General features: G+C 62.7%; 37 protein-coding genes and 1 pseudogene (2 of these 38 running past the window's edge). 17 read left to right on the top strand and 21 right to left on the bottom strand.

Translation table 11 applies throughout. The features are described 5' to 3' along the window. Together AC1D13_RS15150 and AC1D13_RS15145 are read right to left on the bottom strand one after the other, a co-directional pair. Positions 1–2,151, bottom strand: partial view of a xanthine dehydrogenase family protein molybdopterin-binding subunit gene (locus AC1D13_RS15150; RefSeq protein WP_457282700.1) — the 5' portion only. It extends 159 nt beyond the left edge of the window; only the first 2,151 of its 2,310 coding nucleotides appear in the window; the start codon lies at positions 2,149–2,151; its stop codon lies beyond the left edge, outside the window. 137 nt (positions 2,152–2,288) lie between these two features. Beyond that, positions 2,289–2,726 (bottom strand): annotated as a pseudogene (locus tag AC1D13_RS15145) ((2Fe-2S)-binding protein); the annotation flags it as partial. A 208-nt stretch (positions 2,727–2,934) separates the two neighbouring features. Here AC1D13_RS15145 and AC1D13_RS15140 point away from each other — a divergent pair. After that, positions 2,935–4,863, top strand: a complete 1,929-nt coding sequence (locus AC1D13_RS15140) for an ATP-binding cassette domain-containing protein (RefSeq protein ID WP_477666851.1) — start codon at positions 2,935–2,937, stop codon at positions 4,861–4,863. A 126-nt stretch (positions 4,864–4,989) separates the two neighbouring features. Continuing rightward, positions 4,990–6,687, top strand: coding sequence for a phospholipase D-like domain-containing protein (locus AC1D13_RS15135; RefSeq protein WP_477689815.1), 1,698 nt, complete (start codon positions 4,990–4,992; stop codon positions 6,685–6,687). A gap of 19 nt (positions 6,688–6,706) precedes the next feature. Here AC1D13_RS15135 and AC1D13_RS15130 read toward each other — a convergent pair whose 3' ends face one another. Further along, positions 6,707–8,314: a B12-binding domain-containing radical SAM protein gene (locus AC1D13_RS15130; RefSeq protein ID WP_457282697.1), complete on the bottom strand. Its 1,608-nt coding sequence runs from the start codon at positions 8,312–8,314 to the stop codon at positions 6,707–6,709. Positions 8,315–8,460: 146 nt separating this feature from the next. Between AC1D13_RS15130 and AC1D13_RS15125 the strand changes: the two genes are divergently transcribed. From AC1D13_RS15125 to AC1D13_RS15105, 5 genes are all read left to right on the top strand, one after another. Continuing rightward, positions 8,461–10,641 carry a protein-disulfide reductase DsbD family protein gene (locus AC1D13_RS15125; RefSeq protein WP_457282696.1) on the top strand — a complete coding sequence of 727 codons (2,181 nt, stop codon included), beginning with the start codon at positions 8,461–8,463 and terminating at the stop codon, positions 10,639–10,641. Positions 10,642–10,691: 50 nt separating this feature from the next. Next, entirely contained in the window at positions 10,692–11,345 is a 654-nt protein-coding gene (locus AC1D13_RS15120) for a thioredoxin family protein (RefSeq protein ID WP_457282695.1), read from the top strand. Between the two features lie 7 nt (positions 11,346–11,352). Then, positions 11,353–11,817 (top strand): CoA-binding protein, encoded by a 465-nt coding sequence (locus tag AC1D13_RS15115; protein WP_477666855.1) that lies wholly within the window; start codon positions 11,353–11,355, stop codon positions 11,815–11,817. Between the two features lie 74 nt (positions 11,818–11,891). Beyond that, positions 11,892–12,674: a hypothetical protein gene (locus AC1D13_RS15110; protein ID WP_477666856.1), complete on the top strand. Its 783-nt coding sequence runs from the start codon at positions 11,892–11,894 to the stop codon at positions 12,672–12,674. 175 nt (positions 12,675–12,849) lie between these two features. Then, entirely contained in the window at positions 12,850–14,184 is a 1,335-nt protein-coding gene (locus tag AC1D13_RS15105; RefSeq protein ID WP_457282692.1) for a class I SAM-dependent methyltransferase, read from the top strand. 29 nt (positions 14,185–14,213) lie between these two features. Here AC1D13_RS15105 and AC1D13_RS15100 read toward each other — a convergent pair whose 3' ends face one another. Continuing rightward, positions 14,214–14,510 carry a hypothetical protein gene (locus AC1D13_RS15100; protein WP_457306745.1) on the bottom strand — a complete coding sequence of 99 codons (297 nt, stop codon included), beginning with the start codon at positions 14,508–14,510 and terminating at the stop codon, positions 14,214–14,216. A 279-nt stretch (positions 14,511–14,789) separates the two neighbouring features. On the opposite strand from AC1D13_RS15100, the gene AC1D13_RS15095 reads away from it, so the two are divergent. After that, entirely contained in the window at positions 14,790–17,375 is a 2,586-nt protein-coding gene (locus AC1D13_RS15095) for a putative bifunctional diguanylate cyclase/phosphodiesterase (RefSeq protein WP_477689814.1), read from the top strand. On the opposite strand, the gene AC1D13_RS15090 is transcribed toward AC1D13_RS15095, so the two are convergent. Next, positions 17,356–17,724 carry an aminoacyl-tRNA synthetase gene (locus AC1D13_RS15090; RefSeq protein ID WP_457282689.1) on the bottom strand — a complete coding sequence of 123 codons (369 nt, stop codon included), beginning with the start codon at positions 17,722–17,724 and terminating at the stop codon, positions 17,356–17,358. The two genes, AC1D13_RS15095 and AC1D13_RS15090, sit on opposite strands and share 20 nt — an antisense overlap. Positions 17,725–17,847: 123 nt before the next feature. Between AC1D13_RS15090 and hemE the strand changes: the two genes are divergently transcribed. Genes hemE through priA form a run of 3 tightly spaced genes read left to right on the top strand, consistent with a single transcriptional unit; the run spans position 17,848 to position 21,533 of the window. Further along, entirely contained in the window at positions 17,848–18,957 is a 1,110-nt protein-coding gene (gene hemE / locus AC1D13_RS15085; protein ID WP_457282688.1) for a uroporphyrinogen decarboxylase, read from the top strand. Between the two features lie 36 nt (positions 18,958–18,993). Beyond that, the gene (locus AC1D13_RS15080) at positions 18,994–19,335 is read left to right on the top strand and encodes a hypothetical protein (RefSeq protein ID WP_457282687.1); all 342 of its coding nucleotides are present in this window, start codon (positions 18,994–18,996) and stop codon (positions 19,333–19,335) included. Beyond that, positions 19,332–21,533 carry a replication restart helicase PriA gene (gene priA / locus AC1D13_RS15075; RefSeq protein ID WP_477689813.1) on the top strand — a complete coding sequence of 734 codons (2,202 nt, stop codon included), beginning with the start codon at positions 19,332–19,334 and terminating at the stop codon, positions 21,531–21,533. The genes AC1D13_RS15080 and priA overlap by 4 nt, the downstream gene beginning before the upstream one ends. A gap of 30 nt (positions 21,534–21,563) precedes the next feature. On the opposite strand, the gene AC1D13_RS15070 is transcribed toward priA, so the two are convergent. The 4 genes from AC1D13_RS15070 to AC1D13_RS15055 all read right to left on the bottom strand — a co-directional run bounded on the left by AC1D13_RS15070 (position 21,564) and on the right by AC1D13_RS15055 (position 24,226). Continuing rightward, positions 21,564–22,109, bottom strand: coding sequence for a hypothetical protein (locus AC1D13_RS15070; RefSeq protein WP_457282685.1), 546 nt, complete (start codon positions 22,107–22,109; stop codon positions 21,564–21,566). A 135-nt stretch (positions 22,110–22,244) separates the two neighbouring features. Further along, a complete protein-coding gene (locus tag AC1D13_RS15065; protein WP_477689812.1) occupies positions 22,245–22,787 on the bottom strand; it encodes a hypothetical protein in 543 nt (180 codons plus the stop codon). 191 nt (positions 22,788–22,978) lie between these two features. Then, positions 22,979–23,377, bottom strand: coding sequence for a pentapeptide repeat-containing protein (locus tag AC1D13_RS15060; protein WP_457282683.1), 399 nt, complete (start codon positions 23,375–23,377; stop codon positions 22,979–22,981). A gap of 84 nt (positions 23,378–23,461) precedes the next feature. After that, on the bottom strand, positions 23,462–24,226 hold the full coding sequence (locus AC1D13_RS15055) for an ArsR/SmtB family transcription factor (RefSeq protein WP_477666970.1): 765 nt from the start codon (positions 24,224–24,226) through the stop codon (positions 23,462–23,464). Positions 24,227–24,367: 141 nt separating this feature from the next. Here AC1D13_RS15055 and AC1D13_RS15050 point away from each other — a divergent pair, with 141 nt between their 5' ends. Next, positions 24,368–25,654 (top strand): MFS transporter, encoded by a 1,287-nt coding sequence (locus AC1D13_RS15050; RefSeq protein ID WP_477689811.1) that lies wholly within the window; start codon positions 24,368–24,370, stop codon positions 25,652–25,654. Positions 25,655–25,659: 5 nt separating this feature from the next. Here AC1D13_RS15050 and AC1D13_RS15045 read toward each other — a convergent pair whose 3' ends face one another. The 12 genes from AC1D13_RS15045 to AC1D13_RS14990 form a co-directional block, all read right to left on the bottom strand. Further along, positions 25,660–26,958, bottom strand: a complete 1,299-nt coding sequence (locus AC1D13_RS15045) for an RNA polymerase sigma factor (protein ID WP_477689810.1) — start codon at positions 26,956–26,958, stop codon at positions 25,660–25,662. A 6-nt stretch (positions 26,959–26,964) separates the two neighbouring features. Further along, positions 26,965–27,414 carry a YciI family protein gene (locus AC1D13_RS15040; RefSeq protein WP_457282680.1) on the bottom strand — a complete coding sequence of 150 codons (450 nt, stop codon included), beginning with the start codon at positions 27,412–27,414 and terminating at the stop codon, positions 26,965–26,967. Between the two features lie 37 nt (positions 27,415–27,451). Beyond that, positions 27,452–27,988 (bottom strand): SRPBCC family protein, encoded by a 537-nt coding sequence (locus AC1D13_RS15035; protein ID WP_457282679.1) that lies wholly within the window; start codon positions 27,986–27,988, stop codon positions 27,452–27,454. A 174-nt stretch (positions 27,989–28,162) separates the two neighbouring features. Continuing rightward, positions 28,163–28,936 (bottom strand): YciI family protein, encoded by a 774-nt coding sequence (locus AC1D13_RS15030; protein ID WP_457282678.1) that lies wholly within the window; start codon positions 28,934–28,936, stop codon positions 28,163–28,165. 65 nt (positions 28,937–29,001) lie between these two features. Beyond that, positions 29,002–29,439, bottom strand: coding sequence for a YciI family protein (locus tag AC1D13_RS15025; protein ID WP_457282677.1), 438 nt, complete (start codon positions 29,437–29,439; stop codon positions 29,002–29,004). A gap of 173 nt (positions 29,440–29,612) precedes the next feature. Then, positions 29,613–30,566, bottom strand: a complete 954-nt coding sequence (locus AC1D13_RS15020; RefSeq protein WP_457282676.1) for an AEC family transporter — start codon at positions 30,564–30,566, stop codon at positions 29,613–29,615. A 223-nt stretch (positions 30,567–30,789) separates the two neighbouring features. Next, a complete protein-coding gene (locus AC1D13_RS15015) occupies positions 30,790–31,851 on the bottom strand; it encodes a porin (RefSeq protein WP_457282675.1) in 1,062 nt (353 codons plus the stop codon). Positions 31,852–32,045: 194 nt separating this feature from the next. Further along, positions 32,046–32,828, bottom strand: coding sequence for an L-fucose dehydrogenase (locus AC1D13_RS15010; RefSeq protein ID WP_457282674.1), 783 nt, complete (start codon positions 32,826–32,828; stop codon positions 32,046–32,048). A gap of 61 nt (positions 32,829–32,889) precedes the next feature. Then, positions 32,890–34,170 carry an L-fuconate dehydratase gene (locus AC1D13_RS15005; RefSeq protein ID WP_457282673.1) on the bottom strand — a complete coding sequence of 427 codons (1,281 nt, stop codon included), beginning with the start codon at positions 34,168–34,170 and terminating at the stop codon, positions 32,890–32,892. 75 nt (positions 34,171–34,245) lie between these two features. Then, complete coding sequence (locus AC1D13_RS15000) at positions 34,246–35,190, bottom strand: ABC transporter substrate-binding protein (RefSeq protein WP_457282704.1); 945 nt, start codon at positions 35,188–35,190, stop codon at positions 34,246–34,248. Between the two features lie 137 nt (positions 35,191–35,327). Then, on the bottom strand, positions 35,328–36,323 hold the full coding sequence (locus tag AC1D13_RS14995; protein ID WP_457282672.1) for an ABC transporter permease: 996 nt from the start codon (positions 36,321–36,323) through the stop codon (positions 35,328–35,330). A 20-nt stretch (positions 36,324–36,343) separates the two neighbouring features. After that, positions 36,344–37,882: a sugar ABC transporter ATP-binding protein gene (locus AC1D13_RS14990; protein ID WP_477689809.1), complete on the bottom strand. Its 1,539-nt coding sequence runs from the start codon at positions 37,880–37,882 to the stop codon at positions 36,344–36,346. Positions 37,883–38,423: 541 nt separating this feature from the next. On the opposite strand from AC1D13_RS14990, the gene AC1D13_RS14985 reads away from it, so the two are divergent. From AC1D13_RS14985 to AC1D13_RS14965, 5 genes are all read left to right on the top strand, one after another. Continuing rightward, positions 38,424–39,287 carry an IclR family transcriptional regulator gene (locus AC1D13_RS14985; protein ID WP_477689808.1) on the top strand — a complete coding sequence of 288 codons (864 nt, stop codon included), beginning with the start codon at positions 38,424–38,426 and terminating at the stop codon, positions 39,285–39,287. A 271-nt stretch (positions 39,288–39,558) separates the two neighbouring features. Continuing rightward, positions 39,559–41,649, top strand: coding sequence for an ATP-dependent helicase (locus tag AC1D13_RS14980; RefSeq protein ID WP_477689941.1), 2,091 nt, complete (start codon positions 39,559–39,561; stop codon positions 41,647–41,649). Between the two features lie 408 nt (positions 41,650–42,057). Beyond that, positions 42,058–42,444, top strand: a complete 387-nt coding sequence (locus AC1D13_RS14975) for a hypothetical protein (protein ID WP_457282668.1) — start codon at positions 42,058–42,060, stop codon at positions 42,442–42,444. A 25-nt stretch (positions 42,445–42,469) separates the two neighbouring features. After that, positions 42,470–43,675: a phospholipase A gene (locus tag AC1D13_RS14970; protein WP_477689807.1), complete on the top strand. Its 1,206-nt coding sequence runs from the start codon at positions 42,470–42,472 to the stop codon at positions 43,673–43,675. A gap of 186 nt (positions 43,676–43,861) precedes the next feature. Next, positions 43,862–44,829 carry the 5' portion of a cation:proton antiporter gene (locus tag AC1D13_RS14965; RefSeq protein ID WP_477666864.1) on the top strand. 364 nt of this gene lie beyond the right edge of the window, so the window shows 968 of its 1,332 coding nt (coding positions 1–968); it begins with the start codon at positions 43,862–43,864; the stop codon falls past the right edge of the window.

Genomic DNA, 44,829 nt, shown 5'->3' with positions numbered 1-44,829 from the left:
CTGCGCCAGCCCCACCATGGCGTACTGGGGGAAATTCTTCTGGCGCACGACACCTTCTTCTATATCTATGCGGCCATGCAGCGCTGCGGTCAGCGCAAAGATAACGCTTCCCTCCATTTGCTGTGCCACGATGCCCGGGTTCACAACCGTACCGCAATCCACAGCACACACCACGCGGTGAACGCGCGGCATGCCATTGAGCAATGACACCTCCACGACCTGCGCCACGATGGATCCAAATGATTCATGCAGGGCGATGCCGCGGGCCCGTCCCTCGGGCAAAGCGCCGCCCCAGCCAGCCTTGAGTGCAGCCAGTTCCAGCACGGCCAGATGCCGGGGTGCTTCGTCCAGCAGGGAACGCCGGAAAGCGAGAGGGTCCTGTCCAGCCGCCCAGGCCAGCTCATCGAGGAAGCTTTCTGAAAAGAACGCGTTATGCGAATGCCCCACCGAACGCCAGTAGCCGACAGGTACGCCCGAGCGCGTGGCCACATGTGACATGGACTGGCTGGCAAAGCCGTAAGGCAGGTCGAACAAACCTTCCGCAGCACTCTTGTCGGGGGTATCAAAGGGTCCGGAAAGGGCCGGCAGGTTGCGTTCGAGCCATCTAGGCGTAATGGCGTCGCCGGCAGACTTGATGGACAGGCAGGTGACGTCGCCCTTTTCGTCCAGGGAGGCCCTCAGCCTGGCGACCTGCATGGGCCGGTAAAAATCGTGCGTAGTGTCTTCTTCGCGCGACCAGATCAGTTGTACGGGCCGGCCACCACATTCCACGGCAATGCGCACCGCCTGTGCCACACAGTCGACCTCCAGCCGGCGGCCAAAGCCGCCGCCCAGCAAGGTGACGGTGACATGAACATCTTCCTGAGCCACCCCGGCCACCCGTGCGGCAACGGCCACAGCCATCTGCGGCACCTGGGTCGGCGCCCAGAGCCATACCTTGCCGTCCATGACTTGCGCGGTGCAGTTCATGGGTTCAAGCGTGGCGTGGGCCAGGTAGGGCGCGCGATAAAGTGCCTCGATTTTTCGCACAGCGGATGCCTCGGCCTTGCCGGCATCGCCTTTTTCATAAAAGACATGGCCTTCTTCGCGTGCCAGAGCGGCTTCCAGCGATTGTTCAATCGCGCGGGTGTCCAGCGCGCCAGCGGGTCGCTGCTGCCACTCGACCGGCACCATCAAGGCCGCCTGCTGGGCCTGCCACCAGGTTTTACCCACCACGGCAAAGCCGGCAGTAGAGCCCGCATAGGCCGGCAGCCGCACCAGGCGCTCCACACCCGGCAAGGCCAGCGCCGTATTGACCTGGATCGCACCCGCTGAACCGCCCAGCATGGGACAAAGCCGGATCGCCGCATACACCATGCCCGGCAACCGGACATCGAGGCCAAAAACAGCCGTGCCATTGACCTTGGCAGGTAAATCCAGCCGCGGGGCGCTGCGCCCTATCAGCTTCCAGTCCCCGCGGCTTTTGAGTGTCACGTCGCCCGGCGGAGTCGCTGCGGCAAATTTCGCCAGTTCACCGTAGTGGGATGAGGGACCTGAAGGGTGCGAAATCACGCCGTTTTTGACTGTGAGCTCATCCACCGGCAATTTCCAGTCCAGCGAGGCGGCCCCCAGCAGGGATGCCCTGGCCGTGGCAGCGGCCAGCCGCACCACGTCCCAGGCATCCGCCAGGCTTGAGGAACCCCCTGTCGCGTTGATGCCGAGCTCACGGGCGACCTTGCCCATCATCCACTCGCCGATCCTGACCGGAGTAGGGCGAACCCTGGGGGCGCCTTCTTTGGCAAAGTCATCGACGTCCAGTGGGTGAAAAGGCAGGCTGCCCACCAGCATCGCGACATTACCGTAAATGGCATCAGAACCCGCCTGCGCCACGGTCACCCGCTGCAGCGGCACGTCAAGCTCTTCGGCCACCAGCATGGCCAGCGCCGTGTGCACGCCCTGGCCCATCTCGCTGCGCGGCATGGCCAGCACCACACCGCCGTCCGCCCGTATCTTGACCCAGCCATTGAACACCGCGCCATCAAGCTCGGGAATGCTCGCAGGCCAGGGCTTGGCCGGGCTGCCCAGCCGGGAGCGCGCCGGCAACAGGCTCCAGCCCACCAGCAATGCGCCTGCCGCACCGGTTGCACTGAGCAGCCAGGCTCTTCTCTTCATGAGGACGTGGCCCCCACGCTTTTCGCTTCGCGTAAGGCGCTGCCCCTTTTTTGCATATTCCGGGGCTCGTTTCCTTGGGGCGGCCCGGCGGAAAATTGAGCCCTAGGTGTTGGGCCCTTGCCGCCGGGCGCCATGCCGGCCGCGCGCTTGATGGCCACCCGGATCCGCTGGTAAGTGCCGCAGCGGCAGATATTGGTCATGGTGGCATCGATGTCCGCATCTGTCGGCTTGGGGATTTTGTCGAGCAGGGCGGCGGCCGCCATCAGCATGCCCGACTGACAATAGCCGCATTGGGGCACCTGTTCGGCAATCCAGGCGACCTGCAGGGCGTGGGGCTTGTCCGGCGCACCCAGCGCTTCAATGGTCTGAATGCGCTTGCCCACCACGGCGGACACCGGGACGACGCAGGACCGCACCGCTTCGCCGTCCACCCGCACCGTGCAGGCGCCGCACGCGGCCACGCCGCATCCGAACTTGGTGCCCGTCATGTTCAGCACGTCGCGCAGCAGCCAGAGCAAGGGCATGCCGGGGTCGGCGTCGGCCTGAACGGCCCGGCCATTGATTTGCAGTTCCAAGGTCCCTCCTTCAGCGATCGAATCGCCGGAACGGACGACTATATCGGCGAGGCGTGGCAAGCGATAGGGCGCAGATGCGACACCGGCCACCCACGTAATAACTTGTATTTAACGGATGGCACGTATGTGGCCAAGGGTGGGCTTGCGGGGCCGATGAAGAGCCTATAAAGAAACCGCGTCACGGCAGGGGCGGATAATCTGCCCCCTTATGGCACTTATTACCTTACTGGACGCCCAACTCGCTTTTGGGCACGTCGCACTGCTGGATCACGCAGATTTTTCCCTTGAAACCAACCAGCGCATCGGCCTGATCGGACGCAACGGCACGGGCAAGTCGTCCCTGCTGAAAATTCTCGCCGGCCTCGAAAAACCCGATGACGGCACGCTGCAACTGCAACAGAACCTGCGTATTGCCTACGTGCCGCAGGAACCCAGCCTGGACCCGCATGCTACGGTTTTTATAGCTGCCAGCGCAGGACTGGCGCGCACAAGGCATGTAGTTGAGCAATATCTCGCAGCCGACGAAAACACCGACCTGGACGCCCTGCAGTCGGAAATCGAGGCGCTGGACGGCTGGACCTGGGAGCAGCGGGTCGAGGAAACCCTGCACCGCCTGCACCTGGACAAGGACGCCATCGTCGGCTCGCTCTCGGGCGGTACCAAAAAACGCGTGGCGCTGGCCCAGGCGCTGGTCGCCAAACCCGACGTGCTGCTGCTCGACGAGCCGACCAACCACCTGGACCTCGATTCCATCGCCTGGCTGGAGGACCTGCTTGTCAATTTCAACGGCAGCATCATCACCATCACGCATGACCGGGCCTTCCTGGACCAGGTCGCCACCGTCATCGTCGAGCTCGACCGCGGCAAACTGAACAGCTACCCCGGCAATTTTGCCCAGTACCTGGTGCAAAAAGAAGAGCAGATGGCCCAGGAAGCCGTCATCAATGCCAAGGCCGACAAGCTGCTGGCGCAGGAAGAGGTGTGGATCCGCAAAGGTGTCGAAGCGCGCCGCACCCGCAGCGTGGCCCGCATTGGGCGCCTCGAAGCCCTGCGCGACAACCGTGCCGCACGGCGTGATGCGGTGGGCCGCGTCAACCTGGATGTCTCCAGCGGCGAGAAGAGCGGCAAGATCGTCGCCGAGCTCACCGACGTGAGCAAGAGCTTCGGCCATCCCGGTTCGGAAAAGCTCATCGTTAACAAGTTCACCGGCACGCTGCTGCGCGGCGACAAGGTCGGCCTGCTCGGCCCCAACGGCGCAGGCAAAACCACGCTGCTCAAGCTCATCCTGGGCGAGCTGCAGCCCGACGTGACGAATCCGCCCGGCAAGATTCGCCAGGGTGCCAACCTGCAGGTCGCGTACTTTGACCAGATGCGCGACAGCCTGGACCTGGACGCCACCCTGGAAGACTTCATCAGCCCCGGCAGCGAGTGGGTCGAAATCAACGGCCAGAAAAAACACGTCAAGAGCTATTTGACCGACTTCCTGTTCTCGCCCCAGCGCGCAAATTCACCGGTGCGCACCCTGTCAGGCGGCGAGCGCAACCGGCTGCTGCTGGCGCGCCTGTTCGCGCGGCCGGCCAACGTGCTCGTGCTCGATGAGCCCACCAACGACCTGGACATCGACACCCTCGAATTGCTGGAAGACCTGTTGCAAAACTACGAAGGCACGGTGTTCCTGGTCAGTCACGACAGGCGCTTCCTGGACAACGTGGTCACCAGCACCATTGCCTATGAAGGTACGCCCGAGAACCCGGGCTTCTGGCGTGAGTACGAAGGCGGCGTGACGGACTGGATCACGCAATCCAAACGCGCAGCGCAGATCACCGGTGCCAACAAGCCCGCCAGCAGCCCCGCCGGCAGCAAAACTTCAAGCAAAACAAGCCCGCAGCCCAATAAGGACGAGCGCGAACCGCTATCAAAAAAGAAGCTGAGCTACAAGGAGCAGCGCGAGCTCGACGGCCTGCCGGCGCTGATCCAGCAATTGGAGTCGCAGCAAAAAGCCATCGAGCAGGAGCTCTATGACGGAACGCTCTACACCACGAATGCCAAACGGGCGGCGGAACTCAACGCGCGCAACAGCAAGATCGAGGAAGAGCTGATGGCCGCACTGCAGCGTTGGGAAACGCTGTCGTCTTAACGCGCCGGCTTCGCGTGTTTCCGGCGCGGTCAGTGTAGTCAAGCCTCGCGCCTACAAGAAAAATAGGCGCGAACGCAGGGACCGGCGGCACCAAATACATCTCCTTACGCTAAAGTGGCCTGCACCATGCAGACCACTTCCCGCGCCCTTCCCGGCATCCGCTTGATCCCGCACACAGGCTGGCGCGCGTTGCAGGGGCTGGCCATGGCCTTCGCCGCTCTTTGGATAGCGGGTTGCGCCTCGCTACCCAGCGAGGTCGACCGCCCGGTTTCCACCGCGCTGGCCAACCCGGCCGAAACGCGCCTGGGCAGCCTGGTGGCAGCCCGTGCGGCCAAGGCCGGCACGCGAAACGATTCGGGGTTTGCGCTGGTCGGCGACGCAGAACTGGCTTTCACCAGCCGCATGACGCTGATCAAGGCGGCGCAAAAGACACTGGATATCCAGTACTACGCCATCTTTGCCGACGAAACCACCGAACGCATGTTTGAGGCGCTGCGCGAAGCAGCGGGCCGTGGCGTGCGGATTCGCATCCTGCTGGACGACTTCAACACCTCGGGTAAAAACGCGCAGGTACTGAAACTGGCTTTTGAGAAAAACATCGAGCTGCGCCTCTTCAACCCCCTGCCGGGCGGCCGCGGCTCCCTGATGTTCCGCATCCTGGGCAACCTCAAAGACACGGCGCGCATGCAGCGGCGCATGCACAACAAGATCTTTGTGGCGGACAACGCCGTGGCGATCACCGGCGGGCGCAACCTGGGCGAAACCTACTTCGGCCAAAGCACCGGTACCAATTTTGTGGACATCGACGTGTTGGCGGCCGGCCGCATCGCGCAAGATCTGTCGCGCAGCTTTGACCAGTACTGGAACAACCCGCTGGCATACCCGGTGCAGTCGCTGATGACCGAAAAGGAAATCGACGCACTCAAGCGCAAGCCGCCGGCCCCTGAAAACCGTTCTTCTCCCGCAGGCACGGCGCAGGCCGCTACCCTCCAGGCGGGTGACGGCGCGGTACCCCCCTCAACCCGGCCGGAACGGGCGACCTCTGCATTGCCGACGCTGCCGGATTCGACCGACCTGCGGCTCTTAACCTGGACCTGGGCGCCCTCGGTGCTGCTGGTGGACAAGGCGTCCAAGATCGCCGCCGACGCCGACACCACTGAAGAATCGCAGGACACCACGGTCGACGGGCTGCTGCAACTGATGTCGCAGGCCAAAAACAACCTGCTGATCGTTTCGCCGTACTTCGTGCCCGGCGAACGCATGATGAAGCAGTTTGCCGACCTCCGGCAACGCGGTATTCGTGTGCGGGTGCTCACCAACTCACTGGCATCCAACGACGCGCCGGCTGCCCACGTCGGTTACGCGCGCTACCGCAAGGCCTTGCTGGAGATGGGCATCGAGATTTACGAAATGCGCGCCGAGCAGGAAGGCTCTTTCAGCAGCTTCGGCTCGGCAGCGATCGCGGGGGGATCCACGGGCGGTTCCACCGGCGGCTCACGTGCCAGCCTGCATTCCAAGGTCGTCGTCATGGACGACCGGATGCTGGTCGTGGGCTCCATGAACCTGGACCTGCGCTCGCAGCTGCAAAACAGCGAAGTGGCCATCGTCATCCGCAACCGCGCAATCTCGGCCGAAGCCACGCGGCTGATCGAACCTACGCTGGCGTCGGGCGCCTACCGGGTCGAGCTGGAGAACAGCCGGCTGGTCTGGCGCGCGCCGCAGGGCTCGCCCCTCAAGGACTCCATGATCGAGCCGGATGCCAGTTGGGGACTGCAACTGATGCTCAAGCTGATCGGGCCCTTTGCGCCGGAAGAGATGCTTTAAAGATCGGGGCTTTGGCTCATCAAGCGGCCGCTGCAGCCTTTTGAATGGCTTCCCGGTGGGCGCCCGACTCGTCCTGAAACCCTGATTTCTGGTTTACATGACGCCCCTGCCGCGCTGCGCCCTGTCTTCCGGCGTGCAGCGGCGCAGCCGGCCGGGCGGCACCCAGCAGATCGGCCAGGCAATTGGGGCGGCCGCGTGCGCCGCTGGCCAGGTAGTCGGCCAACAGTGCGCTGAGCACCTCTGCGCTGACCAGGCCCCGCACTGCGGTGAGATGCTCAAACAGCAAATCCACCAGTTTCTCAGGTGCGAACTCATGGGTTTTACCGGTGCTGGCCCAGAGCCAGTCGCTGAAATGCAGAAAATGGCCGAATGCCGAGCCCGGTGCCAGGAGCAGCTGGAGCCCCCGTGCAAAACGCCCTGAGTTGGCCAGCATTTCCCAATACCGTGCGAAGCGGTTGATGCGCTGCATGGTGACAAAGTCAATCGTGGAGCTCTGCAAAATCGTGTACGGCGTCTGCGGGTCATACGCCATGGCGAACTCCGCCGTGTGCCGGGTAATCGGAGTGCCGCGCAAGCGCTTCAGGATGCCGAACTGGATTTCATGCGGCGCCAGTTCATGCAGGCGATCAAAACCCTCGGCGAAGCTCTCCAGCGTCTCGCCGGGCAAACCGAAGATCAGGTCTGCGTGCACATGGGCCTGGCTTTCGTTCACCAGCCAGCGCAGGTTGTCCGCGGTCCTGGCGTTGTCCTGCTTGCGCGAAATGCGCTGCTGCACCTCGGGGTTGAAGCTCTGGATACCGACTTCAAACTGCAGCGAACCTGCCGGGAACTGTGCAATCAGCACTTTGAGCCGGTCGGGCAGGCTGTCGGGCACCACTTCAAAATGCACGAACAGGTCAGGCGCCATCCGGTCCAGGAAAAACTGCAGGATGCGCACCGAGTTCTCGACCTTCAGGTTGAACGTGCGGTCCACAAACTTGAAGTTGCGTGCGCCGCGCCGGTAGAGCGCGTCCATCCCGGCCATAAACGCGTCCAGATCGAAAGCCCAGGCGGTCTTGTCGAGCGAGCTCAGGCAGAACTCGCACTTGAAGGGGCAGCCGCGCGAGGCTTCGACATACAGCAACCGTTTGGCCAGGTCTTCGTCGGTGTATTCGCCATAAGGCAGGGCCAGCGCCTCCAGTGCCGGCTGCTCCCCCGCAACGACCTTCATCAGCGGTTGCGGGCCCTCGAGCAAGGCACGGCAGAGCTTGGGAAAACTCACATCGCCCCAGCCGGTCACCACATGGTCGGCCAGGCGGCAGATTTCCTGTTCGCCCGTCTCGTAACTGACCTCGGGTCCGCCCAGCACCACCTTGATGCCGGGCCTCAGGGTTTTGAGCAGGCGCACGACCTGGGTGGTTTCCACCACGTTCCATATATAAATGCCGAGGCCGATGACTTCAGGATCGAGCGCCAGCAACTCCTCGACGATCTGCATGGGCCGTTGCTGGATCACAAATTCGCGCAGCAACGTTTGTGCGCGAAGGCCGGGGCCGCCATGCAGGTCCATATTGGCCAGCAGGTACCGCAGGCCCAGCGAAGCGTGGATGTACTTCGCGTTGAGGGTGGCGAGGACAATGCGCGGCATGCCCCTATTATCTGGGTTGACTCTGAAAACGGCTGTAATAAGGCAGCGTGAAAACGGACTAACCGTCATCGAGCGATGCCCGCACGCTGTCTTGCCTCCTAGCCTTCCAGGAACTAATCTCTGCGCCACCCGCTCACACTTGCACAATGAATGCCCTGCGTTTTCCGTTTGCCAAGCTAGCCGCTACATTTTTGATAGCTGCTTGCGCAATCCCCGTGCCCGCCAGCGCCCAAAAGGCCTTTAGCGACATTCTGGGCAAAGGCACCCCGGGCACAACCGGTGCGGTGGTCACAACGGAGCAGGTCAGTGCCGAACTGCTGGCCTGGGCGCCGCAAGGCGTGGAGCCCGGCAAGCCGGTCTGGGTGGGGCTGCGGCTCACGCACCAGCCCGAATGGCATACCTACTGGAAAAACTCCGGTGATTCCGGGCTGCCGACGCAGCTCGACTGGCAATTGCCCGCCGGCATCACTGCAGGCGATATCGCCTGGCCGACGCCCAAAAAAATCCCGATTGGCACGCTGGCCAACTACGGCTATGAAAAGGCGGTGCTGCTGCCCGTGCCTTTGACCGTGGCGCCCGGTTTCGCCGCCAGGCAGCTGGACGTCAAACTCAAGGCGTCCTGGCTGGTGTGCCGCAAGGAATGCATTCCGCAAGAGGGTGACTTTTCACTGAGCATCCCGGTGCGAAGCTCGACCGCGGCCAGCGGCCAGTTGTTTCAGGACACGTTCGCCGCCACGCCCAAAACTCTGGCCGCCGGCGCCAGCCAGGTGGCAGTCGAAGGCAAGGCGATCAGCATTTCCCTGGCCGGCTTGCCCGCTGCCCTGCAGGGCAAAACACTGGCGCTGTACCCCGAAACCGGTAGCGTGATCGAGCCCGCCGCCCCCTGGCAACAGGCTTGGCAAGGCGCGGTGTGGACGGCCCAGGTGCCCCTGTCGGGCCAGCGCACCGAAAGCCCGGCCAGCATGCCGCTGGTGGTGGCCCTGGAGAACGCCGCCTATCGCATTGACGCGCCGGTCAAAGGCCCTTGGCCTGCGCCAGCGGCTGCCACCGTCGTGCCGCCGGCACTTGAAGCGGCCTTGCGCGCCAACGCGTCGGCCGGTGCGGCACCCGTGCAAACCAGCGCACCACCGGTTGGCCTCATCGCCGCCATGCTGGGTGCATTGCTCGGCGGCCTGATCCTCAACCTCATGCCCTGCGTGTTTCCGGTGCTGGCCATCAAGGTGGTGGGTTTTGTGCAGGTGAAGGACCAGGCCACGCGCCTGACCACCGGCCTGGCTTACACCGTGGGCGTTGTGGTGTCTTTCCTGGCGCTGGGTGCGCTGCTGCTGGGTTTGCGCGCAGCGGGCGAGCAACTCGGCTGGGGCTTTCAGCTGCAGAACCCGGCGGTAGTGGCATTGCTGGCGGCACTGTTCACCTTGCTGGGGTTGAACCTGGCGGGCCTGTTTGAATTCGGCAATGTCCTGCCGGGCCGGCTCGCCGGCTGGCAGGCGAAAAATCCCACCGTCAACGCATTTTTGTCGGGTGTCCTGGCCACCGCCATTGCATCGCCCTGCACCGCTCCTTTCATGGGCGCCTCGCTGGGCTATGCGGTGGGGCTTCCGGCGCTTGAAGCGCTCGCGATTTTCGCGGCCATCGGTATAGGTATGGCATCGCCTTATCTGGCGGCGAGCGCCATACCGGCCGTGGCAAGAATGCTGCCGCGTCCCGGCCCCTGGATGGTGACCTTCAAGCAGCTGATGGCTTTCCCGATGTTTGCCACAGTCGCCTGGCTGGTCTGGGTGCTGGGCCAGCAAAGCGGCATCGACGGCGCGGGTGCACTGCTGGCCTTGCTGGTGTTGATGGCACTGGCGATCTGGGCCTTTACCCTGCGCGGCACGGCACGCACGCTGCTGGCAACCTTTTCCGTGGCGCTGGGTGCGCTGGGGCTGTGGGCCATTGGCCCGAACATCACCAAGCCTGCGGCCCTGGTGTCGGCAACACCGGCAGTGGGCGGTTGGCAAGCCTGGGAGCCGGGCCGGGTTGACCAGCTCACCGCGCAAGGGCAAAGTGTGTTCGTAGATTTCACCGCCGCCTGGTGCGTGACCTGCCAGTACAACAAAAAGACCACCCTCTCGAATGCCTCGGTTCTGGCCGACATCGAAACGAAGAACGTGGCGCTGTTGCGTGCCGACTGGACGCGGCGCGACCCGGCAGTGACAGCGGCACTGAAGCAACTGGGCCGCAACGGTGTACCGGTATATGTGATTTACAAGCCCGGCCGCGCGCCGCTCGTGCTGTCGGAGATTTTGTCGGTGGACGACATGAGGGCCGAACTGGCCAAGCTGTAAAGAACCTGTTGTCGTGTTGTTGATTATTTCTTCCTGAAGGAGTTCAAGCCATGTTGAATACCCCTCTGCAGCCCGTCCGGGCACTTACCCGCCGCAACTTTTCCGGCGCTCTCGTTGCCGCCCCCTGGCTGGCGTCGGCCGCCTTTTCCGTGCAGGCGGCCACAGCAAGTGTCGGCCAGGCAGCCCCCGACTTTTCAGCCCCCGACACGGCTGGCAAGACTCGCAACCTGGGCGATTACAGAGGCAAGCTGGTGGTGCTGGAATGGACCAATCCGGGCTGCCCTTTTGTGCGCAAGCACTACAGCGGCAACATGCAAGGCCTGCAAAAGGAATTCACCGCCAAAGGCGTGGTGTGGCTGTCCATCAACTCCACGGAGGCCGAAAGCAGCGACTACCTGGCGCCGGCCAAACTGGCCGGCTGGATGGCCGAGAAACAGGGCCAGCCGACTGCGACACTGATGGACGAGTCAGGCAGGATCGGCCAGCTTTACGGCGCCAAGACGACACCGCACATGTACATCATCAGTCCGCAGGGCCAGCTGATTTACGCAGGCGGTATTGACAGCATCCCTTCTGCCCGCGTTGACGATATCAAGACCGCCACCAATTACGTGCGCCAGGGCCTGACCGAAGCGCTGGGCGGCAAGCCCTTGAGCGTAGCAACCAGCCGGGCTTATGGCTGCTCCGTCAAATACAAGGCATGAACCAGCCATGAACCCCTTGCCACCTGCGGAGCGCATGCCGCACATCCTCAACCACTGCCGCACCATCGCGGTAGTGGGCTTGTCGCCCAAGCCTCACCGCGCCAGCTTTGATGTGGCGCGCTACATGCAGGCCAATGGCTACCGCATCATCCCGGTCAACCCGAACGCCGCCGAGGTGCTTGGCGAAAAGGCCTATTCGACGCTGACCGAAGCCGCGCAGCACGAAAAGATCGACCTGGTGAACTGCTTTCGCAACAGCGAAGATATTCCGCCAGTGGTCGACGAAGCCATTGCGATAGGCGCCAGGGCCGTGTGGATGCAGCTCGGAATTTCCAACGCCACGGCAGCTGCGAAGGCGGAAGCGGCGGGCTTGCTGGTGGTACAGGACCACTGCCTCAAGATTGACCACCGGGTGCTGCTATCCCGCGGACTGTTGCACCCGATTGCCCAAGTGGGCGCGGCTTCCGCCTGAGCTTGCCCCTGCAGCCGGCGGCAGCCCGGGAAAGCCATGCTTGCGCGGCGCGGCGCAGCCGCTGAAAATGCCCCATGTCCTTGCGCACGGCACCCATCTCCCTTCCCGCACCAGCCATTTCTCCTTCCATTTTTTCATTCTTCCGCCCTCCCTTGCTGCTGGCCCTGGCTGCATTGGCCGGGTGCGCCAGCCAGGCGCCCACGCACAAGGGCGAAGCACAGGCCGCCCCGATGGCCGCCAGCGAGATCGGCCAGTCGGACGTGAACCGCATGGCCACCCTGGGCATGCGCGATAACCTGGAGGGTTTGCTGCGCCTGGCCGACAAGCTGTACCGGCGCAACCCGGCGGAATGGCGGAAAACCAGTACGCTCGGGCGCGACGCGGCCCTTGCCCAGCTGCGCGTGGCGGTCGATACCCGTACGCCCTGGCCCGAACTGCAGGGCAAGCGCGACATCGCCGCGCTGTCGCTGGCGCTGGGGCCCGACTTCAAGGGCGACCGCGTGGCGGCGTTCATTTATGCCAGCGCCGACATGGTGGTCACGGCCCACGGCGGGAAAACAGCGTATTACCTGACCGACAGCCTGGATGCGCAATACATCTACAACGCCGCCCGCAACATTGAAATCGCCGTATGGATGCTGTCCAACCGGCGCAATGCCGCAGGCCAGCCCTTGCTGCTGGCCGATGAAATCACCGAGCGCGAGCGCAACCTGAGCTTTGAGCGCGAGTTCGGCAAAATCATTGGCCGGCTGGATCTGCTGGCCTCAGTGCTGACGGAGAAGTACCGGCGCGCGGTGATCACCTATGTTCAGAACTTGCTGGGCGGCACGTTCCTCCAGTTCTTGCCCGTCAGGTAGGTTCACCCCCTTCTCGGCTCACTGCGTGTAGCCGGATCCCCCCTTGCAGGGGGCGGCCGCTGCGGCCCGGCAAAGCCGGTTCCGCGCGGCCACTGGATGGGAGAGAGGTTTCCGGCGCGGGGCGATCCTGGGCGGAGACAATAGGCTTTTGCCAATCGTTTTTCCGGAAGCCTCCATGCCCGACAACTATTTGCCCGAAGTCAGAAACCAGTATGAGGCGCTGCCTTATCCGCCCTGCAATCCGCAGGACGACCACAAGCGCCTGGTGCGGACCTGGCTGGAAGATTTGCCCATGATCAATCACTATTGCTTTGCGGGGAAGCAGTCGTTCCAGAATGGCTTTCGTGCGCTGGTGGCAGGCGGCGGCACCGGCGACGCCACCATTTTCCTGGCCGAGCAGTTGCGCGACACCGACGCACAAATCGTGCATCTCGACATGAGTGGAGCCAGCATCGCACTGGCGAAGGAGCGCGCGCAGATTCGCGGGCTGGCAAACATCACCTGGGTTCACGATTCATTGCTGAACCTGCCGGCCCTGGCGGCAGAGCTCGGCACCTTCGACTACATCAATTGCAGCGGCGTGCTGCACCATCTGGCCGATCCCGATCTGGGATTCAAGGCGCTGCGCAGCGTGCTCAAGGACGATGGCGCCATCGGACTCATGGTGTATGCCACCACGGGCCGCACCGGCGTGTACCAGATGCAGGAACTCATGCGCCTGGTCAACGGCGACGAGGCGGATGCGCAGCGGAAAATCGCCAACACGCGCGACTTGCTGGCTAGCCTGCCCGCCACCAACTGGTTCAAGCGCAGCGAAGACCTGCACCACGACCACAAGATGGGCGACGCAGGCATCTACGACCTGCTGCTGCATTCGCAGGACCGCTCATACAGCGTGGGCGAGCTGTTTGACTGGCTGGGCGGCGAAGCGCATGGCGCAAAGAGCGGACACGGCATGCACCTGGAGTTCACCGATGTACAGCGCGGCCTTTCGCCTTATTTGCCGCACATGGTGCTGGGAAGCAAGCCGCCGGCCATGGCCGCGGCATTGCGCAAACTGCCGCGGCGCAAGCAGTACGAAATGGCCGAACTGATGGCCGGTACCCTCATCACCCATTCGCTATACGTCACGCACGGTGACACTTGCAAGGCGCCCTATGGCGATGCGGAATACGTGCCGTTTTTCTACCACGAGCCCCTGACCGGCGAACTTGCCGCGCAGGTGTTCGGCAGCAACCGGGGCCAGCCCTTCATGCTCAGGCACCAGCATTCAGGCATCGCGGTCATGGTCAATCCCGGAAAATACGGCGCGAAGATCCTTTCGCTGGTGGATGGCCAGAGGAGTTTTGGCGAAATCTTCGACCAGTTCCGCGCTGCATGGCAAGGCAAGGCCGCGGCACCCGACAATGCCACGCTGTTTGCCGACTTCGCCGAATCCTTTGGCACACTGGCTGCTCTCGACAGGCTGCTGCTCAGGCATCCCTCGGCCGGCCCGTTAGCGGCCGGATAAGCATCCCGTCAGGGGTCCGGCCGGGCGGCTCATGCGGCCGAGCCGGACAATTTGGGTGCCGCCAGGGGCTCTGTGGTCTGCAGATCCACCACCAGCACAAGCTCTCCGCCAAACCTGCCGATGCCCAGGCCACTCATCAGGCGTTGTTCTTCCTCGGCTGTGGCCATGCGCAGGAAGCACAGGGCCTGTTGCTTGCCGGCGTGGGAGGCCGGCAGGATATTGAGCTGGGTGACGGAGCCAAAACGGGAACACATGTTTCTCAGGACCGTTTGCAAAGTGTCGATATCGGGGCATTGCTGCAATTGATCGAGTTCAAGAGGGGGCATTTGTGCTTCGCTGAAGAGGAAAGATCACGAAAATCGGGAAACCTGAGGAGGCAGGAGCGATGGGCGATGAGAGGTGTTGCAGCATGCAACGCGCTACCGCCAGGTACGGTGAGGCAGCGACAGAGAGCAGCGTAGGACAAATTCGCTTCCGGGTACGCAACAGAACGTTTTGCAACGCTTTATGGTCAACACTTGCAAATCTCACACGCCGCTGACGCTAATTCACGGCGCTATGCATCAGCATCAAAGGCTGTAGTTTGAAAAGCAGGTGTTGCTCCCGTGTCCGTTTCCACTGTCGATCCAGCGTTTGCGCTGCACGTCCTGCCGCAGGGTGGCGAAGAGCACGATGCCACGCGTCCAACCAACGCCGAGCGGCTTACCCGGCTGGCGGCCCGCTCCTGCGCCACGCCGATTGCCATCATGGTGGCGATGGAAAACGGGCAGCCGGCTTTCAGGTCGGGCACCGGCTTCGCTCCGCATGAGCGTGAAGGCCTGGTGACGCTCTGCGTCGCCACGCTGGAAAACCCGCCGCGCCAGCCGCTGATACCTGCCCGTTGTGCTCCCGGCATCAACTTTTACCGCGGTGTGCCGCTGGCCGGCGGCGACGGCGTTTTGCTGGGCGTACTGGCCGTCATGGACAGGGTTCCGCGGAACCTGGACGCAGCGCAAGAGGAAGACCAGGACACGCTTGCCGGATTGATCGCTGCGCAACTGAACCTGCAGCAGCATGCGCTGCGAACCGCAGGGGCAGAAGTACATGAGGAACCTGGGGACAGCGCAGCCGGTACGGCCGGCCAGCAGACCGAAGAAGACGCCCAGCGGCTGGCCACCCGCCTGGGCATCACGCTGGAAAGCATCACCGAGGGGTTTTACACGCTGGATCCGCAATGGCGCTTTACCTACCTCAACCGGGAAGGCGCGCGGCTGCTCCGCCGACCCAGCAAGGACCTGCTGGGCAAAAGCATCTGGAAGGAATTTCCGGGCGCCATCAACACCTCGTTTTCCGAGCAGGTCCGGGCCGCGGTTGCGGGCAACTACCAGGTGGAATTTGAAGCGCTCTATGCACCGCTGGACAAATGGTTCGAGATCCGCGCGTACCCGTTTCCGGACGGAGTCGCCATCTACTTTCGCGATATCAGCGAACGACGCAAGGCCAGGGAACAGCTCATGCTGCTGGAGACAAGCATCTCCCGCCTCAACGATATCGTGCTCATCACGGAAGCGGTACCTTCCGGAAAACCGGGCTTGCGCATCATCTTTGTCAACAACGCCTTCGAGCAACATACCGGTTATAGCCCGGAAGAGGCCCTCGGCCATTCGCCGCGCCTGCTGTGCGGGCCGTTAACCCAACGCAGCGAACTGGAGCGCATCAGCGCCGCCTTTCAGAAAGGCGAACCCGTCCAGGCCGAACTCATCACCTACAAGAAAAACGGCCGGCACTTCTGGATGGAAGTCGACATCGTGCCGGTCGCGGACGACGCCGGCGTTTTCTTTACCCATTGGGTTGCGGTGGGGCGCGACATCACGCGCCGCAAGGTGGCGGAGAGTGAAATCAAGCACCTGGCCTTCTACGACCCGCTGACGCAGCTGCCCAATCGCCAGCTGCTGATGGACAGGCTGCAAAAAGCACTCACCCACAATTACAGGCACCCGCGCGAAGCCGCGCTGATGTTCATCGACCTGGACAATTTCAAGACGCTCAACGACACCATGGGCCACCAGAAGGGAGACCTGTTGCTGCAACAGGTGGCCAAGCGCCTGGCGGCCTGCCTGGAGCAGCCCGACACGGTGGCACGGCTGGGCGGGGACGAGTTTGTGGTCATGCTGGAGGACCTGGGCCAGGATCCTCGCGAAGCGGCCGCAAAAGCTGAAGCGGTGGGCACGCGGATTCTTGCCGCGCTGAGCGAGCCCTACAGCCTGGCGGGCTACCAGCACTACAGCACCTGCAGCATCGGCATTACCTCGTTCAACCAGACCCTGGACAACATCGGGGACCTGCTCAAGCAGGCCGATCTGGCCATGTACCAGGCCAAGATGTCGGGGCGCAATACCATCTGCTTTTTCAACCCGGCGATGCAGGCCGCCGTCACCGCCAGCGCCGCGCTGCAGTCGGACTTGCGCCAGGGCCTGCGTGAAAAGCAGTTCCTCCTGTACTACCAGCCGCAGGTAGGGCGTGACGGGCGCATGACGGGCGTCGAGGCGCTGTTGCGCTGGCAGCACGGCGGGCGTGGCCTGGTACAGCCGTCCGAGTTCATTCCGGCGGCTGAGGAGGCCGGACTGATATTGCCGCTGGGCCAATGGGCGCTCGAGACAGCCTGCCGCCAGCTCGCAGCGTGGGCCCATCGTCCTGAAACCGCAGCCTTCAGCGTGGCCGTCAACGTGAGCGTGCGGCAATTCCGGCACCCGGAGTTCGTGGACCTTGTCATGGCCGCGCTCAAGGAGACGAAAGTCAGCCCGCACAAGCTCAAACTGGAGCTGACCGAAAGCCTGCTCGCCGAAAACATGGATGTCACCATCACAAAAATGGCCCGGCTCAAGAAGATGGGCGTGACCCTTTCCATTGACGATTTCGGCATGGGCTATTCCTCACTCTCATGTCTGAAGCGCTTGCCGCTGGACCAACTGAAAATCGACAAGTCTTTTGTGGAAGACATCCTGCGCGACCCTAACGACGCTGCCATCGCACGCACCATCATTGGCCTGGCGCAAAGCCTGGGGCTGGGCGTGGTGGCGGAAGGCGTTGAGACCGAAGCCCAGCGCGACTTTCTGTCGCGCCACGGTTGCGACTGCTACCAGGGCTATCTGTTCTGCAAGCCCCTGCCCATCGACGAGCTCGAAGCCTTCATCAAGACACTTCGGATTTAACGGTGACGGCAGGCAAAGGCGCGGCCTTGTGGTGTTCCAGCCGGAAGATCACCTCCTTGACGATGCCGTACATCACCGCGCGGTCGCGGCCAGGGTGGTCCGCGAAATGCACCGTCGTGGACCCGAGCGTCGCGCCCCCGGCGTCATAGCTCACCGTGATGCCGTAGGCCGTCATCAGCGGGCCACAGGCACGCCAGTCGCGCGTCCACTGCGGCAAAGCCTGATTGCTGTCCCAGAGGGTGCCTGCGCTTTCGTAGCATTCCTCGATGTGCGCATGGCCCAGCAGTTGCGCAAGGTGCCGCTCCTTGGCGATGCAACTGCGGAAATACTCCTGGTCGTTCATGCGCATGAAACACCTCTTTCGGACCCGGCGGGGCCCATGAGGCCATGGTAAATCCGAACCCGCACAAGTGCCACCCCTGCGGATATCCCGCGATGGGAGGGCCCGCCTCACACCTGAGACAATCAGGGCATGTTCGCACCCCTTCAAAACGACACCTTTTTGCGCGCCTGCCTGCGCCAGGCCACCACCCATACTCCCGTCTGGCTGATGCGCCAGGCCGGCCGCTATTTGCCCGAGTACCGCGCCACGCGCGCCCAGGCCGGCAGTTTCATGGGCCTGGCCACCAACACCGACTACGCCACTGAAGTCACGCTGCAGCCGCTGGAGCGTTACCCGCTGGATGCAGCCATCCTGTTCAGCGACATCCTGACCGTGCCCGATGCCATGGGCCTGGGCCTGTCGTTTGCGCTCGGTGAAGGCCCGCGCTTTGCCACGCCGGTGCGTGACGAAGCTGCGGTGGCCAAGCTGGAAGTGCCTGACATGAACAAGCTGCGCTATGTTTTTGACGCCGTCACGTCGATCCGCAAGGCGCTGAACGGCCGCGTGCCGCTGATCGGCTTTTCGGGCAGCCCCTGGACGCTGGCCTGCTACATGGTCGAAGGCGCAGGCTCCGACGACTACCGCCTGGTCAAGACCATGCTGTACCAGCGCCCGGACCTGATGCACAAAATGCTTGCCGTGAACGCCGACGCGGTTGCCTCCTACCTGAACGCACAGATCGAAGCCGGCGCCCAGGCCGTGATGATTTTTGACAGCTGGGGCGGCGTGCTGGCCGACGCAGCCTTCAAAACCTTCAGCCTGGCCTACACGGCCCGCGTGCTGGCCCAGCTCAAACGCGAGCACGAGGGCGTCAAGATCCCCCGCCTCGTCTTCACCAAAGGCGGCGGCCAGTGGCTCGAAGCCATGGCGCAGCTCGATTGCGAAGTGCTGGGACTGGACTGGACGGTCAACCTGGCCAGGGCGCGCGCGCTGGTCGGTGAAAACGGACCACATGCCAAAGCCTTGCAGGGCAACCTGGACCCCAACGTGCTGTTTGCCAACCCGACCCAGATAGAAGCCGAAGTGAAAAGCGTGCTGGACAGCTTTGGCAAGCCCCATATTGATGCCAGCAAGCCTGGACCGGCCCATATTTTCAACCTGGGGCATGGCATCAGCCAGCACACGCCCCCCGAAAGTGTGGAAGTGCTGGTGCGCGCAGTACACGCTCACTCTCGCAGCATGCGCGCCGCTGGTACCTAAACTTTCCGCCTACGTCCAGAAAAGGCCACTGGACGAATGATTTCAACCATGGCTAGCACAAAACCGGGCGATGGCGCCCGGACTTATGCACAAAATTCGTGTTGCGGTGCCGCAATGGTGAACGCAGGCGGCATGCTTCGCTATCAAAGCAATAGCGGACGTAAGTTGTTGATTTATATAGAGACTTTAAATTGCTTTTTTTCCGGGCAGTTTAAGAAAAGCCTTGATTTACAAGGCTTCGCGACGCGCCACGGCAAGCTATCAACAAAGTTATCCACAGAAAATCTGGAAATCTGTAAAGCGATGGTAAATCAAGGACTTAGCGCACTATCTGGATGTACTTCTCAAGAAGTAAACACATTTAGTTACTCCAAATGAGCTATTGGCTTCAAGTTGCCGTTGCCGCGCCCGCGCACAGTTCCATTGGCGGGCCACTGACCTACCAAAGCGAGTTGCCGCTTGCTGTGGGTGCCCTGGTGCGCGTGCCGCTGGGTAAACGCGAAGTCCTTGGGGTGGTGTGGGAAGTCGTACCTGACAGTGGAACGCTGCTGGAAATACAGACGCGTCATGTCACCGGTGTGCTGGAAGGGCTGCAGCCTCTTTCGGCGACCTGGCAAAAACTGGTGACGTTCACCGCCGCTTATTACCAGCGCTCCCTGGGCGAGGTGGCGCTGGCGGCATTGCCGCCGCAACTGCGCGACCTGAGCAATGTTCAGCTGGCGCGGCGGCTCAAGCGCCCGGTTGCGGACACCAGCGGCCCGCAGGACACCGCGGCTCTGATGCCGCTCAGTGCGCAGCAGGCTCTTGCCCTGGCTGAATTTGACAACGATACCCGGCCCGCGCTGCTGTTCGGCGCCACCGGCAGCGGCAAAACCGAGGTCTACCTGCGCGCCGCGGCCCGCGTGCTGGAGCAGGACCCCACAGCCCAGGTGCTGGTGATGGTGCCCGAGATCAACCTCACGCCCCAGCTGCAATCGCGCTTTGAAGCGCGTTTTGCCCACCTGGGCAAAGAGCGCGTGGTGGCCTTGCACAGCGGCCTGACCCCAGCCCAGCGCCTGAAAAGCTGGCTGGCGGCCCACGCCGGCCATGCGCGCCTGGTGCTGGGCACGCGCATGGCGGTGTTTGCCTCCATGCCGAATCTGCGCCTGCTGGTGGTCGACGAGGAACACGACCCAAGCTACAAGCAACAAGAGGGCGCACGCTATTCCGCCCGCGACCTGGCGGTCTACCGCGCCAAGATAGAGACCGAGGACGCCACGCATGACCATGGTCCTTGCAGAGTGCTGCTCGGTTCGGCCACGCCATCATTGGAGAGTTGGCAGGCGACACTGGCGGGCCGCTACCAACGCCTCACGATGAGTGAACGTATCGGTGACGTGGCCCCCACGCTTTTCGCTTCGCGTAATGCGCTGCCCCCCGAGGGGGCCAATTTTCCTAGGGGCGGCCCGTCGGAAAATTCCTCAGCGACGAGCTCTTCAGGAGGCCTGCCCACAGTTCGGCGCGTGGACATGAACCACCAGCCCAAGCACTGCGTGATTGCGCCGCCGCTGCTGGATGCCATCGCGCAGCGCGTAGCCCGTGGCGAGCAGTCGTTGATCTTTTTAAACCGGCGCGGCTATGCGCCTGTGCTGGCCTGCCACGACTGCGGCTGGAAAAGCGAGTGCCCGCACTGCAGCGCCTACCGCGTTTTTCACAAGATAGACCGCACCCTGCGTTGCCATCACTGCGGCTTCACCGAACGTGTGCCGCGCGCCTGCCCGAGCTGCGGCAACATCGACATCGCGCCCGTAGGACGCGGCACCGAACGGCTGGAAGAACATTTGGCCGAATTACTGGCCGGCGTGAAGCGGCCAGACGGCGAGCCGCCGCGCATTGCCCGTATCGACGCTGACACGACGCGGCTCAAAGGGGCGCTCGAATCGCAGCTGGCCAGCGTGCATGCGGGCGAGGTCGACGTGTTGGTCGGCACGCAGATGATCGCCAAGGGCCACGACTTTCGCCACATCACGCTGGTGGCGGCCATCAACCCTGACGGGGCGCTGTTCTCCAGCGACTTCCGTGCGCCCGAGCGCCTCTTCAGCCTCTTGATGCAAGCGGGAGGCCGTGCAGGCCGTGATGCCCGGCACAGCGAAGCCAGCGAGATGTGGGTGCAGACTTTTCATCCCGCCCATCCGCTTTTTGAAGCACTGAAAAAGCACGACTATCCGGGTTTTGCGACGCAGCAGTTGGCCGAGCGCGAAGCGGCGGGCATGTCGCCCTTCGGTTTTTCAGCGCTGGTGCGCGCCGAGGCGCGTGCGCAGGATGTGGCACAAGGATTTCTGAACGCAGCAGCGGCCCAGGCCGAGGCGCAACAGCTCACGGGCAACGGGCAGGTCACTGCATATCCGGCCGTGCCGATGACGATACAGCGTGTGGCCAATATCGAGCGCGCGCAGATGCTGGTCGAAAGTCCGTCACGCGCGGCGCTGCAACGCTTCCTCGCAGCCTGGCAGCCCACGCTGTTTGAAACGCGCCAGCAGGCAGAATTTAAAAGCCTGATCCGCTGGGCGATTGATGTGGACCCGATTGCGATTTGATGGATGGTGGGCGGTTCGTTGGGCGGCGATTCAGTCCTTGCCTGTCCAAGGTGGGAGTTCGCCGCCGAACTCCTTGACAGACCGTTCGTTGAACTCGTCTCGCTCACGAATCTTCGAGCGCACGAAGGCGACAGCCTCTTCTGGCGACATGATTTGAACCAAGTTGCCGAGCTTGTGACGATTACCAAGGATGCCTCCCGGCTGAGTCTTTGAAGCTCCGTCGGCCGTGACCAAGATGGCATGGTACTTGGCAGCTTCGCACACGATGCGGATGTCGTTGCGCTGATTCTCATCCTTAGGTCCCTGTGGGAACAGAGCGGTCTGAACCTTCTCAAACAGCGGATCGTTCTCCGGAACCGGAGGTGTTGCGGTGTAGATCTGCTCGTTGGCTTTCTTGACGCGGAGCGGATCTCCATCCGCCTGTGCCTCGTCGTGGGCGACAGAGGAGATGTTGATCAGAATTACCTCGTCTGCGTACCACCGTTCGAGTAGATTTACCGCACCAAGCTTTTGCCGAGCATTGATGAGGTTCGTGTCGATTTGGAGTACAGGGATGTATAGCATGCGACGTTCCATTCTCTGCTTCCTCATTCCGCGCCTAACGTCGAAGTTGACCGGCATGCAGCGGCATTGCGCCACGAGGCGTCGGGGGAAGCGTGCACCTCGCGGCGCAATGCCGCTGCGTGTCCGTGTCGAACGACCTGTTAAGTCTCATCTGCTCACCTTTATGGCGCGTACCGCGCTTCGGATTGATTCGGCACTGGAGGGCATAGCTCCGCACTCAAGCACCAGCTTGTGAAACTCGTCGGATGCGTCATGCGGTTCGAGACGTTCCGAACGGACTACCGCTCGCGCCTTCGGGATCAGATCAAGAACATCTCCCCCAGTCAAGTAACCTGAGAAGCGCGCAGCTTCTTTGAACTCCGCGATAACCGCAGCAGGAAGATTTGGTCCGCACACAAAGTACTCGAGATACTTCATGAAGTGGGGATGCGCCAGGATCTCTGGTCCAGAGGTCCCGTTCTTCTCGAATATGTCCTGGCGGGACTTGCCACGGCCACCGGGATTCCGCTCCGGGTCGGTAAAGTACAAGCGCCGAACTTCGGAAACCGCGCCGCGCTTCAGCAAAGTTTCGGTTAAAGCGACCATCGGCATGATCGATGCGCGAAAGTCCTCATGCACCCTGGAGTGGAAGTGAATTTGAGCGAACAGCTCTTGCTCTCGACTCGTCAGCTCAATGTCGGGCGACCGCATGGTGAGACCTAACTTAATGTACGCCGCAAAATACGACGACCTAACTTGATAACTTCAATCTCGGAAGCATCAGGCATATGACTTTGACCTCTCACGTAATGTATGACGCGAAATGCGACAGGACAAGCTGGCGAATCTAACCGCAAAAACCAAGGGACACGTCCTCTCGATTGAAGAGATTGGGCGTTTGCTCACTGGAGGGCCGGCGATTGAGCGACCGCATTGACGATGAGGCCTGTGCAGCCAGACTGCGTGCATGCGTACCAGCGGTTTTCAGTGAAGCTGCAGCCCCCGTCCAGGCTATCTTTGACAAACAAGCAGTCGATGAATTGGCATTCAGTGAAGCTGCAACCTGCAAATGAGGCGCCGCGAAAGATGCATTTTCTGAATTTGACATTCACAAATGTGGCGGTATTGAACAAGCTCCAATACCACTCCGATTCTTCGACGACGCAGCCCACGAGAACGCCGCTGAAACCGCTACCTTCTATATCAAGCTTGCTGAAGTTGCAGTATTTGAACGACCCCTCGTCCCAGCCTTTGGGCAGGGAGTCTTGGTCAAAGTCAGTGCTCTCAACGTAGAGTGTCATGGAAAATCTGGCAGAAGTGGATTTGAGTGAAGCGCCTGACGTAATGTATGCCGCAAAAGGCTGTGGCATGAACGGGCGCCGAGTTCAGGCGGCTGCGCGCCGTTGCTCCTGCCGCGCTGGGAAGGTCTCTCCCTCCGTCACTTGCCGCCAGTCCTCCTGCCCCATCCAGTCGCGCAGCGCCACCGCACCTTTAGGTGTGATCTCCAGCGCGCGCATACCCTGTCGGCGCAAGAGCCAGCCGCGCTCCAGGCTGTGGTTGCAGATCAGCGTGCCGAGTTGCCCGGCGACATGAAAGCGGCGCTCGCTCCAGTCAAGGCACGGGCGGCAGTAAGGCCGTTTGGTGTTGATGCTGGTGGGCGAGGTTGATAGCTCAATGCCCAGCCGCGCCAGCACGGCGCCGGCCTTGGCGGTGACGTGGCCGGCCTCGCCGTCAAAGGTGATGGCGCCATCGGCCAGCAGGTGATGGGCGATGGCTACGCCGAGGCGGCCGGCGATGTGGTCGTAGCAGCTGCGGGCCATACGCATGGCGGCGTCTTTGGGGCCGGGCACTACGGCGCGGCGTGGCGCGGGGGCATTTTGGGAGGCCAGTTGCGTGATGCCTTCGAGCACACGTGCCACTTCCACCGAGGCGAGGCGGTGATAACGGTGCCGGCCGTGTTGCTCTACGCACAGCAAGCCGCCTTCGACCATCAGGGCCAGGTGTCGGCTGGCGGTTTGTGGTGAGACATTGCCGACCCCGGCCAGCTCATGGGCAGTGAGGGAGCGGCCGTCGAGCAGCTCCATCAGCATGGCGGTGCGGGCCGGCTCGCCGACCAGCGAGGCGATGTGGGCGATTTGGTTGGTGTTCATCATGATGTTTGACGTCTTGTAGGGTCAACCTTAGCAGCATCGCGCCGCCCATGCTTCGCTCTGTGACGAAGCATCAAGGCAGGGCTTCGCCGCACCATGAAGGCCATGCAGCAACCGCTGCCTTCTCACAAGGAGAACCTCATGGAACTGCCAATGACCCCAACTCTGCGACCCCAAGCGCCACGCGCGTTTTACGGAACCACCGTGGTGCGGGCCGCCTTTGTGCTCGCCATCTTTGGCTGGGGCGTGGGCTTTTACAGCCCGGCGATTTTTCTGCATGCGGTGATCGCGCGCACCGGCTGGGCGCTGCCGTTGGTGTCGGCGGCCGTGACGTTTCACTTCCTCTTTGGCGCGGGCGTGGTGGCCTGCTTGCCGCGTATTCATGCCCGGCTGGGCGTTGCAGCCACTACCGCCGCAGGCTGCGCAGCGCTGGCGGTCGGCCTGCTGGGTTGGGCCTTGGCTGCACAGCCGTGGCAACTGTTTATGGCCGCCATGTTGACGGGCGGCGGCTGGGTCACCATGGGCGCGGCAGGCATCAACGCCATCATCTCGCCCTGGTTTGTGCGCGGCCGGCCCATGGCACTGGCCAAGGCCTATAACGGCGCCAGCCTGGGCGGCGTGATTTTCTCGCCGCTGTGGGGCGCTTTGATTGTGGCGATGGGCTTTGCCGCCGCCACCATGCTGGTGGGTGGCGCCATGCTGGCCATCGTGGCGTGCCTTTGCTTTTACGTGATCGCGAAGACGCCTGAGCGCATGGGCCAGCAGCCTGATGGTGACGCGCCAGGCACGCCAGCACGCAGCATCACCTCGGCGCACGCCAAGCCGCTGCCGGGCCGCCTGCTGTGGCGCGACCGCAGTTTTCGCACGCTGGCTGCGGCGATGGCGCTCAGCCTGTTTGCGCAGGCGGGCCTGATCACGCATTTGTATTCGCTGCTGGTGTCGGCACTCAGCACCCAGGGCGCAGGCCTGGCGATGGCGCTGGCCACGGCCTGTGCGATCGGTGGCCGAACGGTGGTCGGAAAATTCATGCCTGCCGGCGCCAACCGACGCGTGGTGGCCAGCGTGAGCTACGCGGTGCAGATAGCCGGCTCGCTGCTGCTGGCCTCTGCGGCGGAACACCAGACCGCGTTGATCCTGCTGGGCGTGGTGCTGTTCGGCGTTGGCATCGGCAACGCGACCTCGTTGCCGCCGCTGGTGGCGCAGGTGGAATTCGTCAAGGAAGATGTCCCGCGTGTGGTAGCGCTCATCGTTGCGATGTCGCAAGGGCTGTGGGCGCTGGCGCCTGCGACTTTTGCACTACTGCTGGTCACAGGCAATGGGAACCCAGCGCACTTGGGTGCGGGCACCGGCTTTTATTTCGGTGCGACGGTGCTGCTGCAACTCGCGGCCATCGCCTGCATGCTGGGCGGCCGCAAGCCGGCAGCCTGAGCGCCTCAGGAAAGGCGCGGCGTGGCGTCGGGCTTGCAGGCTTCAGCGCGCGCCAGCAGCAGTTCGCGCTCACGCAGGTTGCGCGTGAGCGAGGCGGCGCGTTCGAACTCCGCGTGGGCCTCTTCGATTCGGCCGAGCTTGAACAAAAAGTCGGCGCGTACGCTGGGCAGCAGGTGGTAGTTTTTCATCAAGGGCTCGGCCAGCAGCGCATCGGCCACCTCCAGCCCCGTCGCCGGGCCAAAGGCCATGGCCAGCGCCACGGCACGATTGAGCTCCACCACCGGCGAGGGCATGAGCTGCGCCAGCGCATCGTAAAGCGCGGCAATGCGCTGCCAGTCAGTGTCCGCACCGGTGGGCGCACGCGCATGGCAAGCGGCGATCGCGGCCTGTAACGCATACGGCCCCAGCGCGCCGCCTAACGCCTCAGCGCGTGCCAATGCGGCAAAGCCGCGGCGAATCAGGATATGGTCCCAGCTCGCACGGTTTTGTTCCAGCAGCAAGATGGGCTCACCCGACGGCCCGGTGCGCGCCTTGGCGCGCGAGGCCTGGATCTCCATCAGCGCCACCAGGCCATGAACCTCAGGCTCCTGCGTCGCGAGTTCGGCCAGCACACGCCCCAGCCGCAAGGCCTGGTCACACAGAGCGGGCCGCATCCAGTCGCCGCCCGAGGTAGCCGAGTAGCCTTCATTGAAGATCAGGTAGATCACTTCGAGCACCGAGGCCAGCCGGGCGCCGCGCTCTTCAGGGCCGGGCACTTCAAAGGGCACACGCGCCTCGGCCAGCGTGCGTTTGGCGCGCACGATGCGCTGGGCCACGGTGGGTTCGGGCACGAGGAAGGCACGCGCGATCTCGTCGGTGCTCAGGCCGCCCAGCAGCCGCAGCGTCAGCGCGATGCGCGCTTCGGTGGACAGCACCGGGTGGCAGGCGGTGAAGATCAGGCGCAACAGGTCGTCGCCGTAGTCGTCGGCGCCGTCGTCCCCGTCGCCGGGATCGTCTACATCGGCAAAGGCCATGTCCTGCTCCATCTCCATTTCGCGGCCCAGCTCTTCGTGCTTGAGCGCGAGCAGCTTGCGCCGCCGCAGGTAGTCGATGGCGCGGTGCTTGGCCACCGCCATGAGCCAGGCGCCCGGGTTGTCCGGCACGCCCGTCTTGGGCCAGCGCTCCAGCGCGGTGACCAGCGCGTCTTGCGCGATCTCTTCGGCCAGGCCCACCTCTTGCACCATGCGTGCAACCTTGGCGATGACCTTGGCCGATTCGATGCGCCAGACGGCGTCGATGGCACGGTGGGTTTCATGCGACGCCATGCGGCTTCAGGCGCCCTTGCCTTTGCTGGTACTTTTGCTTTTCCCGCTGGGGGCCTGCTGCATCTCGACGAAGCCGGCGGCGGCTTCCTGCACGTCGGGCGGGAAGTCCGACATCTCCTGCACCTGGCGCACTTCGATGATTTCGTTCTCGCCGCCCGGGCAGCGCGTTGCCCACTTGATGGCTTCCTCGCGCGAGGCCACGTTGATCATCCAGTAGCCGCCCAGTACCTCACGGGCTTCGGCAAAGGGGCCGTCGCTGACATGGGCCTTGCCGCCCGGAAAGCTCACGCGCGCGCCCATGGAGGGCGGGTGCAGGCCGTCCAGCGCGAGCAACACGCCGGCTTTTTGCAGTGCTTCGTTGTATTTCATCATCGCGGCGACGGCGTCGGCGCTGGGCATGGTGCCTGCGTCGGCAGTTTCGTAGCCCTTGGGGATCATCAGCATCATGAATCGCATTTGAATACTCCTTGAGTGTGGGGCGGGTGAGCCGGGCTTACTTTTCTGCAGCAGCCTTCAGGTCGGCCAGGCCGGCTTCGAAATCCTTGCCCACCATCTTGTCCATATCGAAGAAGACATGCATGACCCTGGCCATCAGGGGCGCGGGGCCGGCCATATCCCAGCTGACCAAGCTGCCACCGGCTTGCGGCTGGAGAGTGAACACCACCTTGTTGTGGGCTTCGAAAGGTTTGCTGAAGTTCAGGTCTATCTTGACCAGGGAAGACGGTACGGACTCGGTGATCAGCATGTCACCCGTGCCGACTTCCTTGCTTTCCCAGGCGTAGGCAGAACCTTTGCCGGTGGCCGGGCCGCTGAAGCTGCGCTTCATGGCGGCGTCCTTCTTCTCCCAGGGCGACCAGGCGGCCCACTGTTTGTAGTCGTTGATCAGCGGAAAGATTTTTTCGGGTGGCGCCTGGATGGTGGTCTGGCGCTGGACGCGGAAGGTGTCGGGCTTGTTGGAGGCCAGTATCAGCACGGCCACGATAAACACCACAATGGCGACGGCTGCAATGATGGCGATGGTCTTGAACATGTTCTATTCCCTTAAGTTGGTGTTCGTTCACTTCGATGAATGGGCGAGCGCCGGGTTTATCGGGCCTCTCCGGCCCCAAAAAAACGTCTGCTCACTGGTACGACGAACGAAAAATGCGAAATCGACACGCCCGGTGAAAAAAATTTCAAATATTTTTGACCGAAGCCCTGAACGTTAGGCCGGGGCGAAATCTGCCGCCTCATATAGCAACCGGATCTCGACCTCAACCTCTTCCGTATCGCGAAACGGAAAGGGGTAACTCAGCGCCCAGTCCACCGCAGCCTGCAGCGAACGCGCCCGGATGATCCAGAAGCCGGCCAGCAACTCCTTGGCTTCGGCGAACGGCCCGTCCATCACGCTGGGTTTGCCTCGGGTGAACTTCATGCGGGAGGCGCTGGCGCTGGGCTTGAGCCCTTCACCCATGAGTAGCACGCCAGCCTTGACGGCATCGTCGTTGTGTTGGGCCATGCGCCCCAGCCACTGGTTGTCGGGCACGATGCCGGCTTCGGCGCGGTCATTGGCCTTGAGCAAAATCATGAAGCGGCGGAACCCCTCGGGCAGCGGCGGCGCGCCTTCCCCGGCGACGCCGCGCAGGCCGCCGGGGCAGCCACCCTCGCGGATTTCCAGCGAGGTATTGCCATCCGCATCCTCTTGAGGCCAGCGCTTGAGCCATTCCAGTGCGTCATCCCTGGAAGCCGCCTCAATCATGGTGAAACCGGCGATCAGCTCTTTGGCTTCGGTGAAGGGGCCATCGATGACCGTGGGCTTGCCACCGGAAAACCGGATGAGCGCGCCCTTTGAGCTTGCCTGCAGGCCCTCGCCGCCCAGCAGCATGCCGGCCTTGGCGAGTTCTTCGTTGTAGGCGCCCATGGCGGCCAGCAGTGCGGGGCTGGGCAGCTCGCCGGCTTCAGTGCTCGCGTCGGATTTGCGCAGGATCATGTATTGCATGCGTGGAATCTCCTTGGAACCCGGTTTTTACCTCAAACACGGGCCCGGCAGCCGGACGCCCGTTTTCAGGACTTTTCGCCGGACTGCGCCTCCACCTGCCGGCGCAGGCGTTCTTCGGCTTCGCGAAGCTCGGGCGTGAATTCCGCGCCAAAGTCTTCAGCCGAAAACACCTGGCGGATTTCAATTTCGGCCTCGCTCTCAGGTGGCAACGGGCAGCGCTTGACCCATTCAATGGCCTCTTCTTTGGACGAGACCTGCAGCATCCAGAAACCGGCGACCAGTTCTTTGGTTTCGGGAAAAGGCCCGTCGATGACGGTGCGCTTGCTGCCGGAAAATCTGACGCGCGCGCCTTTGGAACTGGGATGCAGCCCCTCGCCCGCCAGCATGACGCCGGCCTTGACCAGCGATTCGTTGAACTTGCCCATGTCGGCCAGCAGTTGTTCACTGGGCATTTCACCGGCTTCGCTGTGTTTGTCGGCTTTGATGAGAACCATGAATTTCATTTCGGACTCCTTGAAGTTGCGTTAGTTGCGTTGGGAGCGGAGAGCCCGGACAACCCAGGCAGAAAAATCCTGCTCTTACCGGTACGACGAACAGAAAGAGCGGAATCGACAGCGCGGGGCCATCTTTTTTCAGGTTTTTTTGTAACGACAGCCGAAAAGGCCTGGTACCTGGCTCAGGTCAGCAGGGTCACTGCTGCCGAAAAGCTGAAAAAGGCCAGCACCGTCGACAACAGGATGATGCGCGCGATGCGGCCGTTGTCCGCACCGAAACGCTCGGCCAGCAACGCCACATTGCTGGCGCTGGGCAGCGCCGCCACCAGCACGATGACGGTCAAAGCAAAAGGCTGCAAAGGCACGCCCACTGCGATGGCGCCCAGCCCGACGAGGCCCACCAGTACCGGGTGCACCACCAGTTTGATGAGAGCAACCGGCACATACTCCTTCAGGGGTGTGGCTGCCGTGCTGTTCATCTGCGAACGCGCCAGCACCGCGCCAATGGTGAACAGCGCTACCGGCGAGGCCGCATCGGCCAGCAGCCCGACGGTCTGCATCACCGGCGCGGGCAACATCACACCCAAGCCGGACGACAGCGCGCCCAGCACGATGGCCCACGGCATGGGATTGAGCGCCACGCCCTTGAGCGCATTCTGCGCGGCGACCTCGGCGCCATGAATGTCGGCCGAGTCCAGCCGCGACAGCGCGATGCACAGCGAGCTTGTCACCAGCAAATCAACCAGGATGGTGACGATGGCCGGTCCGGCGGCCTGCGCACCCAACAGCGCCACCAGCAGGGGCACACCCATGAAGCCGGTGTTGGGGAAGGCCGCCACCAGCGCGCCAAAAGACGCATCGTTCCATGCAATGCGGCCCTTGCGCGTGAGCATCACGGTGAAAGCCACCATCAACAGAGCACACACTAAATAGACGGCCACCAGGCTCGCGTCCAGCAGCTGCGCAATCGGCGTGCCGGCGCCAAAGCGGTACAGCATGCAGGGCAGTGCGAAATACAGCACGAAGGTATTGAGGCCAGGAATGGCCAGCTGCGGGAGCAGGCCCCGGCGCGCAGCAAGGTAGCCGCACAGCACCAGGGCAAAAAAAGGAAAGGTGACGAAAAGAATGCTGAGCACGGCGCTGATTGTCGCCCACGCCCTTGCATACGGGTGCGTAGCACGGCCCCGCCAGCACGCCGATTGAGCATAAAAAATAGCTGCGACGCAGGCAGTGCCTGCGCAAGCAGCTATATTTTTAATAGCAAAAAGTGGCTGGCCAGCTGGCCCGCGTCAGGTGATCCCGATCTGAACCTGCCGGCCTGCCGCCGAACGCATGGAACTCGCCCGGCAGCGTTGCCCTTTAAAAGCTGTGCGCGATACCCGCGTAAACGGTTCTTTGCCCCTGGTTGACCGCCGGATTTCCCGAAATCCCCCCGTCCACCCCGAAGTTGGCACCACTGGAGTTGCTGACGCTACCGAATGACGCGTACAGCAGCGTGCGCTTGGACATGTTGTAGTCGGCACCCACCATGCCCAGCGTGGCCTTGCCGGCCACCCGGTCAGATTTGACGTGGAAGACCGAACCGATCAGCGTGAGCGCCGGGGTCACATCGTAGCGAACGCCAACCCAGGCATGCTTGAGCTTGGACGCGGCGGTGAGGGCCGCGTCGGGTGCGGTGATGTAGTCGTAGGCTGCATAGAGCTTGGCCGGGCCGAACTTGTAAGTGCCGCCTATGATGGTTTCCTTGGAGGTGCTGAAAACATCCGTGAAGGTGGCGGTAGCATTACGGCGCTGGGAATAGATGGCGCGCAGCATCAGGTCCTGGTTCGCATAGGTCATCGATATGCCTTCGCCGCGGTTGGCCTTGCTGTTTCCAGCCTGTTCGCCAAACGAGATTTGCCCGGTGGCGCTGAAGCCGCCCATATCAGGCGTTGAATACTCGACCACGTTGCTGGCACCGGGCCAGCTGCGGCCCCTGACCAGGGTGGCGCTGCCCACCCACTGTTGGCCAGTCGGGTCCAGGTCCCACACGTCGTTGCTGATGAACAGGTTCTTGCCAAGACGGAAGCTGCCCCAGCTGGCGTTGGACAGACCGACATAGGCGCGGCGGTTGAACAATGCCGAGCCGACCGAGCCGTTTTTCAGTTCAAACCCGCTTTCGAGAAGGAAGTTGGCCGCCAGCCCGCCGCCCAGGTCTTCCTTGCCCTTCATGCCCCACATGCTGGTGCCCCACTGGTTGCTGGCCACCATGGCTTTGGAGAAGCTGGCATTGGCCACCGGGTCATACACATTGTCAATATAGGCCAGGCCGGATACGGCACGTCCGTACAAGGTGACGCTGGACTGGGCCGAGGCCAACTGCGGCGCCAGCACGGCCGCGCAGGCCACGCCGAGGTACACACTACGGAAAGCAGCTTTCATGATTTGTCTCTCTTTGCTATGGTTAGGTTGAGTCAGTTAAAAAGTCCGGATATGCCCATTCGCCGGCATGGCTGCCCAGAGCGAACCCGGTTCGGGCGGGGAAAATCTGCGGCGAGCTTCATCGCGCTTTTCAGGGCTCGGTAGCTGGCAACGCCGCATGGCGTTTTGGCCGTATGGATGTCTGTTCATGACGGTCAGCCGACAGGTAAGGCGCGGTCCAGATGCACATAGCCGCCATCGGGATGAATCCACTGGCCCGTCGTGTGCGAGGCGCGATCGGACAGCAGGAACACCACCGTGTCGGCAATTTCGCGGTCGGTCGTCATGCGCTGGCCGAGGGGAATCCGGGCCGTGATGTCGGCCAGCGCCGCTGCGGGGTCGGCAAAGGTCTTGAGCCACGTTTCATAGAGCGGTGTCATGACTTCGGCCGGCAGCACCGCATTGACCCGCACGCCATGCGGCGCCAGCGCGGCAGCCCATTCGCGTGTAAGCCCCAGCTGGGCCGCCTTGGCCGCGACATAGCCGCTGGTGTTGCCCTGCCCGGTGAGCGCCGTCTTGGAGGAAATGTTGACGATGGCGCCGCGCCTGGCCTTGAGCTGGTCCAGGCACAGGTGCGCCATCAGGTAGTAATGCATCAGGTTGGACTGCAGCGAGCGCTTGAAGGCCTCGGGGCCGGCCTCCAGGCCGACGCTGTCGTTGACGCCGGCGTTGTTGACCAGCGCATCAATGCCGCCGAATTCGGCCACGGCGCCCTGCACCGCGGTCCGGCAGGCCGATTCGCTTTCAAGGTCGAGCTGGAAAAACCCGTGGCGTGCACCGAGATCCCGCAAGGCCGCGGAAAATTCCGGCAACAAGGGGCTGCGGCCGAAGATCACCGGCACGGCGCCTTCGCGTGCCAGCTGCAGGCTGATGGCCCCGCCAATTCCGGCGCCCCCGCCGGTGACAATGACAATCTTGTTTTGAAGGTGCAAATTCATCAAGGGCTCCGGTGTCAGATGTTGGTTATGGTCAGGCTCAGCCGAGGGTGTGTAGCGGCCATCAGCCCTTGAAGGCGTACTGCGCCAGCGATTCGCGCTTCATCTCAATCGAATAACCTGGCCGCTGCGGCGGCATGTAGGCGGCATGGCGAATCACGCAGGGGTCCACGAAATGCTCGTGCAGGTGGTCCACGTATTCGATCACCCGGCCTTCCTTGGTACCGGCGATGCAGAGGTAATCGATCATCGACAGGTGCTGCACGTATTCGCACAGGCCGACGCCGCCGGCATGCGGACAAACCTTGAGCCCATATTTGGCCGCCATCAACATCACGGCCAGCACCTCGTTGACCCCGCCCAGGCGGCAGGCGTCGATCTGCACCACGTCAATGGCGCCCTGCATGATGAGCTGCTTGAACATGACGCGGTTCTGGCACATCTCGCCTGTGGCGACCTGCATGTCGCCCTTCACCGCCTCGCGGATGCGGCGGTGACCCTCAATGTCGTCGGGGCTGGTCGGCTCCTCGATGAACCAGGGCTTGGCAAAGCCCAGGTGGCCCAGCCACTCAATCGCCTCGTTGACATCCCACACCTGGTTAGCATCAATCATCAGGGTGCGGTCGGGGCCGAGTACCTCGCGGGCGACGCGCACCCGCCGGATGTCGTCCTGCAGGTCGCGGCCCACCTTGAGCTTGATGTGCGAAAAGCCGGCGTCCACCGCCTCCTGGGCCAGGCGCCTGAGCTTTTCGTCGTCATAGCCCAGCCAGCCGGCGGAAGTGGTGTAGCAAGCGTAGCCTTCCTGCTCGAGCGTCTTCAGGCGCGCGTCCTTGCCGGCGGCCTGGCGCGTCAACAGTGCCAGCGCTTCGGCCGGCGTGATGCAGTCGGTGATGTAGCGGAAGTCGATCAGCCTGACGATCTCTTCCGGGCTCATGCGGGCCACCAGCTTCCACACCGGCAGGCCCTCCTGCTTGGCCCACAGATCCCACACGGCATTGACCACCGCGGCTGTCGCCAGGTGGATCGCGCCCTTGTCGGGGCCGATCCATCGCAGCTGGCTGTCCGAGGTGATGTAACGCCAGAAGCGGCCCATGTCTTCGGTCACCCAGTCCATGTCGAGGCCGACCACCAGGTGGCGCATGGCTTCTATGGCGGCGCAGCAGACTTCATTGCCACGGCCGATGGTGAAAGTCAGGCCATGGCCTTCAAGCCCCGGCTCGCCGGTTTCCAGCACCACATAGGCCGCCGAATAGTCCGGGTCCGGATTCATCGCGTCCGAGCCGTCGAGATGCCGCGACGTGGGAAAGCGCACATCGACGACACGCATGGATTGGATAGTGCTCATGAATGATTGCCTGGGGATTGCTGTTTGCCTGGTGAAGAAGCGCTTCAGCGCGTGGCCCTGAGGCCGCCGCACCCATCAGTCATACAGAACCGCAGCGATCTTGGGATCGTTGATGGTGGTCTTGTCGTAGTAGTAAAAGCCGGTATCGATGATCTTGGGGAGCTTTTCGCCCTTGAGGGACTTGACCGCCGCCTCCACCGTCTTGTAGCCAATGCCGACCGGGTTCTGGGTGATGGCGCCGGCCATCGAGCCATCCATGATGGCGGCCTTTTGCTGCTTGCCGGAGTCGTAGCCGATGATCACCACCTTGCGCTTCATTTCCCTGGCGCCGTTCAGCGCGCCGATGGCCGAGCCTTCGTTCGCGCCGAAAATTCCCTTCAGGTTGGGGTTGGCCTGCAGGATGGACTTGGTGATCTCGGTCGATTTGAGCTGGTCGCCGCCGCCGTACTGCACGCTGACGATCTTGATGTTGGGATAGGTTGACTTGATACGGTTGACAAATCCGTCGGTGCGATCGATGCCGGTGCGGCTGGTCTGGTCATGCACCACCAGGGCGACATCGCCGCTTTTACCGATCAGCTCGGCCATCTTGTCGGCAGCGAGGGCGGCGGCGGCCACGTTGTTGGTGGTGGTCGTGGTTACCGGAATATCGCTGTCCACGCCCGAGTCAAAGGCGATGACCGGGATCTTGGCGGCCTGGGCTTTTTTCAGCAGCGGGATCGACGCCTTGCTGTCCAGCGCGGCAAAGCCGATGGCCGACGGCTTTTTGGCCAGCGCCGCCGCGAACATGTCGATCTGCTTGTCCACCATGCTCTCGCTCTCGGGGCCTTCGAAGGTCACCTTGACCTTGTAGTCCTTGCCGGCCTGCTCGGCGCCGGCCTTGACGGCTTGCCAGAACTGGTGCTGAAAGCCCTTGGAGATCATTGGAATGTAGATCTCGTCGGCGGCCAGCGCCGTCGTGCTCAAGGTGGAAGCCAGGCCAAGGCCCAGCGCAAGGCTCAAAAGTGTTCGTTTCAAAATCATGGTCATCTCCGGATCGTTATGGGTGTTGCAATGAAATATCAGAAATCAAACGTTGGCAGGGCCTGGGGTTTGGGTTTCTCCTTCGTAAGAACTGCACGCAGGCGGATAGCGGCTGAAACCGCACTTGCTTTCATTTACTTGCGCTTTCGCAAAATATCGGCATACACCGCCACGATGATGATCAGGCCCGTCACCACCGTCTGCCACTCCTGGGCCACCGACATGATGCGCAGCCCGTTGGTCAGCACACTCATGATGAAGGCGCCGATGATGGTGCCCAGGATCGTGCCCGCCCCACCGCTCAACGAGGTACCTCCGATCACGACGGCGGCAATCGCGTCCAGCTCATAACCCTGGCCCAGCGCCGGCTGCGCGGAATTCAGGCGCGAGGCGATGAGCAGCCCGGCCACGCCGCAAATCGCGCCGCTGAGCGTGTAGACAATGATCTTCCAGCGGTCCACATTCACGCCCGACAGGCGTACCGCCTCTTCGTTGCTGCCCAGCGCGAAGGTGTAGGTCCCCAGCACCGTCTTGTTCAGGATCAGGCTGGATACCACCGCCACCACAAACAGGATCAGCACCGCATTGGGGATGGGCAGATCGGGCAGGAAATAACCGATCAACGACTCCTGGGAAATGACCGAGAACTCCGGCGTGTCGTTGAAATAGATTGGCTTGGATTGGGTGATGACCAGCGACAGGCCTTTGAGCATGAGCATCATGCCCAGCGTGGCAATGAAAGGCGGGATCTTCAGCTTGGCAATCAGCACGCCCGAGGTGAAGCCAGAGAACGCACCGAAGAAAATGGCGGCCAGCACGCCCAGGTAGAAGGGCAGGCCCCAATAGGTCAGCACCACCCCGGCCATGACGGCGCAAAAGGTCATCAAGGTGCCCACCGACAGGTCGATGCCCGAGGTGATGATGACAAAGGTGCAGGCGATGGCCAGCACGCCGTTAACCGCAGTGGCCTGCAAAATGCCCACCATGTTGTCGGTCTGCATGAAACTGGACGAGGCCATGCTGAAGAAAATCAGCAACCCCAGCAAGCTGGCAAATGCCAACAGCTTTTGACGGGTGTTGCTGCTAAAAGCTGCAGTTTTGAAACCTTGCAGCAACTTGGAGACGGTCATGGATGGTGGTTCCGGTATTCTTAGAAGGCAGCAGCGGCAACCGTGCCGGAAACGGTAGCCGTGGCTTCGCGCTGGGTGGCGAGCTGCATGATTTTTTCCTGGGTCGCGTCCCGTGCCGCCAGCTCGCCGGTGATGCGGCCCTCGCACATCACCACGATGCGGTGGCTCAGCCGCAGCACCTCGGGCAGTTCGGAGGAGATCATCACGATGGCACGGCCCTGCGCCGCCAGCGCATTGAGCAGCTTGTAGATTTCACTCTTGGCGCCCACGTCAATGCCGCGCGTAGGCTCGTCAAAAAACAGGATCTCGCAGTCGCGCACCAGCCATTTGGCGACGACGATTTTTTGCTGGTTACCCCCCGACAGCAGCGCCACTTTCTGCAGCGGGCTTGGGGTCTTGATGCCCAGTTGCGCGATCAGCTTCGCAGCCGTGTCCTGTATGGCCGCGGGCTTGAGAAGAAACCCGAAGCTCAAGAACCGCCGCAAGCTCGACAGCACAATGTTGGTCTGCACATCCATGCCGGTGGCCAGACCGAAGTGCTTGCGGTCTTCCGACAGGTAGCCGATGCCGTGCTCAACCGCGTCGGCCGGGCTATGCACCCCGATCTGGCGGCCCCTGACCCAGATCTCTCCCGAATCCCTTTTGTCGGCGCCGAACACGGCACGCGCCACTTCGGTTCGGCCCGCGCCCATCAGGCCGGCAAACCCGAGGATTTCGCCCTTGCGCACGGTGAAGCTGACATCCTTGATCGTACGGCCGCGATTGAGCCCGCGCACCTCCAGCACGGTCTCCCGGCCCTGACCGGTTGCCGGCGGCCTCTCGTCTTCAAGCAGCGCGCGCCCGACCATCATGCCGATGATGGTGTCCATGCTGGTGGTGGCAGTCGGCACGGTGCCGATGTACTGGCCGTCGCGCATCACTGTCACGCGGTCCGAGATGCGCTTGAGCTCGTCCATCTTGTGCGAGATGTACACGATGCCGACGCCGTGGCGCTTGAGCTGGCCGATGATGCGGAACAAGTCGTCGATTTCCGCATTGTTCAGCGCGGCAGTGGGCTCGTCCATGATCAGCACGCGCGAGTCGAACGACAGCGCCTTGGCGATCTCCACCATCTGCTGGCGCGCCACCGTCAGGTCGCAGACCAGCGTGTGCGGTTCCAGGTTCAGGTTCAGGCGGTCGAATATCGCTTTCGTGTCACGGGCCATCTTCTCGGTATCGATGAACAGCCCCAGCCGCCCGAGCGGCTCGCGTCCGATGAAGATGTTCTGCGCCACGCTCAGATGGCTCATCAGGTTGAGTTCCTGGTGGATGATGCCGATGCCCAGCGCCTGCGCAGCGCACGGGCTGGCAATCTCGACCGCCTGACCGTCGATGCTGATCTCGCCCGCATCCTTCTGGTAGACCCCGGCCAGTATCTTCATCAGGGTCGATTTCCCGGCGCCGTTCTCGCCCATCAGCGCATGCACCTCGCCTGCGGCAACCTCAAGCCGGGCGTTGTGCAACGCGCGCACTCCCGGAAAGGATTTGCACAGGTTGCTGATGCTCACAAGAGGTGTCATGGGCGGTTCCGGACAGGCGCGGTGCTCGCTCAGATCGGCGCGATGTCGTTGACCGTGGCCAGACGGCCCGTCGACCGGCCCGGAGTGCGCCCAAACCAGGCGCTGCCGCAACGCCCGGAATCACCCGGGGCCAGGCAAACCGGTGTACGGGCCTGGCCGACGCCTTGGGCGGCCGCGCAGATCGATACTGTTTTTCCTTCCAAACTTCCTGGGTGCATGACAAAAACCTTTTTGCGTTGACGGAACCGTTCAATGAGGCGAAGGCACCAAAATCAGGAAACTTATTGTTACAAATGGTTCATTGATGAACAATCTATTCACTTATGGATTGAAGCGGTGTGAATCATAGAAATTTGCTCATCTTTCCAAGCCCCGGACTTTCCCTAGGTCAAGATTTAATTTATTGATGAACATTAAGTGCAAAAGTAAATAAATCTAAAACAATGAAGGCGAAAGTCTTCGCGAGCGCCGCGTGCCATATCAAGAGCGCTGCGTTACATATCAAAATTGCAATGCCTTTGACCTCACCCACCCTGCCGCCATGACACAAAAATATTCCGTTCTCCCGACGAATGACCAGAACACGAACGACGCCGTCGTCACCGCATCCCCGCCTCTTGCCGACGACCGCTACCGGGCACCGGCGCTTGACAAGGGCCTGGACATCCTTGAGTTGCTGGCTCGCCAGCCGCAGGGCCTGACGCGCGCGGAGATCGTCAAGGAAATGGACCGCAACGCGAGCGAGATCTACCGCATGCTGGAGCGGTTGGTGGCACGGCAATATGTCATGCGCTCGCTCTCGGGCGACCGCTACTCGCTGAGCCTGAAACTCTTCACGCTGGCGCACATGCATCCACCGCTCAACCGGCTGGTGACCCAGGCCATTCCCATCATGGAGGCCTTTGCGCACAAGGCTGAGCAGGCCTGCCACATGGGCGTCTATGACCAGGGCAACGTGCTGATCACCGCACAGGTCAACGGCCCCGGCACCTGGAGCATGACGATCCGCGTGGGCGTGCATGTCGGGCTGGTCGATACCGCCTCGGGCCGGGTGTTGCTGGCTTTCGCGGATGCCAGCCAGACTCAGCAAATGCTGGCCCAGCACACCGCACTCGAAGGCGAAGTGCCGATCGGGTCCGATGCATTGGCTGCCGCCCTCGGTGTCATCCGGGAGCAAGGCTATTTCGAGCGCGACAGTCTGCAGTCTTTCGGCGTGGCCGATATTTCCTGCCCCATCTTCGGGCCCGACCACAGCGCCCTGGCCGCGTTGACCTGCCCTTACGTGCGGCGCATAGACCGCCACGTCGGCCCCGACCAGAAAACCGTGCGCCTGCTGCTGCAGCAGGCAGCCCAGGCACTGTCGTTGACGCAGGGTGGGTTCGCCCCGGCGAGCCGGAACGCATGAAGCCGCGCCTGCTCCTATGCTATTGATTCGATAGCTGCCAGCGCAGACCAGCACTGCGCTGCAAGCATTTATTGCTTGAATCCGGGGCTTGTGGTGGTTCCGTGCGGGCGCGGTCTTTTTTCATCCAGCTAAAGCGCCAGGCATGAAACCTGCGGTGCGGTCCAAACCGAGCTACAGGCTCCAAAAGGGCAGCCGCTATGATTTGCCGTTCCCTGGCTGTCCCTGACAGGGCCGGTCCCGCGCATTTTTCCCCTTGGAATCGATTGTTTTCATGACCCACGGCCTGAACCTCGCCCAACAAGAAGCCGTGAACTACCTGCATGGTCCCTGCCTGGTACTGGCGGGCGCCGGTTCCGGCAAGACGCGAGTGATCACACACAAGATAGGCCGGCTGATCCAGTCAGGGCTCAAGCCTGAGCAGATTGCCGCGATCACCTTCACCAACAAGGCCGCCGCTGAAATGCGCGAACGGGCCAAGGCGCTGATCGGCAAAAGCGCCAAGGGCGTGCTGGTCTGCACCTTCCACGCACTGGGCGTGCGCATGCTGCGCCAGGACGGCGCGGCGCTGGGCCTCAAACCCCAGTTCTCGATTCTCGACAGCGACGATGTGACCAGCATCATCAAGGACGCCGGCGGCAGCACCGATGCGGCCACGGCGCGGCAATGGCAATGGACCATCAGCCTGTGGAAGAACATGGGCCTCAATGCGGCAGAAGCCATGGTGCAGGCCAATGGCGACGAAGAGCGCGCCATCGCCCGCGTGATGGCGCACTACGAAGAGCGCCTGACGGCCTACCAGAGCGTCGACTTCGACGACCTGGTCGGCCTGCCGCTCAAGCTGCTGCGCGAGCACGACAGCGTGCGCGAAAAATGGCAGCAGTCGCTGGGCCATGTGCTGGTCGACGAATACCAGGACACCAACGCCACGCAGTACGAGATGCTCAAACTGCTGGTGGGCCCGCGCGGCCGCTTCACCGCCGTGGGCGACGACGACCAGTCGATTTACGGCTGGCGCGGCGCCACGCTGGACAACCTGAAAAAGCTGCCGCAGGACTACCCCAACCTCAAGGTCGTGAAGCTCGAGCAGAACTACCGCTCCACCAGCGCCATACTGCGCGCGGCCAACAACGTGATCGGCCCCAACCCCAAGCTGTTTCCCAAGACGCTGTTCAGCGAGCTCGGCGAAGGCGAGCCGGTGCGCGTGATCGATTGCGACAGCGAAGAGCACGAAGCCGAACGCGTGGTGGCCCGCATCCAGAGCCTGCGTGCCGAAGGCAGCTTGCAGGCAGAAGGCGGGCAGTACAAGGAGTGGAAAGATTTTTGCGTGCTGTACCGCGCCAACCACCTGGCCAAGCCTTTCGAGAAGGCCTTTCGCAAAGCCAACATTCCGTACAAGGTCTCGGGCGGCCAAAGTTTTTTCGACCGCGCCGAGATCAAGGACCTGTGCTGCTGGATGCGGCTGCTGGTCAACAACAATGACGACCCGGCGTTCATGCGCGCGGTGACCACACCCAAGCGCGGCATCGGCCACACCACGCTGGGCGCACTCGGCACCTTCGCGAGCCAGTCGAAGCAAAGTCTTTTCGAAGCGCTCTTCAGCAACTCGCTGGGCTCGGTGCTGCCGGCCAAGGCGGTGGGTTCGCTGCACGAGTTTGGCCGCTACCTCAACGACCTTGAGTACCGCGCCAAGCGCACTGTGGGCGCGGAAGACGCGCGCGTTTTCCTGAACGACTGGCTCAAGGAAATCGACTACGAGAAGCACCTCTACGACGGAGAAGACAGCGAAAAGCTGGCCGCCGCGCGCTGGACCAACGTGATGGATTTCTGCGACTGGGTGGCCCAGCGCTGCGGCGGGCAGATCGATGACGCCTCAGGCGCCGTGGTGGCCGCCGAAACCAAAACCATGCTCGAAGTGGTGCAAACCATTGCCCTGCTCTCCACCATCAGCGAACGCGAAGGCGACCAGAACGTGGTGACCCTCTCTACCTTGCATGCCGCCAAGGGCCTGGAGTGGCCGCACGTGGTGCTGGCCGGCGTGAACGAAGGCCTGCTGCCCTTCAAGCTGGAAGACGATGACGGAGTCAACACCGACAGCATCGCGTTGCGCCTGCAGGAAGAGCGCCGCCTGATGTACGTGGGCATCACCCGCGCGCAGCGCACGCTGGCGGTGAATTGGCTGCGCAAACGCAAGAAGGGCCGCGACATGATTCCCGGCGCACCCAGCCGCTTCATCGCCGAGATGGCGCTGGACAAGGCCTCCGTGAAGGAAGACCCGCGCGAAAAGATCAAGGCCTTGCGTGCGGAGTTTGCGAAGAAGTCAGCGGACGGGATTGCGGCGGCAGCGGCGGCAGAGACGCGCTAGCGCTGCCCTGTTCCGTGGTTAATTCGGCGCGAGATCAGGTGCCGGGCCGCATGAAGGCGTTTTCAGTGCTGTGGTTACAAACCGTTTCAGGCCACGGGTTTTTACCGGTGCTTTACCTGATTGAGATGTATTCGTGAGATAGTGCGCAAGCTCCACGGCCTGCGCGTTGCATCAACCCCGCACTCGCGTGCCCGAGTTTTCCGTTTCACCCCCTGCACTGCAGCCTTGGCCGCTCCGTCCGCCTTGCTGCGTTGCTACAGCCCGTACCGCACGACCAGGCCGTGCACTCACTTGTTCATGACTTTGCTTTTTCTTCGACCCGCTTTTTTTTTAATCGCCGCTTGCGCAATATCCACTAGCGCTACGGCCCAAACGAAACCTGCCGCCGCTTGCCCGGCCGCCACGGAGATGAAGGCCGCACAACTCCATGGCCTGTGGGCCGTGCGCTTTGACCGCCCACCTGCCGGCTTGCCGGCCCGCGCCACCATGCTGCTGGAACGGCATGCCGAATTCGCCGAAAGCCTGGCCGGCATCGTGAGCCGCGACCTGGGGCCGGCCGTCGGTTCCAAAGCCATTGCCGGACATGCGGCCAAGGCCGCATTGGCCGGTGACCTGGAGGGCGGCATGTTGCTGCTCGACGAGTCCTCCGACAATGTCAGCATCACCGGCACCTGGAACGGCGAAATGGTCGAAGGTTCTTGTGGCAAGGCCTTCAAGGGCACCTGGAAAGACACCAGCAGCAGCGCCCCGGACAATGCACCCGATGTGCCCTTCACGCTGACCCGGCTACCCTGAACAGCGCAATTTTCAAGACCGAGCCATGCCACTGAAATCTCTCCATCCTGCTGCTGCATCGCTTTGCACGGTGCTTCTGGCCCTCCTGGGTCTTGGCACCACGGCTGCGGCACATGCACAGGCCACGCCGGCAAACCGCCCATCCAGCACAGGCTGGCAAACCTGCCAGGCCATGAAGGGCGACCCTGCGGCGCAGCTCACCTGCTTCCAGCAATGGGCCGATGCGCAAACGCCCGCCAACACACCGGCGCCCAGCCTGACCACAGCGCCGGCCAATGCCCAGACCGGCCAGCCGGCCACCCCGGTGCTGCTGCTGCCATCACTGAACACCGAAGCGCCGGACGGCAAGCCGATCGGCTGCAAAAACACCAGGTACTCGGAACTGTCCCGCTTCTGGGAACTGCAGCGCGGCACCGACTGCGATACGTTTTCGCTGCGCGGCTACCGGCCAATCACGCTGGCCGTCTCCACCGCCGACAGCGTGAACACGCAACCCTCGTCACCCGCCGCAGGGCATACCGCGCTGACCTCTGTGCCCTATATGCGCACTGAAAACAAAATCCAGCTGTCGGTGCGCACCAAGGTCGCCAAAGGCCTGCTGAAAAGCAGCGACAACGATGACGACGACCATGACTCGGTCTGGTTCGGCTACACGCAGCAAAGCTATTGGCAACTGTTCAACGGCAGCATCTCGCGGCCGTTTCGCACCACCGACCACGAACCCGAGGTGATCTACATCTACCCGCACCAAATCCCGCTGGCCGGTGGCTGGAACTACCGGCTCTCGGGCCTGGGGCTGGTGCACCAGTCCAACGGCCAGTCGCTGCCGCTGTCGCGCAGCTGGAACCGCGTCTACCTGATGGGTGCCGCCGAGAAAACACTGGGCCAGGACTCGGGCCTGATTCTTCAGGGGCGCATCTGGGACCGGCTCAAGGAGTCCTCGGGCAATGACGACAACCCCGGCATCGAAAACTATGTGGGCCGCGCGGAAGTCACGGGCAGCTGGCAGATCAACAAAGCCAACACGGTGGGCGTCACGCTGCGCCACTCGTTGCGCAAGGAAGCCCGCGGCTCGGCCCGGTTTGACTGGATGATGGCGCCGGCCTCGTCGCCCAACTACACCGGCTTGCGCTACCACGTGCAGCTTTTCAGCGGCTACGGTGACAGCCTCGTGGACTACAACCGAAAGCGCAATGTTCTGAGCATCGGCCTGAGCCTGGTGGACTGGTAGGCGCTGGAACGGCATTCCGCGGTTTGCTATAGTTTTTATAGCTTATCGCGCTTTTATTTATTGGCCTCAGAGCGGTTTTCGCTTAAAAAAATCGGACACAAACGTGTCTACAGGGCGCATCCAGGCACCACGGCAACGGCGCGTCGGCTGATACCGGGACGCCTGCGCTTGCCGTAAGGTGGGGCGATGACTTTTGCCGAGCCCACCACTTTCACGCTGGCCTGCATCGTGGCCGGTGCGCTGCTGATTGCCATGACACTGGGCGGCTCTTTCATTGCACGGTTACCTCTGAGTGCCGCCATGCTGTACCTCGGTGTTGGTGTGGCGGTCAGTCCCGTTGGACTGGGGCTGCTCAAACTCGACGCCCTCAAGAACACGGTGCTGCTGGAGCGCCTCACGGAGGTGGCGGTACTGATCTCGCTGTTCACCGCCGGCATGAAGCTCGAGTTCCGCGTACGGGATGGCCGCTGGCGCATTCCGGTGCAACTCGCAACCGTGTCGATGGTGGTCACCGTGGCCGCCATCACCGCACTGGGCGTTTATGTGCTGGAGCTGCCCGTGGGCGCCGCGGTGCTGCTGGGCGCCATCCTCGCGCCGACCGACCCGGTGCTGGCCTCCGACGTGCAGGTGGCCAACCCGGGCGACCGCGACCGCCTGCGTTTCGGCCTCACCGGTGAGGGCGGCCTGAACGACGGCACCGCATTTCCATTTGTGATGCTCGGGCTGGGCCTGCTGGGCCTGCACGAACTCGGCGAAGGCGGCTGGCGCTGGTGGGCCGTCGATGTGCTGTGGGCCGTGGCCGGCGGCCTGGCCCTGGGCTGGCTGCTGGGCACGCTGGTGGGCCGCGCCATTCTTTACCTGCGCATGCGCCACCGCGAAGCGCTGGGCTCGGACGAATTCATCGCGCTGGGACTCATCGGGTTGACGTACGGCCTGGCGCTGCTCTTTCAGACTTACGGCTTCCTGGCGGTGTTTGCGGCGGGCCTGGCGCTGCGCCGCATCGACGAGCCCGATGCGCGGCCCGTACCCCAGGCTGCGGCCGCACCCGATGAAACGCTGAGCCCCGATGACCAGGAAGCCTCGGGCGCGGAAGCGCCCGCCCACATGATGCGCGCAGTAGAGCGCTTTAACAGCCAGCTGGAAAGCTTCGTGGA

It is taken from the genome of Polaromonas sp. P1_E12, assembly GCF_056405975.1.
This window is presented reverse-complemented; position numbering and strand designations above follow the sequence as displayed.

Coding starts and splice junctions, on each gene's coding strand:
- AC1D13_RS14980 (WP_477689941.1), top strand. CDS start 39,559: ATGACCCACGGCCTGAACCTCGCCCAACAAGAAGCCGTGAACTACCTG.
- AC1D13_RS15125 (WP_457282696.1), top strand. CDS start 8,461: ATGAATGCCCTGCGTTTTCCGTTTGCCAAGCTAGCCGCTACATTTTTG.
- AC1D13_RS14975 (WP_457282668.1), top strand. CDS start 42,058: ATGAAGGCCGCACAACTCCATGGCCTGTGGGCCGTGCGCTTTGACCGC.
- AC1D13_RS15105 (WP_457282692.1), top strand. CDS start 12,850: ATGCCCGACAACTATTTGCCCGAAGTCAGAAACCAGTATGAGGCGCTG.
- AC1D13_RS14985 (WP_477689808.1), top strand. CDS start 38,424: ATGACACAAAAATATTCCGTTCTCCCGACGAATGACCAGAACACGAAC.
- AC1D13_RS15130 (WP_457282697.1), bottom strand. CDS start 8,314: ATGCCGCGCATTGTCCTCGCCACCCTCAACGCGAAGTACATCCACGCT.
- AC1D13_RS14970 (WP_477689807.1), top strand. CDS start 42,470: ATGCCACTGAAATCTCTCCATCCTGCTGCTGCATCGCTTTGCACGGTG.
- AC1D13_RS15120 (WP_457282695.1), top strand. CDS start 10,692: ATGTTGAATACCCCTCTGCAGCCCGTCCGGGCACTTACCCGCCGCAAC.
- AC1D13_RS15140 (WP_477666851.1), top strand. CDS start 2,935: ATGGCACTTATTACCTTACTGGACGCCCAACTCGCTTTTGGGCACGTC.
- AC1D13_RS15005 (WP_457282673.1), bottom strand. CDS start 34,170: ATGAGCACTATCCAATCCATGCGTGTCGTCGATGTGCGCTTTCCCACG.
- AC1D13_RS15060 (WP_457282683.1), bottom strand. CDS start 23,377: ATGACACTCTACGTTGAGAGCACTGACTTTGACCAAGACTCCCTGCCC.
- AC1D13_RS15070 (WP_457282685.1), bottom strand. CDS start 22,109: ATGGAACGTCGCATGCTATACATCCCTGTACTCCAAATCGACACGAAC.
- priA (WP_477689813.1), top strand. CDS start 19,332: ATGAGCTATTGGCTTCAAGTTGCCGTTGCCGCGCCCGCGCACAGTTCC.
- AC1D13_RS15025 (WP_457282677.1), bottom strand. CDS start 29,439: ATGAAATTCATGGTTCTCATCAAAGCCGACAAACACAGCGAAGCCGGT.
- hemE (WP_457282688.1), top strand. CDS start 17,848: ATGTTCGCACCCCTTCAAAACGACACCTTTTTGCGCGCCTGCCTGCGC.
- AC1D13_RS15045 (WP_477689810.1), bottom strand. CDS start 26,958: ATGGCGTCGCATGAAACCCACCGTGCCATCGACGCCGTCTGGCGCATC.
- AC1D13_RS15115 (WP_477666855.1), top strand. CDS start 11,353: ATGAACCCCTTGCCACCTGCGGAGCGCATGCCGCACATCCTCAACCAC.
- AC1D13_RS15090 (WP_457282689.1), bottom strand. CDS start 17,724: ATGCGCATGAACGACCAGGAGTATTTCCGCAGTTGCATCGCCAAGGAG.
- AC1D13_RS14995 (WP_457282672.1), bottom strand. CDS start 36,323: ATGACCGTCTCCAAGTTGCTGCAAGGTTTCAAAACTGCAGCTTTTAGC.
- AC1D13_RS15040 (WP_457282680.1), bottom strand. CDS start 27,414: ATGCGATTCATGATGCTGATGATCCCCAAGGGCTACGAAACTGCCGAC.
- AC1D13_RS15050 (WP_477689811.1), top strand. CDS start 24,368: ATGGAACTGCCAATGACCCCAACTCTGCGACCCCAAGCGCCACGCGCG.
- AC1D13_RS15080 (WP_457282687.1), top strand. CDS start 18,994: ATGATTTCAACCATGGCTAGCACAAAACCGGGCGATGGCGCCCGGACT.
- AC1D13_RS15055 (WP_477666970.1), bottom strand. CDS start 24,226: ATGAACACCAACCAAATCGCCCACATCGCCTCGCTGGTCGGCGAGCCG.
- AC1D13_RS14990 (WP_477689809.1), bottom strand. CDS start 37,882: ATGACACCTCTTGTGAGCATCAGCAACCTGTGCAAATCCTTTCCGGGA.
- AC1D13_RS15015 (WP_457282675.1), bottom strand. CDS start 31,851: ATGAAAGCTGCTTTCCGTAGTGTGTACCTCGGCGTGGCCTGCGCGGCC.
- AC1D13_RS15065 (WP_477689812.1), bottom strand. CDS start 22,787: ATGCGGTCGCCCGACATTGAGCTGACGAGTCGAGAGCAAGAGCTGTTC.
- AC1D13_RS15100 (WP_457306745.1), bottom strand. CDS start 14,510: ATGCCCCCTCTTGAACTCGATCAATTGCAGCAATGCCCCGATATCGAC.
- AC1D13_RS15030 (WP_457282678.1), bottom strand. CDS start 28,936: ATGCAATACATGATCCTGCGCAAATCCGACGCGAGCACTGAAGCCGGC.
- AC1D13_RS15110 (WP_477666856.1), top strand. CDS start 11,892: ATGTCCTTGCGCACGGCACCCATCTCCCTTCCCGCACCAGCCATTTCT.
- AC1D13_RS15135 (WP_477689815.1), top strand. CDS start 4,990: ATGCAGACCACTTCCCGCGCCCTTCCCGGCATCCGCTTGATCCCGCAC.
- AC1D13_RS15035 (WP_457282679.1), bottom strand. CDS start 27,988: ATGTTCAAGACCATCGCCATCATTGCAGCCGTCGCCATTGTGGTGTTT.
- AC1D13_RS15010 (WP_457282674.1), bottom strand. CDS start 32,828: ATGAATTTGCACCTTCAAAACAAGATTGTCATTGTCACCGGCGGGGGC.